Origin of the sequence: Arthrobacter sp. 2MCAF15 (assembly GCF_052115605.1) — a bacterium.
GTDB lineage: Bacteria > Actinomycetota > Actinomycetes > Actinomycetales > Micrococcaceae > Arthrobacter.
Map to the genome: position 1 here is coordinate 57672 of NZ_JBFRGZ010000009.1, position 55045 is coordinate 112716.

The 55045-nt window shown below is 67.8% G+C and carries 58 protein-coding genes and 1 riboswitch (2 of these 59 only partly in view); of the genes, 19 read left to right on the top strand and 39 right to left on the bottom strand.

Annotated features, from left to right (window positions below):
- A protein-coding gene (locus AB4089_RS12245; protein ID WP_441409556.1) for an isopenicillin N synthase family dioxygenase crosses the window boundary here: on the top strand, positions 1 to 724 show its 3' portion. It extends 290 nt beyond the left edge of the window; 724 of the gene's 1014 nt are visible here — the last part of the coding sequence; its start codon lies beyond the left edge, outside the window; the stop codon is at positions 722 to 724.
- Between the two features lie 94 nt (positions 725 to 818).
- Here AB4089_RS12245 and AB4089_RS12250 read toward each other — a convergent pair whose 3' ends face one another.
- From AB4089_RS12250 to AB4089_RS12260, 3 genes are all read right to left on the bottom strand, one after another.
- Entirely contained in the window at positions 819 to 1808 is a 990-nt protein-coding gene (locus AB4089_RS12250) for a helix-turn-helix domain-containing protein (RefSeq protein WP_441409557.1), read from the bottom strand.
- A gap of 141 nt (positions 1809 to 1949) precedes the next feature.
- The gene (locus AB4089_RS12255) at positions 1950 to 2603 is read right to left on the bottom strand and encodes a M15 family metallopeptidase (protein WP_441409558.1); all 654 of its coding nucleotides are present in this window, start codon (positions 2601 to 2603) and stop codon (positions 1950 to 1952) included.
- Between the two features lie 215 nt (positions 2604 to 2818).
- Positions 2819 to 3409: a TetR/AcrR family transcriptional regulator gene (locus AB4089_RS12260; RefSeq protein ID WP_441409559.1), complete on the bottom strand. Its 591-nt coding sequence runs from the start codon at positions 3407 to 3409 to the stop codon at positions 2819 to 2821.
- A gap of 122 nt (positions 3410 to 3531) precedes the next feature.
- Between AB4089_RS12260 and AB4089_RS12265 the strand changes: the two genes are divergently transcribed.
- Entirely contained in the window at positions 3532 to 3714 is a 183-nt protein-coding gene (locus AB4089_RS12265; RefSeq protein WP_441409560.1) for a hypothetical protein, read from the top strand.
- Positions 3715 to 3797: 83 nt separating this feature from the next.
- Here the strand turns inward: AB4089_RS12265 and AB4089_RS12270 are convergent, their stop codons facing one another.
- Complete coding sequence (locus AB4089_RS12270; protein WP_441409561.1) at positions 3798 to 7277, bottom strand: DEAD/DEAH box helicase; 3480 nt, start codon at positions 7275 to 7277, stop codon at positions 3798 to 3800.
- Between the two features lie 196 nt (positions 7278 to 7473).
- Between AB4089_RS12270 and AB4089_RS12275 the strand changes: the two genes are divergently transcribed.
- Positions 7474 to 8400 (top strand): DMP19 family protein, encoded by a 927-nt coding sequence (locus tag AB4089_RS12275; RefSeq protein ID WP_441409562.1) that lies wholly within the window; start codon positions 7474 to 7476, stop codon positions 8398 to 8400.
- A 184-nt stretch (positions 8401 to 8584) separates the two neighbouring features.
- Here the strand turns inward: AB4089_RS12275 and AB4089_RS12280 are convergent, their stop codons facing one another.
- Positions 8585 to 9124, bottom strand: a complete 540-nt coding sequence (locus AB4089_RS12280; RefSeq protein WP_441409563.1) for a COG4315 family predicted lipoprotein — start codon at positions 9122 to 9124, stop codon at positions 8585 to 8587.
- 250 nt (positions 9125 to 9374) lie between these two features.
- On the opposite strand from AB4089_RS12280, the gene AB4089_RS12285 reads away from it, so the two are divergent.
- Positions 9375 to 9875: a sigma-70 family RNA polymerase sigma factor gene (locus AB4089_RS12285; protein ID WP_441409564.1), complete on the top strand. Its 501-nt coding sequence runs from the start codon at positions 9375 to 9377 to the stop codon at positions 9873 to 9875.
- Complete coding sequence (locus tag AB4089_RS12290; protein WP_441409565.1) at positions 9872 to 10555, top strand: zf-HC2 domain-containing protein; 684 nt, start codon at positions 9872 to 9874, stop codon at positions 10553 to 10555. The genes AB4089_RS12285 and AB4089_RS12290 overlap by 4 nt, the downstream gene beginning before the upstream one ends.
- 12 nt (positions 10556 to 10567) lie before the next feature.
- On the opposite strand, the gene AB4089_RS12295 is transcribed toward AB4089_RS12290, so the two are convergent.
- On the bottom strand, positions 10568 to 11374 hold the full coding sequence (locus AB4089_RS12295) for a DUF1206 domain-containing protein (RefSeq protein ID WP_441409566.1): 807 nt from the start codon (positions 11372 to 11374) through the stop codon (positions 10568 to 10570).
- A gap of 103 nt (positions 11375 to 11477) precedes the next feature.
- Complete coding sequence (gene trmB, locus AB4089_RS12300) at positions 11478 to 12434, bottom strand: tRNA (guanosine(46)-N7)-methyltransferase TrmB (protein ID WP_441409567.1); 957 nt, start codon at positions 12432 to 12434, stop codon at positions 11478 to 11480.
- A gap of 130 nt (positions 12435 to 12564) precedes the next feature.
- Here trmB and AB4089_RS12305 point away from each other — a divergent pair, with 130 nt between their 5' ends.
- Positions 12565 to 13827 (top strand): MFS transporter, encoded by a 1263-nt coding sequence (locus AB4089_RS12305; protein ID WP_441409568.1) that lies wholly within the window; start codon positions 12565 to 12567, stop codon positions 13825 to 13827.
- A 100-nt stretch (positions 13828 to 13927) separates the two neighbouring features.
- Here the strand turns inward: AB4089_RS12305 and AB4089_RS12310 are convergent, their stop codons facing one another.
- Both AB4089_RS12310 and AB4089_RS12315 read right to left on the bottom strand, forming a co-directional pair.
- Complete coding sequence (locus AB4089_RS12310) at positions 13928 to 15217, bottom strand: MFS transporter (RefSeq protein WP_441409569.1); 1290 nt, start codon at positions 15215 to 15217, stop codon at positions 13928 to 13930.
- A gap of 23 nt (positions 15218 to 15240) precedes the next feature.
- A complete protein-coding gene (locus tag AB4089_RS12315; protein WP_441409570.1) occupies positions 15241 to 16500 on the bottom strand; it encodes a M20 metallopeptidase family protein in 1260 nt (419 codons plus the stop codon).
- A gap of 181 nt (positions 16501 to 16681) precedes the next feature.
- Between AB4089_RS12315 and AB4089_RS12320 the strand changes: the two genes are divergently transcribed.
- Positions 16682 to 17713, top strand: coding sequence for an Lrp/AsnC family transcriptional regulator (locus tag AB4089_RS12320; protein WP_441409571.1), 1032 nt, complete (start codon positions 16682 to 16684; stop codon positions 17711 to 17713).
- 256 nt (positions 17714 to 17969) lie between these two features.
- Positions 17970 to 19406 (top strand): MFS transporter, encoded by a 1437-nt coding sequence (locus tag AB4089_RS12325; RefSeq protein WP_441409572.1) that lies wholly within the window; start codon positions 17970 to 17972, stop codon positions 19404 to 19406.
- An 86-nt stretch (positions 19407 to 19492) separates the two neighbouring features.
- Here the strand turns inward: AB4089_RS12325 and cycA are convergent, their stop codons facing one another.
- From cycA to AB4089_RS12380, 11 genes are all read right to left on the bottom strand, one after another.
- Positions 19493 to 20998, bottom strand: a complete 1506-nt coding sequence (gene cycA / locus AB4089_RS12330; RefSeq protein WP_441409573.1) for a D-serine/D-alanine/glycine transporter — start codon at positions 20996 to 20998, stop codon at positions 19493 to 19495.
- A 389-nt stretch (positions 20999 to 21387) separates the two neighbouring features.
- Positions 21388 to 21810 (bottom strand): hypothetical protein, encoded by a 423-nt coding sequence (locus tag AB4089_RS12335; RefSeq protein ID WP_441409574.1) that lies wholly within the window; start codon positions 21808 to 21810, stop codon positions 21388 to 21390.
- Positions 21807 to 22394 carry an Asp23/Gls24 family envelope stress response protein gene (locus AB4089_RS12340; RefSeq protein ID WP_441409575.1) on the bottom strand — a complete coding sequence of 196 codons (588 nt, stop codon included), beginning with the start codon at positions 22392 to 22394 and terminating at the stop codon, positions 21807 to 21809. Before AB4089_RS12340 ends, AB4089_RS12335 begins: the two co-directional genes overlap by 4 nt.
- Complete coding sequence (locus AB4089_RS12345) at positions 22391 to 22978, bottom strand: RNA polymerase sigma factor (protein WP_441409576.1); 588 nt, start codon at positions 22976 to 22978, stop codon at positions 22391 to 22393. The genes AB4089_RS12340 and AB4089_RS12345 overlap by 4 nt, the downstream gene beginning before the upstream one ends.
- 195 nt (positions 22979 to 23173) lie before the next feature.
- Positions 23174 to 23404 carry a CsbD family protein gene (locus AB4089_RS12350; protein ID WP_441409577.1) on the bottom strand — a complete coding sequence of 77 codons (231 nt, stop codon included), beginning with the start codon at positions 23402 to 23404 and terminating at the stop codon, positions 23174 to 23176.
- A 56-nt stretch (positions 23405 to 23460) separates the two neighbouring features.
- A complete protein-coding gene (locus AB4089_RS12355; protein ID WP_441409578.1) occupies positions 23461 to 24066 on the bottom strand; it encodes a hypothetical protein in 606 nt (201 codons plus the stop codon).
- A complete protein-coding gene (locus tag AB4089_RS12360) occupies positions 24063 to 24644 on the bottom strand; it encodes a DUF6286 domain-containing protein (RefSeq protein ID WP_441409579.1) in 582 nt (193 codons plus the stop codon). The genes AB4089_RS12355 and AB4089_RS12360 overlap by 4 nt, the downstream gene beginning before the upstream one ends.
- Positions 24641 to 25084 carry a hypothetical protein gene (locus tag AB4089_RS12365; RefSeq protein ID WP_441409580.1) on the bottom strand — a complete coding sequence of 148 codons (444 nt, stop codon included), beginning with the start codon at positions 25082 to 25084 and terminating at the stop codon, positions 24641 to 24643. Before AB4089_RS12365 ends, AB4089_RS12360 begins: the two co-directional genes overlap by 4 nt.
- Positions 25084 to 25275 (bottom strand): hypothetical protein, encoded by a 192-nt coding sequence (locus AB4089_RS12370; RefSeq protein ID WP_441409581.1) that lies wholly within the window; start codon positions 25273 to 25275, stop codon positions 25084 to 25086. Before AB4089_RS12370 ends, AB4089_RS12365 begins: the two co-directional genes overlap by 1 nt.
- Complete coding sequence (locus tag AB4089_RS12375; RefSeq protein ID WP_441409582.1) at positions 25272 to 25808, bottom strand: Asp23/Gls24 family envelope stress response protein; 537 nt, start codon at positions 25806 to 25808, stop codon at positions 25272 to 25274. The genes AB4089_RS12370 and AB4089_RS12375 overlap by 4 nt, the downstream gene beginning before the upstream one ends.
- 132 nt (positions 25809 to 25940) lie before the next feature.
- The gene (locus AB4089_RS12380) at positions 25941 to 26606 is read right to left on the bottom strand and encodes an SAM-dependent methyltransferase (RefSeq protein WP_441409583.1); all 666 of its coding nucleotides are present in this window, start codon (positions 26604 to 26606) and stop codon (positions 25941 to 25943) included.
- Positions 26607 to 26809: 203 nt separating this feature from the next.
- Between AB4089_RS12380 and AB4089_RS12385 the strand changes: the two genes are divergently transcribed.
- Positions 26810 to 27136: a hypothetical protein gene (locus tag AB4089_RS12385; protein ID WP_441409584.1), complete on the top strand. Its 327-nt coding sequence runs from the start codon at positions 26810 to 26812 to the stop codon at positions 27134 to 27136.
- Between the two features lie 344 nt (positions 27137 to 27480).
- Positions 27481 to 29406 carry a DEAD/DEAH box helicase gene (locus AB4089_RS12390; RefSeq protein ID WP_441409585.1) on the top strand — a complete coding sequence of 642 codons (1926 nt, stop codon included), beginning with the start codon at positions 27481 to 27483 and terminating at the stop codon, positions 29404 to 29406.
- Positions 29407 to 29540: 134 nt separating this feature from the next.
- Here AB4089_RS12390 and AB4089_RS12395 read toward each other — a convergent pair whose 3' ends face one another.
- The 6 genes from AB4089_RS12395 to AB4089_RS12420 form a co-directional block, all read right to left on the bottom strand.
- Positions 29541 to 30191: an MBL fold metallo-hydrolase gene (locus AB4089_RS12395; protein ID WP_441409586.1), complete on the bottom strand. Its 651-nt coding sequence runs from the start codon at positions 30189 to 30191 to the stop codon at positions 29541 to 29543.
- A gap of 21 nt (positions 30192 to 30212) precedes the next feature.
- The gene (locus AB4089_RS12400) at positions 30213 to 31223 is read right to left on the bottom strand and encodes an aldo/keto reductase (RefSeq protein WP_441409587.1); all 1011 of its coding nucleotides are present in this window, start codon (positions 31221 to 31223) and stop codon (positions 30213 to 30215) included.
- A gap of 189 nt (positions 31224 to 31412) precedes the next feature.
- A complete protein-coding gene (locus AB4089_RS12405) occupies positions 31413 to 31799 on the bottom strand; it encodes a DMT family transporter (protein WP_441409588.1) in 387 nt (128 codons plus the stop codon).
- Between the two features lie 53 nt (positions 31800 to 31852).
- A complete protein-coding gene (locus tag AB4089_RS12410) occupies positions 31853 to 32176 on the bottom strand; it encodes a DMT family transporter (protein WP_441409589.1) in 324 nt (107 codons plus the stop codon).
- Positions 32177 to 32185: 9 nt separating this feature from the next.
- Positions 32186 to 32253: riboswitch (guanidine-III (ykkC-III) riboswitch) on the bottom strand.
- Between the two features lie 38 nt (positions 32254 to 32291).
- Complete coding sequence (locus tag AB4089_RS12415) at positions 32292 to 33089, bottom strand: cache domain-containing protein (RefSeq protein WP_441409590.1); 798 nt, start codon at positions 33087 to 33089, stop codon at positions 32292 to 32294.
- Positions 33090 to 33129: 40 nt separating this feature from the next.
- A complete protein-coding gene (locus AB4089_RS12420) occupies positions 33130 to 33870 on the bottom strand; it encodes a FadR/GntR family transcriptional regulator (protein ID WP_441409591.1) in 741 nt (246 codons plus the stop codon).
- Between the two features lie 243 nt (positions 33871 to 34113).
- Between AB4089_RS12420 and AB4089_RS12425 the strand changes: the two genes are divergently transcribed.
- The 4 genes from AB4089_RS12425 (at position 34114) to AB4089_RS12440 (ending at position 38262) form a co-directional block, all read left to right on the top strand.
- Positions 34114 to 35229, top strand: coding sequence for an ABC transporter ATP-binding protein (locus tag AB4089_RS12425; RefSeq protein WP_441409592.1), 1116 nt, complete (start codon positions 34114 to 34116; stop codon positions 35227 to 35229).
- Positions 35230 to 35234: 5 nt separating this feature from the next.
- Positions 35235 to 36422: an ABC transporter substrate-binding protein gene (locus tag AB4089_RS12430; protein ID WP_441409593.1), complete on the top strand. Its 1188-nt coding sequence runs from the start codon at positions 35235 to 35237 to the stop codon at positions 36420 to 36422.
- Between the two features lie 69 nt (positions 36423 to 36491).
- A complete protein-coding gene (locus AB4089_RS12435) occupies positions 36492 to 37421 on the top strand; it encodes an ABC transporter permease (RefSeq protein WP_441409594.1) in 930 nt (309 codons plus the stop codon).
- Positions 37422 to 37434: 13 nt separating this feature from the next.
- Complete coding sequence (locus AB4089_RS12440) at positions 37435 to 38262, top strand: ABC transporter permease (RefSeq protein WP_441409595.1); 828 nt, start codon at positions 37435 to 37437, stop codon at positions 38260 to 38262.
- On the opposite strand, the gene AB4089_RS12445 is transcribed toward AB4089_RS12440, so the two are convergent.
- Entirely contained in the window at positions 38259 to 38870 is a 612-nt protein-coding gene (locus AB4089_RS12445) for a HutD/Ves family protein (RefSeq protein ID WP_441409596.1), read from the bottom strand. The two genes, AB4089_RS12440 and AB4089_RS12445, sit on opposite strands and share 4 nt — an antisense overlap.
- Positions 38871 to 38995: 125 nt before the next feature.
- Here AB4089_RS12445 and AB4089_RS12450 point away from each other — a divergent pair, with 125 nt between their 5' ends.
- Entirely contained in the window at positions 38996 to 39598 is a 603-nt protein-coding gene (locus AB4089_RS12450; protein WP_441409597.1) for a phosphoribosylanthranilate isomerase, read from the top strand.
- Between the two features lie 103 nt (positions 39599 to 39701).
- Here the strand turns inward: AB4089_RS12450 and AB4089_RS12455 are convergent, their stop codons facing one another.
- From AB4089_RS12455 to AB4089_RS12490, 8 genes are all read right to left on the bottom strand, one after another.
- On the bottom strand, positions 39702 to 40430 hold the full coding sequence (locus AB4089_RS12455; RefSeq protein ID WP_441409598.1) for a hypothetical protein: 729 nt from the start codon (positions 40428 to 40430) through the stop codon (positions 39702 to 39704).
- Positions 40431 to 40504: 74 nt separating this feature from the next.
- Positions 40505 to 40684, bottom strand: a complete 180-nt coding sequence (locus AB4089_RS12460) for a hypothetical protein (protein WP_441409599.1) — start codon at positions 40682 to 40684, stop codon at positions 40505 to 40507.
- On the bottom strand, positions 40681 to 41058 hold the full coding sequence (locus AB4089_RS12465; protein WP_441409600.1) for a hypothetical protein: 378 nt from the start codon (positions 41056 to 41058) through the stop codon (positions 40681 to 40683). Before AB4089_RS12465 ends, AB4089_RS12460 begins: the two co-directional genes overlap by 4 nt.
- Entirely contained in the window at positions 41048 to 42937 is a 1890-nt protein-coding gene (locus AB4089_RS12470; RefSeq protein WP_441409601.1) for a hypothetical protein, read from the bottom strand. The genes AB4089_RS12465 and AB4089_RS12470 overlap by 11 nt, the downstream gene beginning before the upstream one ends.
- Before the next feature lie 8 nt (positions 42938 to 42945).
- Positions 42946 to 45036, bottom strand: coding sequence for a glycosyltransferase (locus tag AB4089_RS12475; protein ID WP_441409602.1), 2091 nt, complete (start codon positions 45034 to 45036; stop codon positions 42946 to 42948).
- Positions 45037 to 45047: 11 nt separating this feature from the next.
- Complete coding sequence (locus AB4089_RS12480; RefSeq protein WP_441409603.1) at positions 45048 to 46148, bottom strand: hypothetical protein; 1101 nt, start codon at positions 46146 to 46148, stop codon at positions 45048 to 45050.
- A gap of 108 nt (positions 46149 to 46256) precedes the next feature.
- Complete coding sequence (locus AB4089_RS12485) at positions 46257 to 47255, bottom strand: glycosyltransferase family 2 protein (RefSeq protein WP_441409604.1); 999 nt, start codon at positions 47253 to 47255, stop codon at positions 46257 to 46259.
- Between the two features lies 1 nt (position 47256).
- Positions 47257 to 48117, bottom strand: a complete 861-nt coding sequence (locus AB4089_RS12490) for a glycosyltransferase family 2 protein (RefSeq protein ID WP_441409605.1) — start codon at positions 48115 to 48117, stop codon at positions 47257 to 47259.
- A 308-nt stretch (positions 48118 to 48425) separates the two neighbouring features.
- Here AB4089_RS12490 and AB4089_RS12495 point away from each other — a divergent pair, with 308 nt between their 5' ends.
- The 4 genes from AB4089_RS12495 to AB4089_RS12510 all read left to right on the top strand — a co-directional run bounded on the left by AB4089_RS12495 (position 48426) and on the right by AB4089_RS12510 (position 51320).
- Complete coding sequence (locus AB4089_RS12495) at positions 48426 to 49427, top strand: family 16 glycosylhydrolase (protein ID WP_441409606.1); 1002 nt, start codon at positions 48426 to 48428, stop codon at positions 49425 to 49427.
- 252 nt (positions 49428 to 49679) lie between these two features.
- The gene (locus AB4089_RS12500; protein ID WP_441409607.1) at positions 49680 to 50231 is read left to right on the top strand and encodes a YceI family protein; all 552 of its coding nucleotides are present in this window, start codon (positions 49680 to 49682) and stop codon (positions 50229 to 50231) included.
- Positions 50232 to 50363: 132 nt separating this feature from the next.
- On the top strand, positions 50364 to 50777 hold the full coding sequence (locus AB4089_RS12505) for a YccF domain-containing protein (protein ID WP_441409608.1): 414 nt from the start codon (positions 50364 to 50366) through the stop codon (positions 50775 to 50777).
- 69 nt (positions 50778 to 50846) lie between these two features.
- Positions 50847 to 51320 (top strand): SRPBCC family protein, encoded by a 474-nt coding sequence (locus tag AB4089_RS12510; protein ID WP_441409609.1) that lies wholly within the window; start codon positions 50847 to 50849, stop codon positions 51318 to 51320.
- A gap of 36 nt (positions 51321 to 51356) precedes the next feature.
- Here the strand turns inward: AB4089_RS12510 and AB4089_RS12515 are convergent, their stop codons facing one another.
- The 4 genes from AB4089_RS12515 to AB4089_RS12530 form a co-directional block, all read right to left on the bottom strand.
- Complete coding sequence (locus AB4089_RS12515; RefSeq protein ID WP_441409610.1) at positions 51357 to 52226, bottom strand: DUF4031 domain-containing protein; 870 nt, start codon at positions 52224 to 52226, stop codon at positions 51357 to 51359.
- 100 nt (positions 52227 to 52326) lie between these two features.
- Positions 52327 to 53664, bottom strand: coding sequence for an FAD-binding oxidoreductase (locus AB4089_RS12520; protein WP_441409611.1), 1338 nt, complete (start codon positions 53662 to 53664; stop codon positions 52327 to 52329).
- Between the two features lie 230 nt (positions 53665 to 53894).
- A complete protein-coding gene (locus AB4089_RS12525) occupies positions 53895 to 54386 on the bottom strand; it encodes a carboxymuconolactone decarboxylase family protein (protein WP_441409612.1) in 492 nt (163 codons plus the stop codon).
- Positions 54387 to 54743: 357 nt separating this feature from the next.
- Positions 54744 to 55045, bottom strand: the 3' end of a protein-coding gene (locus AB4089_RS12530; protein WP_441409613.1) for a glycerate kinase family protein. It continues 733 nt past the right edge of the window; 302 of the gene's 1035 nt are visible here — the last part of the coding sequence; its start codon lies off the right edge, out of view; it ends in the stop codon at positions 54744 to 54746.

A 55045-nucleotide genomic window follows, 5' to 3' on the forward strand; every position in this document is an offset into this window, starting at 1 on the left:
CGAGCAGATTGACATCGGCGTCGAGCGTGACGCGGTGAAGCCGGGCGCCGGTGTCGCCGACTACTGGCGCCTGGAAGGGCCCAACCTGTGGCCGGAGGCGCTGCCCGAAATGCGGGCGATTGTCTCTGAATGGACCGAGCGGCTGAGCGCCATCTCCCTCACCCTCCTGCGGGCCCTGGCCGTGTCCCTCGGAGCCCCCGAGGACACCTTCGACGCGGCCTTTGCCGCACGGGCTTTCCCGCTGCTCAAGATTGTGCGCTATCCCGGGGAATCCAACCCGGAGCCGAAGCAGGGCGTCGGTTCCCACCGCGACGGCGGCGTCCTGACGCTCCTCCTGGTGGAACCCGGAAAGGGCGGCCTCCAGGTCGAGTACCAGGGGAAATGGATCGACGCACCCCAGGTGCCCGGAACATTCGTGGTCAACATCGGCGAGATGCTCGAGCTGGCCACGAACGGCTACCTCAAGGCCACCCTGCACCGCGTGATCTCGCCCCTGCGCGGCACGGACAGGATCTCGCTGCCGTTTTTCTACAACCCCGCGCTGGACGCGACCATGCCCAGGCTTGCGGTGAGCCCGGAGTTTCAGGCCAAAGCCCGTGGGCTCTCCGTTGACCCGACCAACAGCCCGATTCTGGAAACCTACGGCGATAACGCCCTTCGCTACCGGCTCCGGGCCCACCCGAACGTTGCCGCAGACCACCACGCGGATCTGATCACCAGCTGACGTCCCGCTGGCCCTGGCGACGGCGGGTGCATTCGGCCGCCGTCGACGGCCGGTGCATTTGGCCGCCGGCGACGGCCGGCAACGAAGGTCCTGCTCAGGCGCCGCGGCGCCAGTCGCTGGGGGATTCGCCGAAGGCATCGCGGAAGGACCGGCTGAAGTGGGCGGCATCCAGGAAGCCCCAGCGCCCGGCCACGGCCCCCACCGGCATCCCGGCCAGGAGCGGATCCCGCAGCTCGCGTCGGGCCCCTTCCAGCCGCTGGGTCCGGATCCAGCTCGCCACGGTGGTCCCGGACTCGTGGAAGACGTTGTGCAGGTGCCGGGTGGAGATGAAATGGGCCGCCGCGATGGAGGCTGGCGAGAGCAGCGGATCGGCCAGGTGGGCGTCGATGTACTCGCGGACAGAGGCCGCCAGGAGCGCCTGCGGCCGCATCCGGTCCGCGGACATGTCCAGCTCCGAATGCAGCATCGTGGAGACGAGATCGAGGGCATTCGTGGCCAGACGGGACCCGCTCGGGCCGCCCAGCGCGTCCAGGTTCTCGGCAAGATGCGCGATGAAAGGCCCGACGATCGCGGCGAGGCCGCCGTCGGCGGCCATCCGCACGGCCGAGAGCTGGGCGATGCAGTCCGGCGGCAGGGACAGGGCGTCCCAGGGGAACATCACCACCATGAGCCGGGCGTCCTCCTCGAAGGCAAGCGTGTACGGGCGGCTGGTGTCGTAGATGGAGAGGTCGCCCGGGCGCAGGACGGCCTCGCGGTTGTCCTGGATGAGGAGACCGGTGCCCTGGAGCTGGAGATTGAGCTTGAAATAGCGCTGGTTGGACTGGGCGATCAGCGCCGGCGTGCGGTGCACTTCATGGCTTGTCGACGAGACTTCCACGATCGCCACCCGGTCCAGCTTGCGGGCCCGCATGCGGCCACGGAAATGGTCCGCATCGGCGCACGAGGCAGCCAGCGGAACGAAGGACTCCGCGACGAGGTGCCTCCAGTGCTCGAAGGAGGCCGCTGTGCTGGTGTGGACGTCCTGTCCGGCGGCAATGGCGTCGCTGGCGGCACTGTGGGTTGGGCGGACTGCAACTGCGGTCATCGAAGATCCTGACGCCGTCGTAGGTGAAGGGGCTGCACCGTTTCCGGGAACTGTGTCGTGGGACACAGTCCTTTCAGGGTAGCGGCGCGGCGCGCAGCTGTCATCTTTTTTCGACGTTCGGCGAAAAAAGATCTCCGGTCATCAAAGATAATCGGGTGCCTTTTCCAGTCCGAAGTAATCCTCCAGGGCGGCAATGCCGGTGTCTTTCATGTCCTGGGCGACGGCCCGTCCGACATAACGCATATGCCATGGCTCGTAGGTGTAGCCGGTAGTGCCCTCGGCGCCGGTTGGATATCGGATGATGAACCCGTACTCCCAGCCGTGCGTGGCCGCCCACTTCCCCGCGGGGGTATTTGCGAAGCAGGCCTGCAGGGCGCAGGTTCCGCTGGCATTGCCGATGTCCATGGCCAGGCCGGTTTGATGTTCACTGTAGCCGGGCCTGGCGGCAAGCGTGTCCGCCGTCGCCTGTCCGTACTGGCGGACGTAGCTGTCGTAAAGGCTGGCCTGCTGGCTGAACGAGCGGTAGCCACTGATTGGCAGGATATTCACGCCGGCCGACTTGGCGGCTCTGGCAAACTGCTTGTAGGCGTCCGCGGCCTGCGCGCGCAAACGTTCCCCCTGGACTGCGACCAGCGACCCCGGCACGTACCCGGTCGGGTTCAGCTGCCGGTGCTTGTTGACTACCACCTGAAGGCTGGAGGCCGTGTCGAGGTCGTAACCCGCCGAGGCCACTGCCGTCACCGGCGGTGCGATCATGCCGAGCGAAAGCACCAGACCCGCCACGGCACCTGTCATCCTGCTGATTCTTCTAAGCATGATTGCCCCCAAGAAGTGTCCGGAACAAGATGGGGGAACAGTACCCGTCTGCAGGTGCGCCGTCGAGAGGGTCGCGGTCAAGAGCCGGCCGAGAGGGCGGTCGAACGGGTGCCGCCGGACGGTACGCTCACGCGAGACTCATCTGCGCGGCACCCGCGCGCAGGGAAGGGGCCGGCTTCCGTCGGTCGGCCGGCCTAGCTTTCCAGCAGGGCCAGGAATCCCTCCAGCTGCCCTTTCAGGCCGAGCTCCATCTGGCCTTCGGGAGCCAGGGCCGCCGCGATCTGCGCGCCGAGGAGGAAGTTGAGCAGCTGCCCGGCCAGTACGGAATCGGCGACGGCTGTGGTGACGGCGCCGGATTGCCGCGCCTCGGCAAGGTGCTGGCATATCGCCGCAAGCCACTGCTGCATCGATTCCCGGTGGATCCTGGCCTTGTTGGGATCGTTGATGGCCTTCTGCCAGAAGGGAATGACAATCCGGGCCTCGTTGATCCGCTCCTCATCCAGGGGCAGCACCTCGACGCAGAACGACTTTAGGGCCGCGAGCCCGGACTGGCCGGCGGTGACCTCGGCAATGCGTTCGTTGGTGCGGTTGAAGACGTGCCCGAAGGCAAAAGTCAGCAGGTCATCCTTCGTGGGGAAGTACGGCTTGAGGGCCCCGTTCGCAAAGCCGGCCTCCAGGGCAATTTCCCGCATGGTCGCGCTTTCGATGCCGAGCCGGGCGATGGTCCGCCATGTCGCGTCGACAAGTTCAAGCCGCCGCTGGTCGTGGTCGACAATCTTTGGCACCGGGCAGCTCCCCAAATCTTCTTGCGTCGGACTCTTGTGGCACAGCTTACATTTCCGTATTCTCTACAACTATAGAAAATAAAGTTCCGACCCGCCAGGGTCCCCGAACGAAGGCCGTCATGATGACCGCACAAACCGACATCCGCACCTCGTTTAGTCCGTACAGCCCGTACAGCCTGGCCGCGGGCGCCGCGCTAGCGCCCGCAGGCTCCGGGGCGCTGCTGGCAGTCATCGCGCTGGAAATGACGACGGCGCTGCTCGCCGCGACGCTCCTGGCCCGGCTCCGGGCACAGCCCAGCAGTTGAAGCGCCGCTGCACTGCAGCCTGAACCGATGCCTGTGCTGCTGTCTGAACCGCGGCGGACGCGGCCACCTTCGGCCCCAGTGGGTCAGTCGTTGAACAGCCCCGCCAGGTCCTCGGCCGTCAACGCGCCGCCGGTGAGCGCGTCGCCTTCCATGACGTCGGCGAAGAGCTGGGATTTCTTCGCCTTGAGCGCCATGACCTTTTCCTCGATCGTGTCCTTGGCCACGAGCCGGTAGACCATGACGTTCCGGGCCTGGCCGATCCTGTGTGTGCGGTCCACGGCCTGGGCCTCGGACGCGGGGTTCCACCACGGGTCCAGCAGGAACACATAGTCGGCCTCAGTCAGGTTCAGGCCGAAGCCGCCGGCCTTGAGGCTGATCAGGAACACCGGGGCGGCGCCGTTCTTGAACTCGTTCACGACGTCGGTGCGGTTGCGCGTGCCGCCGTCGAGGTAGCAGAACTCGATGTTTTCTTCGACGAGCCGCTCCCGGACCTTGCCCAGGAAGCCGGTGAACTGGCTGAAGATCAGGGCCCGGTGGCCTTCGGCCACGAGGTCCGCGAGCTGCTCGAACAGGACGTCGAGCTTGCTGGAGCGCACCCCGGACAGGGAAGGATCGATCAGCGAGGGGTCCAGGCTCAGCTGCCGGAGCAGGGTCAGCGACTGGAAGATCGTGAACCGGTTCTTGTTGACGTCCTCAATCAGGCCCAGGATCTTTTGGCGCTCCCGTTGCAGGTGCGTCTGGTACACCTTCTGGTGCCGCGGATTCAGCACCACTTCCAAGATCTGCTCCTGCTTGGGCGGCAGATCCCGGATGACCTGTTCCTTGGTGCGCCGCATCATGAGCGGGCGGACCCGCCGCCGGAGCTTGTCCAGTTGCCCCTTGTCGCCGTTCTTTTCCACGGGCTTTTGGTAGTACTCGGCGAACCGTTTGGGGCTGGAAAAGAGCCCGGGGGCCACGATCGAGGTCAGCGCCCAGAACTCCATCAGGTTGTTCTCCAGCGGGGTGCCCGTGATGGCGAGCTTGAAGCCGGCCGGCAGTTTCCGGGCGCACTGGTAGGCCTTGGACTGGTGGTTCTTGACGAACTGCGCCTCGTCCAGGACCAGGCCGGCCCAGGCCTGGGCGGCGTAGGCCTCGTAGTCGATCCGGAACAGGGCGTAGGAGGTGATGACGATGTCCGCGCCGGCCATCGCCTCGGACGGCTCCGAGCCGCTCTTGGCAAAGGTTTCGCCGATGGCGCGCACGCTCAGCCCCGGGGCGAACCGTGCGGTCTCCGCCTCCCAGTTGCCCACCACGCTGGTGGGGGCAACGACGAGGAACGGCGCGGTCCGGGCAGCGGGCTCCTCCGGTGTTGAGTGAGAAGTCGAGTCCGCGGTTGAATCGGAAGTTGAGTCCGGTGTTAAGTCTGCGGTTGAATCGGCGGAAACGACGGCGGCGGCGTCTTTCGCGGCGCAGATCAGCGCAAGGGCCTGCACCGTCTTGCCCAGGCCCATGTCGTCGGCCAGCACGCCGCCGAGCCCGTGGCGGTACAGGAAGCTCAGCCAGTTGAAGCCCTCGAGCTGGTACGGGCGCAGCTCGGCGTTCAGCGTCGCAGGCAGGGGGAGGCCCTTGATGCCGCCTTCCAGCAGGCCGCCCACGGATTCGCGCCAGGCGGCGGCCTGTTCGTCCACGATGCCGAGGTGCGCGAGCTCATCCCACAGCCCGGCCTGGAAGCGGCTGATCTGTAGGGGAGCGTCCTTGTCTCCGGGGTTGTCCTGGAGGGAACGGGCCTCGTCGATCAGGGCTCGGAGCTGGTGCAGTTCGGGCAGGTCCAGGGAGAAGTACGCCCCGCTGGGCAGCAGCATCCGGGTCTGGCCGGCGGCGAGGGCGGAGAACAGGGCGGCGAAGGAGACCGGCTGGCCCTCCAAGGTGATCACGATGCCCAGGTCGAACCAGTCACGGCTGTCCGTCGCCTTCGTGGAGATCGCCACCACCGGGGCTTCTTCGGCCTCGCGGTAGTCTGCAATCTCGCCGGAGGTATCCACGGCGACCTCGGGGAGGTCCCGGAGCCGGGGCAGTACGTCCTCGGTGAACGCCAGGGTGTCCAGCCCTGCCAGTTCTGCCGTGGCGGCAAGGCGCGGCGTTCCCCAGCCGCCGGTCGCGGATTCGCCCAGCGCGGGCACCACGTCCCAGGGCTGTCCCACGCCCTCGAGGATCCGGGCCTCGGCGGGGTCGTCCCGGTAGCCGTGGTCGCCGGGGTGCCGCCACAGCGGCTGGGCCGTGACGAGGTTCCCGGACGTGTAGTGCCATTCCCAGTGCAGCCTGACCCGGTGGTCCGCGCCGTAGTTGGCCAGCAGGGACAGGGTGGGCACGGCCAGCGAGGGCAGTTCCACGGATTCGTCGGAGGCCGTCACCCGGGCGGTCTGCTTGAGCTTGGGGTAAAAACCGGTCAGGAAGCGGCTTTCGTCCCGTGCGGGGATGTGCAGGGTGGTTCCGCCGGTGACGAAGGTCAGCAGTTCCTCGCTGAGCCCGCTTTCCAGCGGGGCCAGGGTGATGACGGGGTCGGTGGGGGCGACGCCGGGCAGGGCGTCGCCGTCCGTGGCCAGGAAGATCCCGTGTGCCGGGCGGCCGATGGTCCCGACCGTCGCCGGGTCCACCACTTCGCCTTCGACCGTGATGGTCGGCGCGAGCGCGAGCCCGCCGTCCTCCCCGCCGGTGCCGAACCGCGCCAGGTTCAGTCCGACGGCGGCAGGCTGCTCGACGAACCGCACCGGCTCGGCGCCGCGGCTGTGCACCAAGGCGACGCCGATCTTCTGGGCCTGGGACAACAGGCTCCACAGGTTCTTGCCGGCGTAGGTGTTCAGTCCCAGCCACAGCCCGGTGCCCGAGTGCTGGCGGTTCGCCACGGCTGTGTGGGAGGCGAGGAATTCCTGCATCCACTCCACGTGGGCCTCGTTGCATTCGCGCCGGTAGTTCAGGTAGCTCAGCGTGCTCCAGGAGACATCGCCGCGGATCCACTTGCCCTTGGCCCCCATGATCACAGGGCGTGCCTTGAGCTGCCGGACACTCCGGAGTGGATCTCGGCGGCCCGTGTACGAAAAGTGCGGGGCGGGTTCCTCGACGTCGAACTGGAGCGCCAGCGGGGTGCCGTTGGCGGACGGCGCGATTCCCGGGCGGGCGATCAGGGGGCTGAGCGCCTGCTCCCAGTCGGCCATTTCCGGCGGCGCGCTCTGGCGGGACAGCCGCGTGGCCTCGGCAGGGGCCAACAGTTGCATGCGGGTCGCCGGGTTGTCTTCGGCGGCGAACAGCAGGGCCGCGACGTGCTTGCAGTCCTTGCGGACGGGGCAGCTGCAGACGCCCACCGTGCAGCTCCAGCCACTGGGCTTCCGGACAAGCTTCGCCGTCGTGGAGTACGGCACTTCGGATCCGCCGCGCACCTTCCCCAGCAGCAGGCCCGTGGCGGCGTCGAAGGACATGCCGGAAACACGGCTCCCCATGGCGTAGGCCAGCCCGGCCGCGAGGGAGCGGTCGTTAATCGCGGGAGTCTGTATTGCCAGTGCCGCACTCTCGTCCGGATGGGATGGCATGTGCGCGCTACTTTCGGCAGGTGGTCATCTGATCCATCTTACCGAGGCTTCGCGGGACCCGGAACTTCGCCGGTACCCGCGGAACCGCCGCCCAAACTTCGCCTGACGTTCAACTGGGGCTCGGCTGCCCGCCGTGAAGACCGACCTACCGTGGAGAGGTCCGGAGTATCAGCAGTGCCAGCAGTAAGGATTCCGAATGACCAACGGCGAGCCCACCATCCAGTCCGCCCCCAGCTACCCGACAGTGCTGACCACGGAGAGCCTCAAAGGCGGAAACGAGGACGTTGTCGACGCGAACGTCAACGTGGTCAACGCCATGTTCGAGGAATTGCTGGAAGCGGACGAGATCTCCCCGACCGCCCTCCGCAGCTACTACGTGGACTTCTACCTGACGCAGGCGCTGGCCGGCGGCTTCGCGCAGTACGTCTTCACCGTCCCCGAACGCGAGGACGTCGATCCCTACGTCCGCGAAGGCCTGGCGGCCATGGGTGCCAACGCGCACCTGGACCTCTTCAACCGCACCGTGGCCGCCTTCGGCGCCCTCACCGACACCGACGTCGACACCTACCTCGACGGCGGCAGTGGCTGGGCCGCCGACGGTGACGACGCAACCGAAGACGACACAGCCGAAGACGCTCCGGGGGACGGGGTTTCCGACGCCGTCCGGCGCATCGAAGAACTGGACGGGGAGTTCGAGTCGCTCCTGGAAACCGAGGACATCGCGGCCCTGAACGCCGCCTGGCTGCGCGGCCAGGAGGACCTGCTGGTCCTTGCCGAGGACGACCTCGACGCCCACATTGCCGGTCGGGTGGCCCGGGTTCCAGACCTCGCGGAGCGCCAGGCGGCCGCCGCGGAGGAAGCCCTCCTGGACGCGCCGGAGTTCGAACAGATCATCCGGGAGCTGTGCGACATCGCGGGCCACACCCTGGAACGGATCACCATGGGTGATCCCAACCATGAGCACAACGGGGAAACCACCCTGGCGTGGCACTTCACCACCGAACAGGGCGAATTCCTCATGCTGGAAGACGACGAGGAGGCCTTCATGCTGAACCCGCGCACCCAGGAGATCCTCGCCGCCGTCGAATTTGAAGAGGCGGACTTCGCAGAGGCCGGCGCCTAAGAGGCCGGCGCTTTAGCCGCCCTCCCCGGTACGGCCGGCGCCTCCCCCCAAAGAGCAGGCGCCGGCCGTACGCCGGACCCGGCAGGCCTGGCCTGGCCAGCCGGAAGGGGCGGGCCGCTGGGCCAGCCCGAACGGGCGGGCCGCCGGCCAGCTCGAACGGGCGGCCCTCCGGCCCTGGAGGAGCCTACGGAACCGGCGGCGCCGTGATCATCTCTCCGGAGGGTGCCACAAGGTACCAGACTCCGCCGACGCCCTGGCCGTTGGTGTCCCCCGCGGCCTGGTCCTTGGCGAAGTAGTAGATCGGCATCCCGTTGATGGTGATCTGCATCTTTCCGTCAGCCGTCGGAATGGTTCCGATCTTGCCGGTGACGCCCTCAACGGTAGGGGTCGCCGTCGTCGAGGTGACCGCGGGCCACGACGTCAGGCACCCGGCGGTGCAGGCGCTGGTCCCGGAGTCCTTCGTGTTCTTGGTGAAGTAATAGACGCTCAGCCCCTGGCCGCCCACCACGATCTGTCCGTACTTGGACTGGGCCACCGTGAGCTCGGCAGCGGATGCCGGCGCCGAACTGGACGCGGCGGCGGACGACTCTGCAGGCATAGAAGAGGCGGCGGAGGTGGCCGGCGCTGCCGATGTCGGCGTCGTCGTGGTCGCACCCCCACCGCAGCCGGACAGTAGCGCGGCCAGGGCAAACGCGGACAAGCCAATGCTGAGGTGCTTCTTCATTGCTGCTCCTAGACTCGAGCCGGCCCAACTCGGAGGCCGGCGCTACCTGATAGGACGCCGTGGAGCGCGGAATGGTTCACGCCAGTGCCCTTTGTGCCTCCGCCGTTTGTGCCTCCGCAGTTTTGTGCCTCCGCCGTTTATGTAAGGGCGCTCCTGCGGCACACTGAACTATTGGGGCCGCCCATACGTCTTACAGGCGGAGAGGCGCAGGAAGTCAGCTCGGAGGACAAAAACCCGCAGGAGGTGGGAAATGCCGCTGGACGAAGACGTCGTGGCTGCCATCTACCGCGACCACGGGACGGCCTTGAAGCGTTTCGTCCTCAGCGCCTCCCGCGATCCCCAACTCGCCGACGACGTCGTCCAGGAAACCGTGCTGCGGGTCTGGCAGCAGGCACCGCAGATCACCGGAAGCCTGCGCAGCTACCTGTTCAGGACGGCGCGCAACATCATGATCGACAACTACCGCAAGGCCCAGCGGCGGCCCCAGGAAGCCGGCGAACGTGATGTCCCGGACACCCCCGACGGCGCCGGACGGATCGATGAACTGCTCAACAAGGTCCTGATGGAGGAGGCGCTGCTGCGGCTCAGCGCGGAGCACCGCGAAGTCCTCGTAGCGCTCCATTACCGCCGCTACACAGTCCAGGAGGCATCCGCCCAATTGAAGATCCCCAGCGGCACGGTGAAGTCCCGGGCGTTCTACGCCGTAAGGGCCCTTCGGACCATCCTCGACGAGATGGGGGTGCAGCGGTGAACGACAGCGACCTGCATCAGCTCCTCGGCGCGTACCTGCTCGGCGGGCTGGAGCGGGACGAGGCCGAAACCTACGAACGGCACCTGGCCGTGTGTGCAGAATGCCGGCAGGAGCTGGACGACCTCGCGAGCCTCCCCGCCCTGCTCGACGCCATCCCGGTGCCCGACGCGGTCGCACTCACCGTGGCGGCCGCGGCCGCCCGGGAGAGGGCGCTTGTTCCGCCGGAGCCGGTCCCCGTCCCGCGCCGGCTCCTGGATGAGCTCGCCGCCCGCCGCCGGAAGGTGCGGCGGCGCTGGACGGCGGCGGTGGCCGCCGCGGCAGCCGCGTGCCTGGGGGCGGGAATCATGGTCGGACCCTTGCTCAGCCAGCCCCCGAAACCGGACGCGAGCTATTCCGTGGCGGCCAGCAGCGGGCTGCAGGTCTCGGTGGGCCTCGTGAAGAAAACCTGGGGCACCGAACTGGCGGTGGACGGCCGGAGCCTGCCCGTCGCCGGGACCCTCTCGCTGTGGGTCAAGGACCGCGACGGCGGCGAGGACCGCGCCTGCGCGTGGACGGCAACACCCACCGGCAGGGTCCGGATCACCGGGGCGACGCCGGTTCAGCTGGCCAGGATCGCCAGTGTGGAGATGCGCGACGAGCAGCAGCAGACCGTGGCAGTCATCGCCGTCCCGCAGGGGTAGCGTCCGCGGGGCCTACATCTTCGCGAGTTTGGCCCGCATGGCCATGTAGATGCCGTAGCAGATCAGGCCGACACCGACGGCGGCCAGCAGATACACGCCGAAGGGCTGCTCGCGCAGGGCCTTCAGGCTGCCGTCGAGTCCGGTTGACTCTTCGGGGTGTGCCTTCACGGTGGCGATGATGATGAGCAGGCCCACCAGCAGCAGGGCGAAGCCTTTGGCGACGTAGCCCACCATGCCGGTGACCGTCACCGCGGTGCGCGCCTGCGACTGGGACGGCATCCGCAGGTACTTGATGAATGACTTCTTGAAGCCGCGGATCGCGTAGACGATCCCCGTGACTGCTATCGCGGCGCCGATGACCACCAGGAGCGCAACGCCGCCCGGTGCCTTCATGAGGTTGATGGTCAAATCCCTGGTTGACTCGCGGTTGTCGGAGCCGGCCCCGGTGGCGACCGACGCGAGCGTCAGGGCGAACGCGGCGTACACCACGGCTTGGACGGCTGCCTTGAGCTTCTTGGCGACCTTTTTCTTGGTCGGCAGGTGCTCGAAGTCGAAGATCGCGTCGGATGTCTGCCAGATGGCCAGCGCTACGCAGGCGGCAAACGAGGTCCAGAGCAGCAACGGCCCGGCCGGCTGCCCGGCGAGCTGTTGCACCGCGCCGCTGACGTCGGCCTGGCCTTGGCCGCCCATGGCGAGCCGGATCGCGACCAGCCCGATGAGGAAGTGCAGCAGCCCGGACACGGCGAAGCCGGCCCGTGCCACCACTTCGAGGGGCTTCGAATTCGTGACGTCCTCGGCGACGTCGGCGGCGTCCTTCATTTCTTCTTTGATGATCGTGTCCTTAGTGCTACCCAGCGCGGTTCGTTCCGCAATGGTGTCACGCGAAGCCGTTCAGGAACAGATCCCCGCGTGCCGGGGGCGCCTAGATTCTGCGGTAGCTGAGGTCGAAGATCAGGCGCCCGGCTTCGTGCGCCTTGTTCTCGAAGCTGGTCAGGATCCGGCCCTCAAAGCGCGGCGCCCAGCCGCCGGTCCCGTCCACCCCTTCGTTGGGCCCGGTGTGTTCGGTGCTGACCGGTGCCCGGCCCTCCTTGACGGGCGCTCCGCCCACGAGGGACTCGACGCCGGATTCCCACACCTGGGTCAGGGGGCTCTCCGCGCCGGCGCGCTCGCCCTCATGCAGGTTCTCGAAATCCGCGGACCCGGCCATGACTTCGCGGACGTGGACGGCGTAGTTGGACCAGTCGGTCGCGATTCGGAAGATGCCGCCGGGCTTCAGGGCCCGGGCGGCAAGATCGGCGAAGGCCGGCTGAATGAGGCGGCGTTTGTGGTGCCGGGACTTGTGCCACGGGTCCGGGAAGAACACCCACAGTTCGGTGACGGAGCCTGCCGGCAGCATGGTCGCGAGCACCTCGGGGGCGTTTGCCTCCACCACGCGGACGTTGCTCAGTTTGCGGCTGTTGATCTTGATCAGCGTGTTGGCCAGGCCCGGTGTGTAGACCTCCACGGCCAGGAAGTCCTTGTCTGGGTTTTCCTCCGCCGCGTGGCACACGGCGTCGCCCAGCCCGGAGCCGATCTCCACAATCAGCGGCGCCGTCCGGCCGAATTCGGCTTCCGCGTCGAAGACGTAGTCCGGGTGCACGGAGGTGTTGGCGACGTGGCGGGGGACCTCAACGGCCCAGCGGTCGGAGTGCTCCTCCCAGGCTGCCTGGCGGCGGCCCTGCAACCGCGTGCCGCGGCGCACGAAGCTCACCGGACGGCCCCCGTAGGTGCCGAACGAGGCCTGGCTGCCGGGGGTCACGGGGCGCGGCAGTTGTGTCTCTTCCGAGGCGCCGGACGCCGGGGTTGCCGGCGTGCCGGGGGATTCTGGGGATTCGCTCATCCCTTCCAGAATAGTTGAGTTTGCGGGGCCGGCCCGCCCCGCAACCATCCGGAGGCGGGAGACCGCGGCGGTCCGGCGGGGAGACCGCGGGGGCGGGCGGCAGCACGAAGCGACTGCAAGAATAGGGCGGATGAGCCCAGCAGGAAAAACTGACCAGCAGGAACACCTGGCAAGCCTCGCTGTCCGGGACGACCCCGCCGGAGCGCCGCGCGCCCCCGGCCAGCGCACGCTCGCGTACCTGGGCGTCTGCCTGGTCCTCATCGGGCTGAACCTCCGCACCGTCTTTTCGAGTTTTGCTGCGGTACTGCCCGAAGTGACGGCCGACGCCGGGCTTCCGGCCTGGGCGGTCATGGTGCTCACCACGGTGCCCGTGACGCTGCTGGGCGTGTTCGCCCCGCTCGCCCCGGGGCTGGCCCGCCGGTTCGGGGCCGAGCGGGTGCTGCTCGGTGCCATGGCGGTGCTTACCGCCGGGCTGCTGCTGCGGCCCGTGGAGCTGCCGGCGGCCGGCCATCTTCCGGCCCTGCTCGCAGGAACCGCCGCCTGCGGCGCCGCGATTTCATTGTGCAACGTGCTGCTGCCCGGTGTCGTCAAGCGCGACTTCCCCCACCGCCTGGGCCTCATGGGCGGCCTCTACACCACGGCAATCTGCGCCTCGGCCGCCCTCGGTGCGGGCTTCACGTTCCCGGTCTTCCGCGCGACCGGGCAGTGGAGCGCGGCGCTCTGGTTCTGGGCGCTGCCGGCCGGCGTGGTGCTTCTGCTGTTCCTGCCGGCAGCCCTCCGGGCCCGTCCCGGCAGCCCGGCCCCGGCGGGCGGCGGCGTCAATGTCTGGCGTTCCGCCGTGGCGTGGCAGGTGACGGCCTTCATGGTGCTGCAGGCCATGATGTCCTTCAGCGTCTTCGCCTGGCTGGCCCCGATCCTGCGCGAACGCGGCGTGGACGGCGGCACGGCCGGCCTGATCGTCTCGGCCTCGATAGTGCTGCAGATGCTGGGCTCGCTTTTCGCCCCGGCCCTGGCCACACGGTTCCGGGACCAGCGCGCCATCAACATCGTGGTGGCCCTCATGACCGGCGGAGGCTTCGCGCTGAGCATCTTTGGGCCCGCCGATTTCCTCTGGCTGTGGACCGGGCTGCTCGGCCTGGGCCAGGGGAGCCTGACAGCCGCCGCACTGACCCTGATCATGGTCCGCACCCGCGACGGGCACACCGCGGCCCACCTCTCCGGGATGATGCAGGGCGTGGGCTACGGACTGGGCTCCAGCGGCACGCTCCTGGTCGGCCAGCTGCACCAGTCCACCGGGTCCTTCGCCGCGGCGGGGGTGCTGTTCCTGGTGGTGGGCTCGCTCGCCGCCGTGTTCGGGTACCGGGCCGGCCGGAACCGCTACGTCGGGGACTGACGTCTTAACTACGTTGAGCTATCAGTTGTTGCTGTCCTGAGCCCTCTAGACAGCAACAACTGATAGCTCAACCGGGACCGCAGGGCCGGTCGGGACGGGATCAGAGGGTCAGGTCCTTGCCCTTCGTTTCCGGGATGGTGAAGACGACGACCGCGGAGATGGCCAGGAGAATCACGGCGTACACGTTGAACAGCTGCGGCATTTGCACGGTGGTGCCGAGCCACTGCTGCAGGTAGGGCGCGGTTCCGCCGAACACCGCTACGCAGATGGAGTAGGGGACGCCGACGCCCACCGTGCGGATGCTCGTGGGGAACAGCTCGGCGTAGACGGCCGGGACGATCGCCGCGCTGGCCGCGATGAAGATCAGCATCACGGACATGCTGACGGCCAGCTGCCACGCGGCGTCCTTCAGCAGCCAGGTCATCGGAAAGTGCATGACCCCTGCGCCGATCGCGCCGGCCCACAGCACCTTCTTGCGTCCGATCCGGTCGGAGAGTTTGCCCCAGAACGGCAGCGCCGCGATGAACACGATGTTGCCGATCACCCCGGCCCACAGGGCCTCCCCGCGGTCGATCTTCAGGGCGGTGGTGGCGTAGCTGGGGGCGACGACACCCCAGATGTAGTAGATCACCGTCAGGCCCACGGTCAGGCCGATCACCTGCAGGGCCTGCTTGCGGTGGCGCACGATCTGGGGCCAGATCGGGGCGCGCTTTTCGGCAGTGGCTTCGCCCTCAAAGACGTCCGTTTCGTGCAGCCGGGACCGCATGATCAGCGCGTAGAGTCCCATGGCCGCGCCGATCAGGAACGGGATGCGCCAGCCCCACGCGTTCATGACCTCGGTGCTCAGCGCCATGTTCAGGACGGCGCCCAACAGGGTCCCGAACAGGATTCCCACGGTGCCGGAGGTGTAGATCAGGGTGGCCCAGAAGCCGCGGTGTTCCTTCGGCGCCATTTCGGACAGGTAGGTCTGCGACGACGGCAGCTCACCGCCATGCGCCAGGCCCTGGACCAGGCGCGCCACCAGGAGCGTGAGCGATGCCCATACACCCACCGCCGCGAAGGTCGGTGCGATGCCGATCATCAGGCTGCCCACCGATGCGAGCCCCACGGCAAGGGTCATGGAGGCCTTGCGGCCGATCCGGTCACCGATCCACCCGAACAGGAAGCCGCCGAAAGGACGGGCAACGAAGCCGACGGCGAAAATGGCCAGGGTGGACAGCACCGCGGACGCCGGATCCGACTTGCTGAAAAGCTGGCTGGCGATGAACGGCGTGAAGGTGGCGTAGATGGCCCAGTCATACCATTCGACGGCGTTTCCGATGCCGGTGCCGATGATTGTCTTGCGGGTGGATGTCCGGGGCGCCAGCTGGGTGCTTGCGGTTGCAGTCATGGTCTTCTCCCTCAGGGGGTGGGCTAGGAACGGGTGGTGGCGGCGGTGGCGGATGCGGGAGCGTCGGCCGCCGCCAGCGCGGCCAGCCTCGAAATGGCGAGCTCCGCGTAGAGTGCGGCGCCGTCGGCCAGCACGCCGTCGTCGAACGTGGCGTACGGGGAGTGGTTGAACGCGGACGTGGCGTGGTCGGAGCCCCGGGGGACGGCGCTCAGCCCGATGAACGTGCCCGGGACCTCGGCGAGAACCCTCGAGAAATCCTCGGAGCCGCTGAGCGGCGTGGCCCAGCGGGAGAGCCGGGAATCGCCGAATAGGCCCTCAATGACGGTCTCCGCGGTGTGCGTCTCGTCCTCGTCCGTGATGGTGAGCGGATACTCCTGCTGGTAGTCGACGTCCACCTCCAGACCGTGCGCCGCCGCGATTCCCTTCAGCAGGCGCGGCACGGCCTCCATCATCTTCTGCCGGGATTCCTCGGAGAAGGTCCTGATGGTGGCCTCGATGCGTGCCGTTTCCGGGATGATATTGCGCTTGGTGCCGGCCTGGAGGACGCCCACGGAGAGGACCACGGGATCGAACATGTTGAACTGGCGGGTGATCATCACCTGGAGGGCGGTGACCATTTCGGCGGCCGCCGTCACGGGATCCTTGGCAGAATGCGGGGCAGATCCGTGGCCGCCGGCACCGAGCACGGTGACCATCAAGCCGTCGGATGAGCTGAGCATGACCCCGGGCTTGGTGCAGAACGTCCCGTGCGGCTCCAGGGCGGAAAAAACGTGCATGCCGTAGGCGGCGTCCACCCGCCGGCCTGCGGCATCCAGCACGCCCTCGCGGATCATGTGGCTGGCACCGTCGAAGCCTTCCTCGCCGGGCTGGAACATCAGGACGACGTCGCCGGCCAGGTTGTGCCGGCGCTCGGCCAGGAGCGTGGCGGCTCCTGCCAGCATCGAAGTATGGAGGTCGTGACCGCAGGCGTGCATGGCGCCGTCGATCCGGGACGTGAAGTCCACGCCTGTTTTCTCCTGCACCGGCAGGCCGTCCATGTCCGCGCGCAGCAGCACGGCCGGGCGGGAGCCGGCGCCGGACCCGGGTGCCTGGCCGCGCAAAACCGCTGTGACCGAGGTGGTGTCCTTGCCCAGGGTGACCTCATAGGGCAGCCMGTCCAGGGCTTGGAGCACCTTCTCCTGGGTGCGGGGCAGGCTCAGGCCGATCTCGGGCTCCCGGTGCAGTTCATGGCGGAACCGGGCGAGGTCCGCCTGCATCTCCCGGGCGTCTTCGGTGATCGGCACGTGTTGCTCCTCGTTTGTCGCGTGGTTGGTGATGTGGCCTGGCTGACTGGCTTTGTTCAGTCCCCGCGGGGACTTACTGCGTCTATTCTGAAGTGACATGATTCACATGCGGCCGAAGCCCTGAAAAAAAGCAAAAAAGGACTGCTGTTGCAGGTTTCATGCATTAACGAAGGGAAAAGTGATGGAACTCAGCGAGGACGACCTCGCCCTGATCAATGTCCTGCAGATTGCGCCGCGCCTGAGCTGGGCGGACGCGGCCCAGGTGCTGGGCGTCCACGCCACCACCCTCGCCGCACGGTGGGAACGGCTGCTGGCCTCCGGCGTTTCCTGGATCACCGCCCACCTGATCGGCGACCCCCATCAGATGTGCCTGGCGTTCGTGGCTGTGGACTGCGAAATGAACCGGCGCGAGGAAGTCACCGCCAGGCTCGCCGGGATGCCGGAAATCGTCACAGTGGAGGAGGCCGCCAGCAACCGGGACCTCATGCTGACCGTCATCACGCCCTCCCTGGACGACTTCAGCATGAAAGTCGTCTCGCGGCTCAAGGAGATCGACGGCCTGCTCAAATATCAGACCGCGCTGTGCACCCGGCTGCACGCGAGCGGCGGCTCCTGGCGGCTCAATGTGTTGAGCCGGGCCCAGCAGGCCGCAGTGCGGGCACTGGCCGGCCCCGAGGCCACCGGGGTAGCCCCGGCTGCCGCCCGGGACGTGTTGCCGGAGAGCCATCTGGCGCTCCTGCCGTTCCTGGCCAGGGACGGGCGGGCCACGGCGGCGGACATTGCCCGGGGGCTGGGCAGGCACCCTGCCACTGTCCAGCGGCAGCTCAACCGGGTGCTCGCCAGCGGCATCCTGTCATTCCGGTGCGAGGTGGCTCAGAAGTTCTCGGCCTTCCCCGTGACTTGCCAATGGTTCGTCAACGTCCCGGCCGGGCGGCACGAGGCAGCCGCTGCCGAATTGAGGACCATGCGGAACGTCCGGCTCAGCGCTTCCACCACGGGGCCCACGAACTTCGTGATCACCATGTGGCTGCAGTCCCTGGCGGACGTCATGAGCATCGAACTGGCGCTGCAGCAGAAAGTCCCCGGGATCGTCCTCGTGGAAAGCGTTGTCATGCTGAGCACCGTGAAACGCGTGGGCTGGATGCTGAACCCGGACTCACGGGCGAGCGGCGCCGTCGTGGTTCCGGCCCAGGGGCTCGGTGCGATGGGCTGACCTCGATGGGCTGACCGCGACCGACTGACCTCCACGGACTGACCACTGCACGTCGACTGCTGACAAGCAGCCCGCGGCGTGCCCGGCTTTCCAAGCTGTGACATGCTTCCCCTAGGCGCCCTTCACCTGCTTCATCCTCCGGTTGGCCAGGCCAGGAGCCGCGCCACTGGTCCCCGCCCGCCCGGACCTGCCTTGGCCTCATCGTTGAGTTGGGGATTCCAGGGTTGCGTCCCTCATTACCGATCAGGCCCCGCTCGTGCCCCGAACTGACCCGCCCGCCCGCCAAAGAGCCGTCCCCGAATCGGCCGGAATCTTCCACCGCAGCTACCTGCTGGTGACGCTCGGCGCGTGCGCGCTGGTGTTCCTGGCGGCCTTCGAGTCCCTGGCGGTGACCACCATCATGCCGCTCGTCAGCCGGGAACTCGATGGCGCGGGCCTGTATGCCTTGGCCTTCGCCGGGCCGCTCGCCACCGGGGTGATCGGCATGGTGGCAGCCGGCAGCTGGTCGGACCGCAAAGGCCCCGTGGCGCCCCTCCTGGCCGCCGTGGGCATGTTCGTGCTCGGCCTGCTGATCGCCGGTACCGCCGGAACCATGCCGGTTCTGGTATCCGGACGGCTGGTGCAGGGCCTCGGCGGAGGCGGGCTGACGGTGGCCCTGTATGTCGTCATCGCCCGGGTCTACCCGCAGGTGCTGCACCCGAAAATTTTTGCCGCCTTCTCCGCGGCCTGGGTCATCCCGTCCCTCGTGGGCCCGTTCGCGGCGGGCGCCGTGGCGGAACTGGCCGGCTGGCAGTGGGTGTTTCTGGGCGTCGTGGGACTCGTGGTTCCGGCCCTGCTCCTGACGGCCCCGGCCCTGCGGGGCCTGAATGGCAGCCGGGACGACGCCGGGGAGCCGCCGGCAAGCGCGGAGCCCGCCGTTGGCCGCGGTCCGGGCGGCCTCGCCAAGTTGGCGCTGGCGGCGCTGGCAGCGCTCGCGGTGCTGGGCCTGAACCTGTCCGCCACGGTGCCGGGCGCCGGGGGCGTGCTGGCGGCGGCCGCCGTCGCCGTCGCGGTCCTGGCCGTGCGTCCGCTGATGCCCCGGGGAACCCTTACCGCCCGGCGCGGCCTGCCCAGCGTGATCCTCACCCGGGGGCTCGCGTCCGCGGCGTTCTTCGGCGCGGAGGTCTACCTGCCGTACCTGCTGGTCGAGCGCTACGCCTTCGCCCCGACCTTTGCGGGCCTCACGCTCACCGGCGGCGCCATCGCCTGGGCGGCGGCGTCAGCCATCCAGGGCAGGCTGGGGAACCGCCTGGAGCACCGCAGGGCTGTGCGGATCGGCTCGGCCCTGGTCCTCGGCGCCATCGTCCTGGCCCTAGTGACAACGGTGTTGGCCTGGCCGGCCGCCGTCGCGATCGCGGGATGGATCTTCGCCGGCGGCGGGATGGGCCTGATGTATCCGCGGCTAAGCGTCATGACTCTGGCCCTTTCCACCCGGGAGACCGAGGGCTTCAACAGTTCGGCGATGTCCATTTCGGACTCGCTCGGCGGCGCCCTGGCCCTGGCCGGCACGGGGATCGTGTTCGCCGCGTTCGCGACGGCGACTCCGTCGGCACCCTTTGCCGGGGTCTTTGCGCTGACGTCGGCGATCGGGGTAGCCGCCGTGGCCGTCGCGCCGCGCGTCGCCGTCGTCCCGGCCCTCAGGAAGCCCGCCTAGCGGCCCCTGACGCATGGGAGCCCCGGACTGCACAGGAGCCCCGGCCGGAAAGTCCGGCCGGGGCTCCTGCGCGTCACGCTTGAGGATCAAACAGCCGCGCGGGCTTCCTCCTCAGAGCGGACGGCCTTCCATTCGACAATCCGGGCCTGCTGCAGCGGGGTCTTCCGGTTGAAGTGCCAGGCCGCGCCCAGCAGCAGGAACCACACCGGTGCCACCACGAGGGCCAGGCGGGTGTCATCGGCCTGCGCCAGCGCCACCAGCATGAAGACGAAGAACGCGAGCACGACGTACGGCATGAAGGCCGAGCCGGGCATCTTGAAGGCCGAAGCCTCGTGCAGGGCCGGCCGGCGGCGGCGGAAGACGATGTAGCTGATCAGGATCATGGACCACACGAACATGGTCAGCACGGAGGCCACGGAGGTCACGATCGTGAATGCGCCGATCACGGAATCGCCGGAGTAGAGCAGGACAAGTCCGGCCAGCAGGAAGATGCAGGAGAACAGCAGGGCGTTCTGCGGCACCTTGCGGACGCTGAGCTTGCCGAACGCCTTGGGCGCGTTCCCGTCCTGGGCCAGGCCGTAGATCATCCGGGAGGTTGAGTAGATTCCGGAGTTGGCGCTGGAGGCGGCGGAGGTCAGGACTACAAGGTTGATGACCACTGCGGCGATCCCCAGCCCGGCCAGGGTGAACATGCCGATGAACGGGCTGCTTGCGGGATCGATGGTGCGCCATGGGTTGACCGCCATGATGACCACCAGGGCGCCGACGTAGAAGAGCAGGACGCGCACCGGGATGGAGTTGATGGCACGCGGCAGGTTCTTCTCCGGGTCCTTGGTTTCGGCGGCGGCGGTGCCCACCAGTTCGATGCCGGCGAAGGCGAAGATGGCGATCTGGAAGCCCAGGATGAAGCCGAACATGCCGTGCGGGAACATGCCGCCGTCGTTCCACATGTTGGCAAGGTTCGCTTCCGCGCCGCTCGGGGACGTGAAGTGGGTGGCGATCATGACCGCGCCGGTGATGATCAGGGCCACGATGGCCACAACCTTGATGATGGCAAACCAGAATTCTGCCTCACCGAACGCCTTCACGGTGGGGAGGTTCAGGAGGATCAGCACGACGGGAGTGAGCAGCGCCGGGATCCACAGGGGCGTGCCGGGCGCCAGTTTGTCAACGTAGCCGGAGATGGCGACGATGTCCGCCACGCCGGTGACTACCCAGAAGAACCAGTAGGACCAGCCGGTGAAGAAGCCGGCCCAGGGGCCGAGCAGGTCGCCGGCGAAGTCGCTGAAGGACTTGTAGTTCAGGTTGGAGAGCAGGATCTCGCCCATCGCACGCATCACGAAGAACAGCATGAAGCCGATAATCATGTAGACGAAGATGACGGACGGGCCGGCGAGCGAGATGGTCTTGCCGGAGCCCATGAACAGGCCGGTGCCAATAGCACCGCCGATGGCCAGCAATTGGATGTGGCGGTTGCCGAGGGCGCGGGCGAGGTGCGGTTCGCGGCTCCCGGCGCCGGAGTCACTGTTGGTGGAGGCGGCAGTGTCAGATTCTGCAATGGCCGGAGCGGCCGAGGTGGTGCGTTCAGACATGAGGCTTCTTCCTTGTCACGGGCGGTCGCAGCGGGCGGGGGTTCCGCAGTGCGGGCCGCGCAGGTCCGTCAGGGTGTGACGGAGGTAACAGTTTTAGCGGGTAGGTCCAGATTAGGGCCGATATTTCGCGGCCCCTGTTGTCGCCGTGGTCCATGCAGGTGGGCCGTCCGTCCGGTGATGTGCCGTGGTTCTGCCGGTGGCATGGTGATTCCGCACGGTGCGGAATCGGGTCCGGAACCCGCATCTATCGCGGGCTCTAGGGAAAATGCGACGGCGGCACGGCAGTCCGGTGCGGCCGCCTGCGCCGCCTTCTCCGCGAACCACCCGCGCACGGGCCCGTTCGACAACTGTCGATCATCTTAGCTTCAGTTGTCGTCCGCTGTCTTTTGTCACATTTTTTGCGCGCTGAAGGCGGACCGGGGCTCCTCGAGGCCTATCTGGGCGATGCCGACCTGGACTATCACCCGGTGGTCGCCCAGATGCTGCCGTACCGCCGCGGCAACGGCCCGGGCCACGTCCGGCGACGGGTGCGCCCCGCTCACCCCGATGCGCGTCCTGACCGCCACGGCGTCGCCGGTGGCGGAAACGTCAACCGGCGGTTCCGGCTCTCCCGTCACGGCCGACCGTGCCGCGCCCGCGATCGTCTGCCACAGCGGGCGCGCCGGATAGACCGCCGTTACGCCGTCGACGGCCTGGATGACCACTTGCAGTTCGGCGGCCAGTCCGGCGGGGAGTTCGGCGGGGAGTTCGGCGGCCGGCCCGGCCGGGTCTTGCCCGGTGCCGCCGTCCAGGGGAGGCAAAGGCTCGGTCATGGTTTCTCCTGCGGGTTCCGTGCTTCCAGGACGTCGGTGATGGTGACATCGATTGCGGTGATGTTCAGCTCCGTCTGCCGCGCCAGGACTGTGGCCAGCTTCCGGCGCAGTGTGGCGGCGCGCTCCTCCATCGGGTGCCCGTACACGACGGCGAGGTCGACGCCCACGGTGATGGGCGCCCCGGGCTCGTTGACGTCTCCGTGCAGGCGGCATTTCCCGGCGGCCGTGCCCGGAAGGGAATCCGCCACGGAACGGATCAGCGCCGCAATGGAACCCTCCGTCTCGGTGAGGATGTCGCCGGGTGTGTCGGCCCGCAGGGGAATGTTCCGCCCCGGCCGCAGTTCCAGGCGCAGGTTGCCCAGGATGGTTTTCATCCAGTCGTCGCTGCCGCTGCCTGCAGCATCAGTGTCGGCGTCGAGCAATTCATTGCCGAGGGCCGCAAGGCTGCGCAGGGATGCCAGTCCTGACTGGCATTCGGGACAGTCCGCAAGGTGGCCGGGATCGCCGATCCTGCCGGTGTCGAGGTATTCGCTCAGATCTGCCAGGCTGCGCCCGCAGCCGAGCATGTCGCCGGTGGTGGTCATCGCCAGTCCTCCATTTCGCGGGCGAGCGTGATGCGGGCCCGGGCAAGGCGGCCGCGGACGCTGGCCGTGCTGATGTTCAGGGTTTGCGCGATTTCCTCATAGCTTTGGTCATTGAACGCCTTCAGCACCCAGCAGCGGCGCTGTTCCTCCGGCAGGGCGGCCAGGGCAGTCCTGAGGGCGTCCATCCGGGAGCCGCTGACGGCGGCGTGTTCGGGGTGGTCCCGGCGGTCCGTGCCCGCACCAGACGGCACCTTGTGGTCCAGTTCGCCGAGGTCCGCATGGGTTTTTCGCCTGCGCAGATGGTCGATGCTGCGGCTGCCGGTAATGCGCAGCAGCCAGCCGCGCACGGCGTCGCCGTCCCGCAGGGTGTTGAGCTGCTTCCAGGCCTGCATCAGCGATTCCTGCACGACGTCGTCCGCGTCGGCGAGGGAACCGGTCAGACGGCGGGCGCAGGCACGCATGACGGGGCCGTGCCGGCGGGCCAGTGCCTCGAAAGCTGCGGTGTCGCCGTCCGCGGCCCGTCCGGCCAGCAGGGCGTCCGGCACGAGGTCCAGTTGATGCGGCGCCGGGGGTAAACCAGTCACGTGTCCGTCGCTTTCCTCTGCTTTCGCCACGGGTTGGTGTGGGCTTTTCGGCGTGGGCTTTCGGCCTGCACTGATCCGACCTGCGTCGGTCCGGCCTGCACCCGTCGCTGCGGCCGGAACGGCCCCGCCGTGGGCGCGGGGCCGTTCCGTTGCGCGGTTCTTGGACTCGGATTAGGCCGAAGCCCAGCGCGGACGCTATTCCTTGCTGAAGCCGTCCCTGAGCTTCCGGGCGGCGTCCTGGATGTTGCCGCCGATGTCGGCCGCGGCGTCCTTGACGCGCTCGCCGGCCTCCTGCAGCTTCGCCTGCGCCTGTTCGTGCTGGCCTTCGCGCCGGAGGTCCTGATTGCCCGTCATCCTTCCGGCACCTTCTTTGGCTGCGCCGATGTGGTGGATGACCGTGAGGTTGGCCTTGTCGTCGGTTCCCATGATGTTCCCTTTCGTTTTCCTACTTCGTGAAGCCGTATAGCGGTGCGTCTGCCCGGTCAGCGGGCGCGATCGGGTGCAGCCACCTTGGTCCTGGTGCCACTGGTGATTCGGACCAGAACCGGCAGTGGATGGCCCAGTAATGTGTCGATGCCCCGGACCAGTTCGTCGGCGGTGTCCGCGATCTCCCGGGGAGATGCTCCCTGTCGGGCTTGAAGCCCCAGCCGCAGTCCCGTCCCGCCCTTCGTGTGCCAGGCGGAGACCGATGTCCCGAGCACCTGGCGGTTGCTGGCCAGGGCCTGTTTGACGGCGGCCGAGACGAGTCCGGCTTCGATCACGGTGGTGCCGCGGCCGCTGTCCTCTTCCCGGCCGACGTGGGTTGTGCGGCCGCCGCCTTGTGATGCCAGCCAGGCGATGCTGAGCCCGGCCGCCAGGATCAGTGCGGCGACTCCGGCCACGGCCCACCAGCTGCGGGCCGGCCCCGGGAGGGGTGCCGCGGAGAAGAGGTGGCCTGGCCAGTCCATGAGCGTGGATCCTGTGGCTGCCCATGCAGCCGCAACATCGGGCAGGATCCCCGCGGCGGCTGTCGCCGTGCCGGCCGCGAGCAGCCCGAGCCCGGCCAGTGCCAGCAGGATCCGGTTCAGCGCCCTGTTGGTGTGATTCATTGCCCCAGCGCTCCTTCCCTCAGGATGTGGATATTCAGTGCGATCCGGCGGTCCAGGGAGTAGGCGGCCAGTTCGTCGCCAACTGCGGCGTCGATCGCGTCCCGGTCCACGGGAACGCCCGACGTCGGGCGGACCTGGACGCGGACGGCGCGCCGGCTCACCGTGGTGGTTACCTGCCCGGGGGTCAGCCCCGCCGTGAGGCGCGCCCGCCGGGACAGGGCCGCGGCGAGGACCTCGTCGTCGGCCACCACTGCGCTGCGGTTGCTGTGCAAGGCGTGCCGGGTCCGGCGGCCGCGCGTCACTGCGGCCCAGAGCAATACCAGGCCAAGAATGGCCAGTCCGGCTCCACCGGCTACCAGCCCCGCGGGGACCGTGTTGGCCGGCACGCCGATGATCCAACGGCCAAGGTGGTCGGGGCTGACCAGGAGCGGGTGTTCCTGGAGCAGCGCCAGCACGGATTCGAGCGCAAGCCAGAGCCAGAGGCCGGCCAGCGCGCCGGCCGTCAGGACGGACGCGGCGGCCCGGGACGAATGGGTTTCCCTGCGGACCAGGCGCCCGATGGTTCGGTCCGGTCTCACGTGGCGCTCCTCTCCGCCGGGTTCGTGTTCGCCGGGTTCGTGTTCGGCTGGTTCGTGTTCGCCGGGTTCGTGTTCGGCTGGTTCCTGTTCGCCTGACCGGCCCGGGCGTCTGCCTTGGCGGGGCCGGGGGACGGCTTTGCCCCGGTGAGCCGGATATTCACCCTGCCCAAGGTCCGGCCCGTGAGGTCCAGGCCGCGGGTGATGATGTCTTCCCGGGCTGCCCGTGACCGCTCGAAGACGGTGCCGCCGGCCGAGTCCGCGCGTGGGCCCAGCAGGGACGGGAGCGCCAACTGCACGCTGACTGTTGCGCCGAGCCGGCCCGAATCGTCTTCCAGCACTGCTGTGACGTTGGACCCCGGAACGCCGAAGGCGCGGGCGGCGATGGTTTCAACCGTGTGCCGGAGAGCAGCCGGGGTGACCCGGGTATGCCCGGCCCGCATCACGAGGAGGAGCGCTTGCCGCGCAGGGCGTCCAGGACTCCGCCGGGATCCAGCCTGCCTTCGGCCGCGCGGCCCACCACGGCCCCGGCCCCCATGAAGAGCGCCGTGAGCAGGAATCCCCAGAATCCGAACGCCAGGGCGGCTCCGGCGAGGACCGCTCCGATGGCCAGCCCGCCCGCGGTGGGACTCAAGCGACCCTCGGCTCGGGGCGGCCGGCGTCGGCGTCCTCGTCGTCGGAAGGAACGTGAATGTCGGTTATGGTGATGTTGACCTCCGTCACTTCCATGCCGACGAGGTTCTCGATGGCCGTGTACACGGCCTCGCGGGCATTGTCAGCGACCTGTTGGAGCGGGTGCGGGTACTCGACCACCAGGGTGATGTCGACCGCCACTTGCGTCTGTCCGACTTCCACGTGGACGCCCTGGGTGAGGTCCTTCTGGCCGACCTTTTCCCGCAGGGATCCGAGCGCGCGGGCCGCTCCGCCGCCGAGGGCGTGCACTCCATCGATTTCCTGGATCGCGATGCCTGCGATCTTTGCCACGACTCCGTCTGCGACCGTGGTGGCGCCGCGGCCGTCGTTGCCGGCGGGAAGGGCGTGGGGCGTAAGGCCTGGCGACTTGGCGGCTGGTGCCTTTGCAGCGGGCGTCTTGCTGGCGGGGGTTGTTGCGGTGCCCGGTCCGGCCTGGCCCTGGACGTCTGCCGGGGTGTGAGTCTGGGTGGTCAATGCAATCACTCCTGATCGGTTGAGGACGCGCTCTGTGGCGCTGTCTCAACTAAGACGGGCCCGGAGCGGAAATCCTCACGGTCAAATCAGGGTGAGCTGCATCACGTGCAGCCGTGGCGCTTGCCCGGCGGTCTACTGGGCGGCCAGGCGGGTGGCCCGCAGCACGGCATCCGTGAGGGGCGCCGTCCCGCCGTCGGGCCCGACCATGCTGCGGTGCCGGCTGTCCAGGACATCGACCCGCCACTGTGGTTCTTCGAGGGGGAGTTCCCGGGCTATGTCCTCGGCGGTGAAGAACTTCTCCGGAGTGTGGTGCGCGCCCCACGGCGGCAGTCCGTCGGGGTGATGGCCGACGATCAGCAGCGTCCCGCCGGTCCGCACCGCGCCGGCGGCGAGCTGCAACGCCTGCTGCCACGGCATCTGGGTGGAATGCAGGAACTGTGCCGAGACGAGGTCGAACAACCGGTCCGGGACCCATGTGGCAAGATCCTGCTGCACCCACGTGATGGTGGCCCCCTGGCCGCGGTCCCGGGCGTGCGCGGCGGCACGTTCAAGGGCGACGGCGGAAACGTCCAGGCCGGTCACGGCCCAGCCGCGGGCGGCGAGCCAAATGGCGTCCGCGCCCTCGCCGCACCCCAGGTCCAGGGCCTCGCCCGGAGGCAGGTCCGTCGCCTCCGCGACGAGTTGCGGATTCGGCTCCCCGCTCCACATCCGGGTTCGGCCGCTGTACTTTTCATCCCACACCTGCGCCGCAGTGCCGGGCGCCTGATCGGCGGCGTGCTCGTGGCTGTGTGTTGTCATGGCTTCTCCTCGTCGCCTTGCCCGCCAACCATGCTCCTCCGGGACGCGGCGGCGGTCAATACATCCCCTGGCCTGCGGCAACGCGTCGAACAAAGCTGCGAAGGCCGGGGGGACACATGAAAATCACGCTCCGGAAACGCTCTCGAAACCTGTGTCGTGAATGCTGGGCACATGAGGTTGAACGCTGGGGAAGGACAATGATCATGGACGTTGACGCAGCACGGCACATCCGCAGTTCCACCGAGTTGAACGTGGGGGACGAGATCGAGGCCTGGCACAACGGCAAGCTCTTCCACCGGGGCACGGTAACGCAGACCGTCACGGCCGTGGACCTGTTCTGGATCCTGGATGCCAGGACGGGAACCCGCCGCCTCATCGACGCCGAGGCGCTCGTGATCCTGCGGGCGGCGGCCCCGGCCGCAGGCAAGTCGCCGTCGCCGTCGCAGGCGTCCGTCCACACACCCTCCTCCCACACCCCCCCCGGACCCTCCCACATGCCGCTGTTCCAAGCCCCTGTCCTGGCGGGCTAGGGGCTGTGACTTCGGCCACGGATACGGGGCCCGGCCCTGTCGGATGGTAGGCTAGTGGAACTTGATGTGCAGTGATGCCCACTTTTGATTCGGTTTACCGGCTTCGGTCCACCAACCGGATCCCTGCCAGATTCCTTCGGGAATCCGCACGCAGGCAGTGGGATTTTTTCATGTGAGAGGCACATCCTGCGTCGATGAACGCGTTCCATTTGGTCCCGGCGGCCGCTTGCTGAAGTTTGGCAACAGCCCGGTTGATCACCTGACTTTTCTTCGGCGAACCCTTGAGCCAACCGGCATCGGGGGCCGATATCCGCACGGATACCGCCTGAAAGACCTTGAAACACATGACTACATTTGCTGCCCTCGGCACGCCCAAAGCACTCGCCGACACCCTGACCGCCCAGGGAATCGTTGAGCCGTTCCCCATCCAGGTCAAGACCCTGCCGGACACCCTGGCCGGACGCGACGTCCTGGGCCGCGGCCGCACCGGCTCCGGCAAGACCATCGCTTTCGCCATCCCGCTTGTGGCACGACTCGCCGAGCGGGAAGCCAAGCACTTCCGCAAGCCCGGCCGCCCGATGGGCCTGGTCCTGGCCCCGACCCGCGAGCTGGCCACTCAGATCAACGCGACCATCGAGCCGATGGCCAAGGCCCTGGGCCTGACCACCACCGTGATCTACGGCGGCATCTCCCAGGCCCGCCAGGAAAAGGCCCTCCGCGCCGGCGTCGACATCGTCATCGCCTGCCCGGGCCGCCTGGAGGACCTGATCCGCCAGCGCATCCTGACCCTCGAAGCCGTCGAGATCACCGTCCTGGACGAGGCCGACCACATGGCCGACCTCGGATTCCTGCCGGTGGTCAAGAAGCTCATGGACATGACGCCCACCCAGGGCCAGCGCCTGCTGTTCTCCGCCACCCTGGACAACGGCGTGGACAAGATCGTCCAGCGCTACCTGTCCAACCCGCTGACCCACTCCGTGGACGACCCGCAGGCCGCGGTGACCACCATGGAACACCACGTCCTGGTGGTCAACGACCAGACCGTCAAGAAGCAGCTGATCGTCGAGCTCGCCTCCGGCGCCGGCCGCCGCGTGCTCTTCATGCGCACCAAGCACCACGCCCGCAAGCTGGCCAAGACCCTGACCGACGCCGGCATCCCCGCCGTCGACCTCCACGGCAACCTGTCGCAGAACGCCCGTGACCGCAACCTGGCCGAGTTCTCCTCCGGTGACGTCCGCGTCCTGGTGGCCACCGACGTCGCCGCCCGCGGCGTCCACGTCGACGACGTCGAACTGGTCATCCATGTGGATCCGCCCACGGAGCACAAGGCATACCTGCACCGCTCAGGCCGTACGGCCCGCGCCGGTTCCGACGGAACCGTGGTCACGCTGACCCTGCCCGAGCAGCAGTCCGACGTCAAGAAGCTGATGAAGGCCGCCGGCGTCGAGGTCAACTTCGAGCGCGTCACCGCCAACTCCCCGCTGGTTGCAGAACTGGTTGGCGAAATGGCCGACAAGATCGATCCGCGGACCCGTGCGGCACTGCTGGCAGCCAAGGCCGCCCAGCACGGCGGCGGCACCTCCACCGGTGCCAACGCCGAGCGTAAGCGCGCACGCCGCACCACCCAGGCTGCACCCACCGCCGGTGGACGTGGCGGCCGTGGCGGACGCGGACGCGTCGGAGCCGAGGCTCCCCGCACCGATCTGCCGCGCGCCGAGCGCCGCGCCGTCGCCTACGAAGGCAAGGCTGCTGCCCGCAACGCCGCCGACCGTGTCGCCGAGCAGAACCAGGACCGCGCCGATGCCGAGCGCGCCGAGCGCCGGAACGCCCGTGGCCGTGGCCGCACCACCGCGTACGCGCACCACAACGACGTTCCGGCCGCCGGCGGCCGTGCCGCGGCTGGCCGCGGTTCGGACGGACGCGCAGCCGAGGGACGCAGCGACGCCCGGGGCGCTTCGGCTCCCCGCAGTGGCGCACCCCGGACCGGTGGAGCTCCCCGCACGGGTGGCGCACCGCGCACCGGCGGCGCACCCCGCACGGGTGCCACGGCCGGCGGCCAGCGCAACGGACGCCCGGCAACCGGCCAGCGCGCAGCTGCCGGCGCCAAGTCCGGAGGCAGCGCCGCTGTCTGGTCCTCGAACACCGGCGGCACCTCGGGCGGATCCTACGCAGGCGGCGGCAACGGCCGCTCCAGCGAAGGCCGTCCGGCCCGCAGCGGCGGCCCCCGCCGTGCGTCTGCTCCGGCCTCGAACGAACGCCGCAGCCGCTAAAGTCCCACCTGCCCGCTACCTAAAGTAGCTGGCGAGGCACGAAATGCCGGTCGCTACGGGAATTCCCGCAGCGACCGGCATTGTGCGCAGCGCGAACCATGAAGCGCAGCGCAATCCACACAGCTCAGCGCCGGTTACCAGCCCCGGGTCCGCCACTCTTCCAGGTGCGGGCGTTCCGCGCCCAGCGTGGTGGGCTTGCCATGGCCCGGGTGGACTAAGGTGTCATCCGGATAGACGTCGAACAGCCGCTCGCTCACATCGGTGATCAGCTGGTTGAACCGCGCCGGATCCTTCTGCGTGTTGCCCACTCCGCCCGGAAACAGCGAGTCGCCGGAAAAGATGTGGGCCGGGCCTTCCGGGTCCTGGTACACGAGGGCGATCGAACCCGGAGTGTGCCCGCGCAGGTGCACTGCCGTCACGTCGAAACCGTCGAAGTTGCCGACGTCCCCGTGATCCAGCAGCACATCGACCTTCACCGGCAGTTCCGGGGCGTCTTCGGTCCCGGCCACCGTTTTCGCCCCCGTGGCTTCCGCCAGGCCCGGCAGCGCCCGGACGTGGTCCCAGTGCTGGTGGGTGGTGGCAATCAGCGCGAGCTTCGGCGTCGCGGTGGTATCTGCGGTGGCGTCCGCGAGCAGTCCCTGGATGGCGGCCAGATCATCGGCCGCATCGATCAGGAGCTGCGCGCCGGACGCCTTGGCCGTGAGCAGATACACGTTGTTGTCCATCTCGCTGACCGAAATCCGGCGGATGGTGATGTCACGTAAGGAGTGAATGAGCGAGTCCATGGACTTCAGTCTACGGAGGCGCTATTCAYGGCCCTGGGATACCCAGTTGGGATCCGCGGAGCGGGAGCCGACGACGGCGTCCGCGGCGGCGTCGAGCGTTTTCAGTTGCGCTGCGGTGAAGTCCAGTGCCAGGGCACCCAGGTTCTCATCGATCCGGTCCGCCTTGCGCGTGCCGGGGATGGGGACCACGGGCAGTCCCAGCTTCCGGCCCTGCGCGAGCAGCCAGGCCAGGGCCGCCTGGGCGGGAGTTGCGGGCCGCCCGGCAACGCTCAGTTCCGCAGCGACTGCCCGTACGGCGGCCACCACGCCCTGGTTGGCGTCGGCGGCGTCGGCGGCGAAACGCGGGATGTTGCGGCGGAAGTCGTTGCTGCCCAGCGTTGACGCGTCCACGGTGCCGGTGAGGAATCCCCGGCCCAACGGCGAATAGGGCACAAAGCCCACCCCGAGGCCTGCCGCGGCCGGAACCACGTTGCGTTCCACATCCCGGCTCCAGATGGACCATTCGCTCTGGACCGCGGCGATCGGGTGGACGCTGCTGGCCTCACGCAGCTCCTCGGCCGTCACTTCTGACAGGCCAAGGTGCCGCACCTTGCCGGCCTGCACCAGCCCCGCCATGGCCTCCACGGTTTCCACTATCGGAACGCGGAGGTCACGGCGGTGCAGGTAATACAGGTCGATCGAGTCGGTCCCGAGCCGTTGCAGGCTGCGGTCCACCGCCTGTTTCACGTACGCCGCATCACCGCGGATGTCCGTGTAACCGGCCGAGGGGTTGCCCACGAGGCCGAACTTGGTGGCCAGCTGGACCTCGCCGCGGCGTTCCCTGAGCAGCCGCGCAATCAGTTCCTCGTTGCTGCCGCCGCCGTAGATGTCCGCCGTGTCGATGAAGCTGACGCCGGCGTCGACGGCGTGGTGCAGGGTCTTGAGGGCATCGGCCGGGTCCACGTCGCCGTAGACAGGGGTCAGGGCCATGCCGCCGAACCCGAGGGGACTGACCGTGAGGCCGTCGCCGAGCTGCACTGTTGCTGCCGTCATCTGGGTCTCCATTCGCGCACTCAGTAGTTCCGAAGTAGTTCCGTCCCTGCCAAGAACCCTTGAGCGCGCGCGGCTATTCCGGCCCGCGCTTGTTGGCCGGTCTGTTGGCCGGGCGGACAATTCTCCCCACCTTTGACACTGGCGCGGCGAGCACGACGGCGCGCCGCTGGGACACGCCGTCGTACTGCCTTAAACGTGGGGAGTTTCCGCGGGGGAGGGCCGCTGCTGGGCCCCAGAGGCCGGTTTGGTCGCCGGTCCCGCGGCCGGTTCGGCCGGCAGGAGCTTCAGGCCCGCGGCGCAGCCGACAATCCCGGCGATAAACAGCAGCCTGAGCGGGCTGGCCGGCTCGGCCCCGGTGGCCATCGCCCAGCCCACCGTCAGTGCGGCGCCGATCCCCACCCAGACGGCGTAGGCGGTGCCGAGCGGGATGCGCTTCACGGCCATCCCAAGCCCCACCATGCTGAGCGTGGCCGTCACGGCGAAAACGATGGTGGGCAGTGGGCGGGTGAACCCGTCGGACAGGCCCAGGGCCGTGGCCCAGACCGCCTCCAGCACAGCGGAGGCTAGCAGGATCATCCAGGTAAGGGCAGGAGTTGACCGGTTATCGCGGCGTCGGTTGGCAGCCTTCATCACGCCACCAGCTTCAGGCCGACGACGCTCGCGGCAATCCCGCCAAGCACCAGGATCCGGGCCGCGGTGGCGCGCTCAACTTTGGCGATCATCGCGTACCCGGATGTCAGCACGACGCCGACCCCCACCCAGACGGCGTAGGCCGTTCCGGTGGGGATGGACTGCATGGCGACGGCCAGCCCGCCCGTGCTTGCAATGACGGAAACGAGGAAAACCAGGCCCGGGACCAGCCGGCGCCGGCCCGTGGCCTGCGACGTGCGGTGCAGCGCGGCGGCCCAGACCGCTTCCAGCGCTCCGGAAAGAATGAGTATTAACCATGACATGACGGCTCCCGTGGCCAGTCTTGTCGCGTGCCGGGTACTGAACCGTCGTCCGGAGGCCCGCAAAGGGGGGCCTTGGCCTCCAAGTTTAGCAAATCCGGTTGCCCTCAGGCGGGCGTCACCGCCGGACGGCGTCGCTCCAGACCGTGAACGTGCGCCCCACAGGGTAGTGGGCGCACGCCTCGCCCGGGGCGGTGAGGTCGCCGGCGTCGATATCGGATGCCGCCGACACCACGGCACGGCCGTCGGCGGTGACCAGGGTGGCCCGGGCGCCGATCCGCCGCAGCGCCGGCATAGCCCCACGTTCCAGGCGCTGGACCGTGACGTCGATGCCCACGATTCCCGCGACCGGACCATCTGGGCGGGTGAATACCGGGTGCGTGAAGGTCAGAACGTATTCGTCGGTGCAGAGGAAATCCACGTAGGGCCCCGTGACATGCGCCTGGCCCGTTTCCACGGGGATCCGGAACCATTCGGCCTTGACGTAGCGGCTGATGGAATTGGGGCTGAAGTTGGCCAGGGCATCGACGGGCTCCAGGTCCGGGCCCTGCCACCAGGCGATATAGCTGCGTTCGGGTCCGAGCAGCCCGGCGTTGGCGATGAACCCTGCGCCGGCCGCGTAGCCATCGGGCAGCTGCACCAGTTCCTCGACTACCGGCCTGATGAGCTTGTCCACGGCCGTGCCCGTGACTTTCCCTGACATGGCGGCCAGGGCTGCCCCGGTGTCGGCGGCCCACACCGTCAGGCGGCGCTCGATGCCGGCGATGGTGGCATCGAGTTCGGCGGCCGCCCGCTCGGCAGGACCGGGTCCGGCGACCGCCGCGGGAGGAGCGGCGGGGCGCCCATCGGTGGGATCTGCGGAGGCGACTGCCGGGGCGGCGGCGGTTTGGCCTGCGGTCGACGTTGTTTCGGTCATGGTTGCTGCCTTTAGCTCGAAGGGGCCGGGACATGTGTGGTCAATAGCGTTTGGCCTGTTCGGTCAGCAGCCAGTCCGCAGTGGCGGAGATGAGGGCCTTGACCCCGGTTTCGGCCGCCCCCGGATCGTGCGCCTCGATGGCGGCCGCCACGTCCTCGAGGATTACTGTGGTGCGTTCACGGTAACCGGTATCGGCGCACGGGAGCAGGGTCAGCGTGCCGAGGTCGGCCTGCAGCCTGATGAGCTCCCGGGCGAGCCGGGCGGAGCGGGCTATGGCCGCGACTTCCAGCAGGAACTCCGAGAGGGCCAGCCGCCAGCTCAGGGAGTCATCGTCCGCAGCGGGGATGAACGAGCGCAGCGTGGCGATGTCGGCCGCGTCCGAGCGCCGGGCCGCGACGCCCGCGCAGGCCGCGGCGATCGCCTGGTAGTGCAGGGCCAGGTCCCTGATTTGCAGCCGGCTCAACTCATGCAGCTGCTCAAGGGCCCGTTCCCGGGAGGGCAGCACGTTGTCCGCGATGAAACTCCCGCCGCTGCGTCCGCGGGCCGTCCGGATGATTCCCGAGGCCCGCAGCTGGGAAAGGGCCTCCCGCGCCGTCACCGCAGACACCCCGAGAGCCGCGGCCAGCTCGGTTTCGTTCGGCAGCCGCTGGCCGCTGGTCAGCAGCCCGGTCTCCACTGCCTGTTCGATCCGGCCGCACACTTCATCCACCAGTCCGCGTGATTTGATCGGCGTGAACACCGCGGCGAGGCTCCGGGAGGCGCCCTTGGGCGACAACAACATCCGGGCCTCCCTTCCCTCCGGCGGTATCCGGCCGCCTTGGCCGGGGCATTCCTGCAGCGTCCGCGAGCGGCGCCGCCGTGCGTCGTCCGGGCTGATGTCATCCTAAACCGGGCTTTGCCGGAGGGTCTATACATAAAACCTATGAAGTAATAGCATTTGGGCCAGCAGCCCAGTGTGCACTGGATCACATTCCGCTGCGTGGCTTTCCCGTGGACGATCCGGCAACGACTTAAGGCGCACCGCATGACCGAAACATTGGCCGCCGGCACCTCGACCGGAACCGAAGAGGTTCCGGCGATCCGCCTGCGCAAGCTCACCAAGGTCTTCGGAGACACCACCGCGGTCAATGCGGTGGACCTGGACATCCGCCACGGGGAGTTCTTCTCCATGCTGGGCCCGTCCGGCTCCGGCAAGACCACGGTCTTGCGCTTGATCGCAGGCTTCGAACTGCCGACTTCCGGCAGCGTTGAACTCGAGGGCAAGGACGTCACGGCGATGGCGCCCTTCCAGCGGGACGTCAACACCGTCTTCCAGGACTACGCGCTGTTCCCGCACATGTCCCTCGTGGACAACGTAGCCTACGGGCTGCGGGTGCGCGGCATGCCGGGGAACCAGCGGCGGGAGCGGGCCAGGGAAGCCCTGGACCGTGTCCAGCTCGGAAAGTTCCTGGGCCGCAAACCCGCCCAGCTCTCCGGCGGCCAGCGGCAGCGGGTTGCCCTGGCCCGGGCGCTCGTTGTCGAGCCCAAAGTGCTGCTGCTGGACGAGCCGCTCGGCGCCCTGGACCTGAAGCTCCGGCAGCAGATGCAGGTCGAACTCAAGGAACTGCAGCGCTCGCTGGGCATCACCTTCATCTTCGTCACCCACGACCAGGAGGAGGCCCTGACCATGAGCGACAGGATCGGGGTCTTCAACAACGGCAGCATCGAACAGATCGGGACCGCGCACGAAATCTACGAACGCCCCGGCGACATTTTCGTGGCCAACTTCGTCGGCACGTCCAACATTTTCGACGCCGGCCAGGCGCAGGCGCTCTACGGCCGGTCGGATCCCCTGTGCATCCGACCGGAGCGGCTGCGCGTGGCCTGGACCGGGCAGCCGGAGGGCCGTGCCGGCACCACCTCCCGGCCCGGGACGGTGACGTCGTTCGTGTACGTCGGGCACGCCACCCAGGTGCGCGTGCAGCTCGACGACGGGCCCGCCGTCGTCGCGCTCTTTCCCGAAAAGCTTCCCGGCAACGACGCGGAACTGGTGAACGGGCCGGTAACCGTCAGCTGGGACGACGACGCCGTCGTCTGGCTTCCGGCCGGCGGCTCCGGCACCGATGCACCCCACACCGATTCTCCACACATCGAAAGGTAAGAATCATGGCACCAAGAACAAAGGCCTCCCTGGTGGTCGGCGTGGTGGCGGCGGCAGCCCTCGCGCTGTCAGCCTGCGGAACCAGCGGCGGATCGGGCACCTCGGCGTCGACGCAGCCGGCGAAGACCGAGATCGGCGCCGGTGAAGGCCAGATTTCCATCCTCGGCTGGCCCGGGTACGTCGAGGACGGCAGCAACGACCCCGCGGTCGACTGGGTGCATCCGTTCGAAAAAGAGACCGGGTGCAAGGTCAGCTTCAAGCCGTTCGGCACCTCGGACGAGGCCGTGACCCTGATGCGCACCGGGCAGTACGACGTCATTTCCGCCTCCGGGGACGCGTCGCTGCGCCTGGTCGCCGGCCATGACGTCCAGCCGGTCAACATGAGCCTGCTGAAGAACTACCCGGACATCTATCCGTTCCTGAAGGACAAGGCCTGGAACACCGTGAACGGCGTGAACTACGGTATGCCGCACGGCTGGGGCGCCAACCTGCTGATGTACTCCACGGACAAGGTCACCCCGGCGCCCGCCTCCTGGAGCGCAGTGTTTGACGACGCCGCCCAGCACACCGGCAAGGTCACGGCCTACGATTCGCCCATCTACATCGCCGATGCCGCCGTCTACCTCATGGCCCACAAGCCGGAGCTGGGCATCAAGAACCCGTATGCCCTCGACAAGGACCAGCTGGCCGCCGCCGTCGACCTGCTCAAGCAGCAGCGCACGCACATCGGCGAGTACTGGAGCGATGTCGTCAAGGAGGTCCAGGCCTTCACCTCCGGGAGCACCGTGGTCGGTACCACGTGGCAGGTGGGTGCCAACATCGCGACGGCGGGCGGCGCCAAGGTCGCAACCCTCCTCCCTGAGGAGGGTGCCACCGGCTGGTCGGATACGTGGATGATCGGGTCCAAGACCAAGAACCCGAACTGCGCCTACAAATGGCTCGACTACATCGCCAGCCCCAAGCCCAATGCCCAGGTGGCGGAGTACTTCGGCGAATCCCCGGCCAACGCGAAAGCCTGCGCGCTGACCACTGATCCCAAGCACTGCGAGACGTACCACTCCGGTGATACGGCTTACGCCGAAAAGATCTGGTACTGGACCACGCCGGTGGCTGACTGCCTCGATGGCCGCAAGGACGTCAAGTGCACCGACTATTCGGAATGGACCAAGGCCTGGACGGAAATCAAGGGCTGACCCCGGCACCGCCGCACCAATACCCGCAAGAAAAAGCCGGCCCCGGCGGCCGGCAGAGATTAAGGCGAGATGGCACAACAGACGCAACAGCTGCCGCCCGGCCCACCCCGTGATGCCGCCGCTGTGCCCCGGGCGAAAAGCAACGCCTTCTCGGCCTTGCTTCACCGCTCACCCCGGCTGAGGCTGGCCGGGCTGCTCACGGCCCCGGCAGCGTGGCTGGTGCTGGTGTACATTGCCGCCCTCGCGGCACTGCTGATCACCGCGTTCTGGACCGTGGACACCTTCACGGGTGAGGTGTCCACGGTCTGGACCACGGAGAACATCGTCACGGTCCTGACCGATCCGGTGTATCAGCGGATCACCCTGCGGACGTTGTGGATCGCGGTGGCGGTCACGGTTATCGACATGATCCTTGCCCTGCCCATCGCGTTCTTCATCGCCAAGGTGGCCAGCGCCCGCTGGGAAAAGCTGCTCGTGGTGGCCGTGCTGATGCCGCTGTGGGCAAGCTACCTCGTCAAGGCCTACGCCTGGCGGAATGTCCTGGCCGAGGGCGGCCTGCTGGAGTGGCTGGGGGCTCCGATCGGCCTCTCGTCCCCCGGCTACGGCGAGACCGCCGTCATCCTGACCCTGTCCTACATCTGGCTGCCCTACATGATCCTGCCGATCTACGCGGGCTTTGACCGGGTGCCCGACTCCCTGCTGGAAGCCTCCGGGGATCTGGGCGCGAAACCGCTGACCACCATGCGCCTGGTGATGCTTCCGCTGCTGGTCCCCTCCATCATCGCGGGCACGATCTTCACGTTCTCCCTGTCCCTGGGCGACTACATCACCGCGCAGATTGTCGGCGGGACCACCCAGATGCTCGGCACCGTGGTCTACGCAAACGTCGGAGCGGCGAACAACCTGCCCTTTGCCGCCGCGGTGTCGCTGGTTCCGATCGCCATCATCATGTTCTACCTCTTCATCGTCCGCCGAACCGGCGCCCTGAATAACCTGTAGCGAAAGGCGCGTCATGAGGCTTTCCCGTAGCGCCAAAGTGGTCCTGGGCATCGTTACCGCGCTGGTGCTGTTGTTCATCTACACCCCGCTCATGCTCGTGGTGGTGAACTCGTTCAACGCGGACCGGACGTTCGGCTGGCCGCCCAAGGGCTTCACGCTGGAATGGTGGGGCAAGGCTTTTGACTCGCCCGGCGTCCGCGAGGCCGTCGTGTCTTCGCTGTGGGTGGCAGTGGTCGCGACGGTCATCTCGCTGCTGCTGGGGACGTTGCTGGCACTGTCATTGCAGCGGTACGCGTTCTTCGGCCGCGACGTCATCAACCTCCTGGTGATCTTACCGATCGCGCTGCCCGGAGTGGTCACAGGCATCGCCCTGAACAACATGTTCACCACCATCATGGGCATCCCGCTCAGCCTGTGGACCGTGGTGATCGCCCACGCAACGTTTTGCATGGTGACCGTGTTCAACAACGTCATCGCTCGGCTCCGCCGCATGAGCCCCGGCCTGGAGGAAGCCTCCTCCGATCTCGGCGCCGGCGTCTTCACCACATTCAACCTGGTGACGTTCCCCCAACTGCGCTCTGCCCTGCTGGCCGGCGGGCTGCTGGCCTTCGCTCTGAGCTTCGACGAGATCATCGTCACCACGTTCACGATCGGTGCCGGTGAGACCACGCTGCCGATCTGGATCCTGCAGAACCTCTTCCGTCCGAACCAGGCGCCCGTGGTCAACGTAGTGGCCGTCGTGCTGATCGTGGTTTCGATCGTTCCGATCTGGCTCGCACAGAAGCTGTCCGGGGACTCTGTGCGGGTCAGCGGCGCCCGGGTTAAGGCGGACGCGCGCTAGTCCGTGCCTGGCTCGTGGCTCGGATCGATGGAGACGACTGCCAGGAACCCGCGGCCCACGATTTCCGGCGTTTCGGCATCGGACCCGACGACGGCGTCATAGCGGTTGAGCTCGGCTGGTACCGGTTCCGGGGCGGCGGGTGCCGGGCCGCCTGCCGTCCCCGGGCTGACGGTCGCCTGGCCCTGCAGGAGGATGCCGAACTGGCCCTCGAATACCGGGTGGGCGCGCTTCTTGGAGAGCTCGATGATCGACGTGTAGCCCTTGAAGGCGCCGTTGCGGGTGATGACGTTCAAGTCCCGGATGTCGCCGGTGGGCAGTGCCCCCGCCGAGTCCGCGTCGCCGGAGAACCGGAACGGCCGGTACTTCTCCAGCGGGTGCTCGGCGCCGTCCACGCTCAGGAGCAACAGCTCGCCGTCGATCACGGTCAGCACGCGGTCCATCCCGGCGAAGACCGAGAAGGCCCCCGCCTTGGACACCTCGGCGATGCTGACGCGCCAGTCCCATGCGTTGTCCTGCGCTGACCGTGGATGGCGTGCCACTTCGCGCGTCACCCCGCCGCCGTTGCGCCAGGGGTGGGCTTTGAGCTCGGCGTAGCGGATGATCTCCATGGCCTCAGCCTATCTGCCGGGCTGCCGGCGCCCCTGCCGCCCCGACGCCGCCCCGACGCAAAGTCGGCGGCGGCGGTCCGGTCTTGCTAACGTCGGAGGCAGGAAGCGTGCAAAAGGAGCCCCGAATGTTTGTCAAAGTGTGCGGTCTTAGCACCCCGGATTCGGTCCGCGTCGCGGCCGGCGCCGGCGCGGACGCCGTCGGCTTCGTCCTGACCCTCAGCCCCCGGGAGGTCACGCCGGAACAGGTCAGGAACCTCCTCGCCCACGTCCCGGACGGGTTGCCGGCGGTGGGGGTGTTCCGGCACGAACCGGCCGCCGACGCCGTCGCCGTAGCTCGTGAGGCCGGACTGGCGTGGGTCCAGCTGCACGGGGACCGCTCGCCGGCGGACGTCCGGACGGTGCACGACGCCGGGATGAAACTGATCCGGGCCGTCACCATGGCCGCCGCCGCGGAAACCTTCGAGGATTGGGGCGAGGAGCTGCTCCTGATAGACGCCGCTGTTCCCGGCTCCGGCGAGGCCTGGGACTACGGTTCCGTCCGGGCCAAGGCCCTTGGCGGGCGCAAATGGCTGCTCGCCGGCGGCCTGGATCCCGCCAACGTGGCCCGTGCAGCCGCGGAGGCCGGTGCATGGGGCGTCGATGTTTCCTCCGGCGTCGAGTCGGCACGAGGCATCAAGGACCTGGCCAAGATCGCGGACTTCGTGCGGGCGGCCAAGGAATCGGACTAGGGCCGGACACGGAAGAGTGGCAGCGGGATCGTCCCTTTGCTGCCACTCTTCCAACGGGGGCCGCCACGTTTCTAGCGCGGCGCCCGAGAACTGTCGGCGCGGACTAGGAGCGTTTGATGATCACGTCATCGATGTATTCGTCGCCCTTTTGCCGGTTGTGCTCCGCCCCGAGCTGAACCTTGCTCAAGGTGCTGCCGAGCATGCTGACGCTCGTGCTGCTGTACTTCTGTACGCCGTCGAACCACACCTGGATTGTTGAATTGCTGCCGTTCGCGGTCACCCTCATGGAGACGCGGTGCCACGCGCTCAGGGAGATGCTGCTGGAGATCAGCTTGGTGTAGACGAAGGTGCCGCTTGGTGAGGTCACCCGGAGCCACAGCTGCCCGTTGCTGTTGTAGCGGTAGATGTCTGCAACGCGCGTGGAGCCTGAGAAGAACCGGAAGTACGGGACGTCATTGCCGGAAACGCCGGCCACGGTGATATTGAACCAGCCGTCCGCGTACGAGGTCTTGGTTCCAGAGCTGAAGGCCGGAGTGGAGAGGTTCGCGAGAGAACCGGAATCCGTGGTGACATGCAGCTTGGTCGAACGCGTCCCGGTATGTTTCTGGGAAGTCGAAACGGCCGCCGTGCCGGTGCCTGAAACTTGGGGGATGAGGCCGCAAAAGCCGCTGGCCTCAAAACTCGTCGCGAGCACCACAGTTCCCGGATAGGAGTTTGTTGGCGCGGGGGCGCAGGTTGCAGCGTTGGCCGCCGGGGCCGAACCGAAAATGAGGGAACCGGCTACGAGCAATCCGAGCGTCCCCACCGTGCTGAGTGCTTTGAGTTTTCTCATTGGAGATTCTTTCCGTGGTTGGTTCGAATTGTTGACGTGCGCTTGTCCCGGCGGCACCGGGTGRGTGGTTCGGTTCATGCAAGCTGCGCAAGGTGTGCCAGCTGCATTACTACAGCGACGCAGACGATAGCCAGCAGTGCTGCGGTGATGACCACCACGGCCCGCGGGAGTGCCTTATCAGGCTTCAGGACGCGCAACACATCGCAGCTCACCAGCGCCGACACCGTGGCCAGCCCTGTCAGGAAGATGATCATTTCGCACGCACCAGGACCCGCTTCGGCCGCTTGAGCTCAAGGCCCAGGAAGGCGAGGGTGATCAGGGACAGGACGCACACGCCCACCGGCGGTGACCAGAGCCGTGCATAAATCATCGCCGTCGCCACGAGGGTGGACATCGTCAGGCTGAAGGCAATTGCGATGGCGATGCTGAGGGGCAGCGCGCCGGTGGCCTGGGCCGAGCGCGGGGGGTCGAAGCGCAGGAGCAGTACCAATGCTGTTCCGGGCCCGGCCAGCATCATCAGCCCGATCACCGCCAGGCGCAGCCCCTCCGGTCCGACGAACGAGAGCGGTATGGCTGCCAGTGCGACGGCTGCCGTCGCATAGCTTACGTAGCTGCGTTCACTTGCCATTGCTAACTCCTTCGATATGAAAAATCACGCCGCCGGCGTTTTCGAAGACCTTCGTCCAGCCCGGACTGGTGCCGCAGGTGGCGACAAAGCGTTGAATGTCGCCAGTGGGAGTCGAGCCGCGAAGTTCGGCGGCCTCCTGCTGGCTTTGGGTAACGATGAGGTACGCGCCCGATTTGTGGGCGATCTGGTTGGCCGCGTCACAGCTCAGCGGCGCGGCGTTGGGGATGGGCTCGGCAGCAACGAGCGCCCGGTAGTCATAGTCCGCGTAGTGCTGGAATCTCCACGGGGTGTTGCGAACAGCCTCAATGAGGACAGAGCCGGTGGGCGCGGTCGAATAGAGGCGGTTCACGACTGCGAGTTCGTCGTTGCTAAAGCTTTCCATGCTGTCATTTCCGTAACGGGAGACCACCGTGGCCGTTGCCAGCACGGAACCCATCAGCAGCAGTGCAAGGGCCCGGCGCAGGCTCAGTCCGGCGGAATGGTCTGACATCAGGGGCAGTACGGCCAGGCAGACCGCAAACGGCAGGCTGAAGAGATAGAGGCGCAGGAGCAGTTCACCGCCATATGGCTGGAGGGGGATCAGCACCAACGGCGCAAGGGCTGCGGCCGCGGCGGCCAGCCACGGTGTCTTCCGCCGGTAGCCCACGATGGCGCCGACGACGGCGAGGAGCCAGACCAGGGCGACCTCGGCGATGCGGGTGTAGACGACGAACACATGGGCATCGCTGCCTGAGACCCTGGTGCTCAGCGCACCGAGGCTGTTCGCACCGATGTCGCCGAGCGAACCGAGGAGCTGGCCGAAGTGACCCTGAACGAAGGATGACGCCGCGAAGAGCAGCCAGCCCAGGGGCAGGACCACGGCCAGGACCGGCAGGAAGCGAAGCCGGAGACGGCCGGTCAGCAACAGTGCGGCCAGGATGGGGATCACGGCAAAGGGGCTGAGCTGATGGGACGCGGTCATGGCAACCAGGATCAGCGCGCAGACCACAACGAGCACCGCCGTGTCCGCCCGGGGTGCCGCTATGGCGCCGTACCGGGGGACTGAGCCGTCCAGGTTGGTGACGTTCCGGGCAAGCCACTTGGAGAACTTCGTGCGCTCCGTGGGCCAGGCCCATCCGTCAAAGACGCTCAGCAGGCAGGCCACCAAGGTGAGCAGGAGGACGAACGAATAGGCCTGCGGCGACAGGTAGTCCTGTCCAATCCAACTGGCCAGGTAGAAGATCCAGACTGCCGCCCACGCTTGGCGCGGATTCGCCGTCAACCGCCGGGCCAGGGCCAGCAGGGGTGCGAGCATGAGGATGTTGATCCCCACGGGAGCCCACGTTGCAATACCCAAAAGGTCTTTTGCGCCCGTCGCCCCGGAGAGCATTCCCAGCATGTCGAAAAAGCCGGGCCAGTTGAAGTAAGCGTCCAGGTTCGGATTCAGCTGGCCCGATTGGCCAATGGTGTCGGCGATGCCCAGATGGCGGTAGCTCGCCTCCAGCCGGGGCAGCCCATGGATGACGGCGTCAGCGCCATGCAGGATGACCACTGTGACCAGCAGCTGCCAGGTCAGGAGCACTGGAACGAGCCGGCGGAGGCTCAACGAGGCGACAAATGCGGTCAGGCTGAGCCCAAGCGCCACGAAATAGGCCGGCGGCAGGGAGGCGATGAGTCCGGCCCCGCCGATCAGGACGGGATTGACCTGGGTCATGCTCCAGACGCCGAGGGCCAGGGCGGCCGCGGCGGCCGCAGCCAAGGCGCCGACGTGCCACGACGGGGTCAGTCCAAGGTTGCGGTGTGTGGGCGGTTTGGCGCCGCCGACGTGCGTATGCCCATGGGTCTCCTGCCGGTGGGCGCCGTGCTCCGGGAGGCTGGTTGCCGTTTCGCGTATCATCATTTCTCGATTCAGGTCGGCTGGTGGCGCGCCGCTGAGGGAATCTCGCCCGCGGTGGTGGCGGACTTCGCTCGGGTCAGAACGATCAGGCGCCGGGCGGCGATCAGCGACGCCGTCGCCTGGGCAACGGCCCAGAGGACGGAGATGCCAGTGAGGCCATATTGCTGGGCCACGGCCACGGCGGGTGCCACGACCAGGATGGCGGCCAGGGTGGCGACTACCGTGGATTCCACGAGCCGCCCTTGGGCCCGGCACAGCCCGTAGTAGACCTGGGTCACGCAACTCAGGAGCAGTGCCGGCACGAGTACAGGAAGAAGGACCCACGCGGACGCGTACTGCGGTCCGAGGAAGCCCAGAAGCAGCGGCCCGGCCACTATCAATATCAGCCCGGCCACGAGAGTCAACAGGAAGCTGGCCCGCAGCGCGGAGGCGACGAGGCCCGGCCGCGCCCGCGTTCCCGCGAGGGCCGTTTGCAGCGTAAATCCGGCAGACTGCGGCACAAAGAACACCGCCGAGGCCATCATCCACACCATGTACCAGGCGGCCGTAGGGGCCGGACCCAGAGTGGCTGCAACGATGAGCGGGAGCAGGTAGCCGGGTGCGCGGTCGGCGAGCATGAGGGCGTGGTTGGGAAGTCCCGGCTTCAGGAGCTTCAGGGCCGAGCGCACCCGCAGTCCGTGTTTCCAGTCCGGGGACACCTTGGCCCGGCGCAGCTGTCGCAGGCCTACGAGGACGCTGGCCAGCGCCCCGGCGGCAACAGCGCCCACAACCACTTCCACGTCGCGGAGTCCGACGGCGAATGCGGCGGCCAGGAAGGCGAGCTGGACCAGGCTCTGCACGAGACTCCTGACCAGCGCGCGGTCGGCCCGTTCCTGGGCCACGCCCACGTGGTCAAGCTGGTACGCGCTGGCGGCCAGGAGCGCCGTGGCCAAGAAAAGTACCGTGACCAGGGGGTCGACCCACGCCTCGCCCACACCCGTGCCGAGCCAATTCGTGATGCCAACCAGCAGGCCCGCGCCCAGCAGGGAAAACGCAGCGACGGTAAGCAGGCTTGTGGCGATGAGGCGCCGGCCGCCATCACTTTCCGCGGGAAGGAGCGTCAGCGTGGCGGGCCCGACGCCGAGCATCCCCAACTGCACGGTCAGGAGCGCCGCCGACACCACAGCGGAACTGAGACCTATTTGGGCAGGCGGCAGCACGAGGGCCGCCAGCGCCCAGAACAGGAAGCCCGTCACCATGGGGGCGATCCTCGCCGCGGCCAGCCAGGCCGCGTTCCCTCCGACTGACATGGGCTTATGGGCCGGCCGCAGGAGTTCGCCGAACATGGCGCGGTAGTTGTAGAGGAGGAAGCCCATCCAATACGGCAGGAAACGCGGTGCCCGGAGCAGGGACAGGCCCACACCCCTCACGGTGGCAAGCAGTGGCAGAATCACCAGCCAGAGGTGGCCCGTGTGTTTGCGGACCGTCCGGGCCGTCCCGGCCCCGTCCTGGAGCCACTGGTCGCGGGCGTAGTCGAACGTGTCGTCGAACCGGTGCCTGACCATCACGGAATCGGAGACGCCGAGCCGGTAGCCGGCCTGCTCCAGCCGGATCCTCAGCTCCACGTCTTCCCCGGAGCGGAAGTCGTCGTCGAACCCGACGCCGAGCAGCACGTCGCGGCGCATCAGTGTGGCACTGACGCCGAACCATTTGCGCACCCGGCTGTGGTTGTGGTGCCAGGCCAGCGCGGCACCCCAGTATCCGGGGCCGTCGGCTTCGCTGGCCAGCCCGAATTGCAGGCCGTCGTAGTCGCCGGACTCGAATTCGCTCAGCAGCCGGGGCAGGCTTTTGGGCGGAAGGACGACGTCGGCGTCGATCAGGGCGACAACCTCACCGGTGGCGCTTCGGGCGCCGAGCATCCGTGCGGCCGGCAGGCCGCGTCCTTCGTCGGAGATGACGGTTGCCCCGCACTCGCGGGCGATGGCGGCGGTGTCATCCGTCGAGCAGCCATCGATGACGATCATTTCGTGCGGATGCTGGCTGCGGATCGACTCAAGGCACTCGCCCAGCCACGCTGCGGCATTGCGCGCCGGAACGACAACTGACACCTTCAGATCGCTCACGTGGACTCGCCTCACTCATCCAGTTTTGAACGGACCAGATTCGCGATGTAGTCAGATGCCTGGTCCGCAGACCATGCGGCCGGCAGCCGGAGCAGCCAGCAGGGAACGTCCTCCAGGGCCCGGCGGACCACGGCTGCCTTCTGCCCGAAATGCTCCTCCAGGGGGACCAGGCTGGTGGCGCCGAGGGCCTCGACGAGCCGCCGCGACACCATGGGCAGTTCCGAATGGAAGTTGCCTACGACCCGGGACGTCATCCATTCCGCGCTTCGCGCTTCCAGCCGGGCATCCGCGCCGTCGAACCGCTCGAGGAAGATGGCCAGCTGTGCCGGCGCCGCCGATGAAATCCGCTGTGCCCCGAAGACATGCTCCGGCTGCACCATGCGGTGCTCGGGGGACCAGCGCCGGGTGAAGGCGGCGGTTTTCGGGTAGCGGACAATGACCGGATGGACCGCCGTCGCCAGGTGGGCGACCGGCGTGGTCAGCCATCCGGGGGCCAGGGGCTTGCGCGTCCCCCGGAACATGTCCGGGTAGATGGCGCGGTGGTGGGGCTTGATGAACATCGGTTTGGCGTAGCCCATGAGCATGCCGCCGGCGCCCATGAAGGCCCAGTCATCCGCCATGAAGCGCACGTCGCGCATGGCCACCAGCTTCGCCACCGTGCTGGTCTTCCCGACCCCGCCCCAGGCCGGCAGAAGCACCCCGGAGCCGCGGAAATCCACTACCGCGGCATGGATCATGGCCGTCTCCTCCTGGACGCACAGCCTGTCCAGCAGCGGAATCACGGAGGTCAGGAGCTCGCCGGCGCCCTCGATCCGGTACCCGTCCTTTGTCTCGATGATCTGGACCCGGTCCGCCGGAATGTAGAGCGATTCCCCGGTGAACCGGTAGGCATCCTCCGCGTGGGACTGGCTGGAAACCGGCGATATCTTCGCGCCGATGGTGATCCGCCGTGGCGCGGCGGAGGTCCCCAGGAACGGGGCGAGCATGTCCCGCAGCTGCGGTTCGCCAGGCGTCCCGGCCTCGACATCGATGCCCACGATCCCGTGGACATCGAAGGAGGCGCCGGGAGAGGCGTCGATCGGCTGTTTCACGTCGCGTTCAGGCTGGCTCATGATCCAAGCTTTCTGGGGTCGGGTTACAGCGGTCGGGTGGTTCGGGGTGCAGGGGGCGCAGGTGCTGCGCCGGGCGGTCTGCGGGGACGGGCTCGTAGGCTGCACGGTTCACTGGACTTCCCTCCAAGGCTCTTCCGCCGACGCCGTGGCCGCTTTCACGGGCGAGGGCGCGGCCGGCAGGCGGCGCCCTCGGACGTAGCCGGTGGCCGTGGCTGCGAGCACGGCGATGATGGTTGCCGCCCGGCCGAGTCCGGCAGGGTCGCCGCCGCCGAGCCAGCCGCGGATTCCGGCGAACACCGCCCGTGGCAGGACCTGCCGGACATAGCGCCGTTCAGGGCCCAGCGCGCGCTTGTGGCCAACCACCCGGCTGACCTGCGCCTTGGAAATCCCTTCGCCCCAGGAGCGCGCGAGCATGTAGCGCAAGGTGCCGCGCTCTGCCGGCACATGGTGGTGCACCAGGGCTGCGGGTTCATAGACAACCCGTGATCCGGGAGCCCCGATTACCGCGCGGATGCACAGTTCGGTCTCTTCGCAGCCCAGCGGGACGGCGTCCTGGCGCCCCAACGCTGTGTTGAAGCCGCCGACACGGTCCAGGACATCGGCCCGGAAGGACATGTTTGCGCCAATGACATTGCGGACTTCGGCGGCAACTTTGGGCATTCCCCGGTAGGTGCAGCCAACAATCCAGTCGAGCTCGTTGGCGAAGTGGCCCGGCCGGCCCGTTTCCCAGAGCGGTTCCACCCGGCCGCCCACCGCAAGGACGTCGGGATCGTCGTACAAGGCTGCGAGCCGCTCGAGCCAGTCCGGCTCGGCTTCGGCGTCGTCATCGAGGAAGGCCACGATCTCTGCCTTGGCGATTCCGGCGCCCGTGTTGCGGGCGCCGGAGAGGCCCTTGGGGCCGGTGTTTTCGACTATGACGGCGTCGGGGACGGTGAAGATCAGCCGTTTGTACAAGTCCACGTTGTAGTCGACGACGACGATCGTCTGCTTGGGCGGGACGGTCTGGGTGCGGACCGAGTCCAAGGCGCCCATCAGCCTGTCCCACCGGTCCTCCGAGTAGGAGCATATGACCACGGATACTGCCGGGAAGCTGGAGTGTCCGGACATCCTATTCGCCTGCCCGTACGCCCAGGACGCTGCTGGGATCGGTGGGAACGTGGGGGAATACCGCGCTGGGGTACTTGTACTTGACTCGACGCAGGGCCTCGGGGCGGGCACCGGCTGTCGGGGCCTCCCAGCTCACGCGCTCGCGGGCAAGGGTGCGGAGAACCCGCCAGCCGTCCCGGAACGTGTGCAGGTTCGACTGGCCGGAGATGCGGGACAGCTCATGGCTGGGAACCTCGGCAATGCGAAGGCCTGCCCTGGAGGCCCGGACAATCAGTTCGGTTTCGATCTCGAACCCGTCGGACTCCAGTTCCAGAATGTCAACGCATTCGCGGCGGAGGGCAATGTAGCCGTAGCAAAGGTCCGAGTAGTCGCTGTGGAGGACGGCATTGGCGAGCCCCGTGAGCATCTTGTTCCCCCCGCTGCGCAGCCAGGTGAGATCGTCGGAGCCGCCGCCCGTCACATAGCGGGAACCTTTGACGAAGTCGTATTCATGCTGGAGCGGAGTCACCAGCCAGCCGATCTCCTGGGGGTCCATGCTGCCGTCGCCGTCCAGCATGACGATGATGTCGCCGGAGGCGGCGGCAAATCCGGCCCGCACGGCGTTTCCTTTGCCGGGGCGGGGCTCGGCCACCACCACCACGTCCAGGCGCATGGCCCGCGCGACATCAACTGTGCCGTCCAGGGAACGGCCATCAACAATTACCACCTCATCTACATAGGAGGGCATACGCCGCAGAACCCACGGCAAGTTCATCGCCTCGTTCAACGTGGGAATTACCACACTGACCGAGGGATTTGCCGGCGGGGGCGTCGTTTGGGGGCGCACGTTTGGCTTGAGATTCGGGATGGACACTGGCCTCACCACTCAATGACGTATTCTGCTCGTCCCAATTGCAGCGCTCTCCGACCTCCTCAAAACCGGAAATAGACCCGATGCTGACGCTGAACAATTGTGGACAACTTAGTGATTTACCCCAGGCTTAAAGTTTGGTCATGCCACCTTGCATTAACCTTGGATTAACTTGAAAATTCAAGTAAAAAGGGTGGGAACCTGTTGATCCACGGCGGCCTGCGTGCGACACTGGCCGAATGCGGACGCGCGTTATGCGGGGGTGCGTGCCGGCGGGCCGCCGGCGTCTCCACACGCTTTGGTTCAGGCTGGTTCCCGCCATGGTCCTGGGATCCGTGCTGGCGCTGGCCGGGTGCGCCGCGGATGTGGCTCCCCGGGGCGAGCGGCCGCTGTTCACGTCCGTCTCGGCGTCGCCGGCCGGCCCGTCGACCGATGCCGGCACAGGGCCTCAGCTTGGACTCCAGTCGGGTCTGCCGACAGGTTCCCCGGAAGGGGGTGCCGCCGGCGCATCCACCCCTGCGCCAATGCCCGGACCAGCGTCCCGGCCTGCCCAGACCTCAGCACCGCTTCCGGTCCGGACCACGGATGTCACCATGTCGGGTGACCTGCCCGGATGGCGGAACGTCTTTGTCGAGGACTTCTCCAAGGGTGACGTCCCTTTGGGCTCCTTCCCCGGACCGCTCTACAAGGACCGGTGGAGTGCCGGGTACAAGGACGGAACACCGGATACGGATGGACAGGTCAGCGGCGGTAAATCCGGCTACTACCCGTCGAAAGTCCTGAGCGTCAAAAACGGGGTGCTGGACTGGTTCATGCATTCAGAAAACGGGATCTTCATGGGCGCCGCGCCCACTCCCAAATTCCTGAACGCCAGCAAGAATCCCCCGAGGGCCAACAGCATGCTGTACGGCCGCTACTCGGTCCGGTACAGGGGAGATGCCATGCCCGGCTTCAAGACCGCGTGGCTCCTGTGGCCGGATAGCGGGATCTGGCCGCGGGACGGCGAGATCGATTTCCCCGAAGGCGACATGGGAGCAATCCTTACGGCCGCGGCGCATTTCATGTCCTTGGACCCAAAGCGTTTCGAACAGTTCTTTTCCAACAAAGTGTCCACGGACTGGCACGTGGCCACGACAGAGTGGACGCCCGGGCGCGTGGAGTTCTTCATTGACGGACGATCCATAGGTGCGAGCACGACGGACGTGCCGTCGACGCCAATGCATTTCATCCTGCAGACCGAGTCCTGCCTGCCCATGTGTCCACGTCCCGAAACGCAAGGCCACGTGTACCTGGACTGGGTCAGCATCTGGGTACCGGCCTGAGGCGCTGGGAACGCTGCCGGGAGGCGAGCTCATCAGCTGTGGCCGTGACATCAAGCGTCCCGAAGGCCGGGTCCTGGTTCTTTCCGGTCGTGCTGGCGAAGTAGGGCATCTACGGATCATCCGATCTGACGTTGTGCCAGCGTCAGGGCCGCTCGGACCTAGCCCGGGACGGGCTTCCTCGTTAGCATGCAGGAAGGGGAACACCCCGATCGCTTGGCGGGACCGGCCCGCCCCCGCTCGAAGGAGACCGTTGTGACTCTGCCCGAAGGTTTGACCCCCGGAGTGTGGATGCTGGACATGTCCCACAGTGAAGTCGGTTTCAGCGTCCGCCATGCGGGCATCAGCAAGGTCCGCGGCCGGTTCAACGAGGCCACCGCCGAGGCGCATCTGCGCGAGTCGCTGGCAGATGCAAGCCTGCACGCCACGGTCAAGACCGCCAGCTTCGATTCGGGCGACGCCAACCGCGACGGCCACGTCCGCGGCCCCGACTTCTTCGATGTCGAAAAGTACCCCGACATGACTTTTCGGGCCACCGCGATCAGGGGCGCCGGGGATGACTACGTGTTGACCGGCGACCTCACGATCCGCGGCGTCACCAAGCCTGTCGAACTCGAAGTCGAGTTCACCGGCGTCGCGGTGGATCCCTTCGGCGCCACGCGGGCCGGATTCAGCGCTGAGGCAGACATCAGCCGAAAGGAATTTGGCTTGACCTGGAACGCCGCCCTCGAGGCAGGCGGCCTGCTGGTCAGCGACAAGGTAAAGATCAATGTTGAGGCAGCAATGGTCAAGCAGGCCGACGCCTAAGCCCTGGAAAGTCCGACGTGCACCCGGTGTCCCCTAACTGGGGCCGGCTTCGGAGGGAGGGAGGCGAAAATCAGGGATCTTTCCGGGTGAACCACTAAGCCGAATGTCAGTCCTACGGGCGAGAATGAAACCATGAAGACACTCCTGAACATCATCTGGCTGCTCTTTGGCGGCCTGTGGCTGGCCCTTGGGTACTTCCTGGCCGGCGTTGTCTGCTGCATGCTGGTCGTCACCATTCCGTGGGGGCTGGCCTCGTTCCGCATCGCGTCCTACGCCTTGTGGCCCTTCGGTCGCATGGTGATCGACAAGCCCGGCGGAAACGGCATATTTGCCCTGGTGGGAAACGTTATCTGGCTGGTTGTGGCAGGCATCTGGATCGCGATCGGGCACATCATCACGGCCTTCGCCATGGCCATCACGATCATCGGCATCCCGCTGGCGATCGCCAACCTCAAGCTCATCCCGGTCTCGCTGATGCCGCTCGGGAAACAGATCGTCCCGAGCAATACGCCGTACGTAACCGCCTACAGGCCCGGCCGACGCTAGCGCGGCGGCGCAGCCCCGGGGGTCGAAGCCGCGTCCCCTGTCAGTCCAAGCAATCCGAGGGAGAGGACCATGAGCGAACCGGCGTCCGGGGACACGGACCTCATGCTTGTCATTGTGCGCGAGTTCAGGGCCCCGGTCCGGGGTGTGTGGTCCGCGTTGACGGACCCGGACGAGGCTCCGCAGTGGTGGGGTCCGCGCGGCTTCCACGTTCCGCGGGAGAGCGTCGATACGGACCTTGAGGTCGGTGGCCTGTACCGCGCCTGCATGATCCAGGACAGTACGGGGCAGCAATTTTGGTGGGGCGGGGTGCATACCGATATTGAGCCGCCGCACCTCTTGGTCTTCACCCATGCCTGGGACAGGCCGGACGGCACCCGCGGCTTCGAGACCGAGGTGACGATCCGGTTGGAGGAGGTCGACGGCGGCACCCAGATGACCTTCACCCAGGGACCGTTCGACTCTGCGTCCAGCCGCGACCGCCACGGCGAAGGATGGCGTGAATCGTTCGACCGCCTGGCGAATCACCTCAGCGTTGCCGCCTGAGCATTACCGGCCGCCGGAGAGCGAGGTGGTCGCTTTTCACGCGAGTTCGCCCTGCAGGTTCCGGCGGGCCGCCTCCAGCCACAGCCCGCGGGCCCGGTCCGTATGGAAGAGCGGATCCAGCTGCAGCAGCCGGCGGACGACGGCGGCGCGGCCGGTGGCGAAGTCGGCGTCGCCGATGTGCGCGAAGTCTTCCCTGACGGCGGCCAGATAACGGGCGTAGGCTTCCGGGTCGCCGCCGAGGACGGAGAGGTCGGCGTCGCTGAGCAGGGCACCGGCGTCGTCTCCGGGCTCCGGACAGTGGTCCGCGGTCAGCAGGACCAGGCGCGCCACTTCGTCCACCTCGGCGGCCGGCAGGCCGGCATGCCGGAGCCGGTCTTCGGCCAGCCGCGCCGATTCCGCTTCGTCCTCTCCCGCGATGCCGCGGTAGACGGCATCGTGGAACCATGCAGCCAGCAGTACTGCTCGGGGCGGATCGGACGGATCGCAGAGCAGGTCCAGGGCCTCCAGTACAGCCAGCAGGTGGGTGCGGCCATGGTACTTCCGGTGCTCCTCGCCCCAGCGGTCCAGCAGATCAAGGAAAAGGGCGTCGTGGCCCGGCAGCGCCTCATTCCAGCGGTTCAGCAGGGGGATCCTGAGGGCCTTGCCGCGCCGGCGGGCCGGGATCCGCAGGCCGCTGGCGATCAGTTTGCGGACCAGCACCCGGCCCTCCACAGGGATGGCACCGGCCGCCACGAGGGCCGCATAGCGGTCCTCGGCGACGTCGTAGTGGTCGCCGTCGAAGGCACGGCCGGAGATGCCGGCGGCCGCGGCAAACGCGTGCAGCTCCTCAAGCGAGCTGTCCGAGACGAGGTGCGAGAAGTGCGTTCCGTGGGCAGGCCAGAGGGGCGGATCGACGTAGACGGCCATGGAGGAAGTCTAGCGCCGCCCGCTGACGCCGACGCGGGCCGGCGTCGGGCGGGTGCGGGCTGTCGCCGGCCGGGTGCGGGCTCGGGTGCGGGGCGCGGGGTCACACAGCGACGGAGGGGCGGATGTTCTGGTTGCCGTGGAAAACATTCCCGGGGTCAAACTCGCGTTTCACGTTTGCCAGCCGGGCGTAGTTGTCCTCGCCGAAAGCTGCCCGGACGCGGTCCTGGCCCTCGTTGCCGATGAAGTTCAGCCACACGCCTCCGGTCGCGTAGGGGGCTATGTCCTGGCGGAACCGCTTGACCCACGCTTTCGCCTCCTGCCCGCCCTGCGGAGTGTCACCGAGGCCGAAGGGGTGGCTCACCCAGCTGGCGTTCCGGTTCAGCAGCGGGGTGGCGGCCGCGGCGGGCCCGCTCACGGCCCCGCCCCAGTGGGCTATCAGCTGCTGGGAACTTGGTCCCGGGAGGTTCCGGGCCGAGTCGATGATGACGTCCAGGGCGCCGTCGGAAAGTTCGTCGTGATAGTCAGCGCTCCAATAGTTGTACTTGCCCGGCGGGTCGTCGAGGGAACACTGGAAGCCGGCGTAGTCCGTGTCCTCCACCAGGTCCACCGCAGGCCCAAGCTCCCGGTAGGCCTCGGCATGTTCCTTGCCCTCCGCGGGGTCGCCGGCGAAGACGTACACCATGCACACCACCATCTTGCCCACCAGGTTCGCGGGCACAAATGGCTCCGCCGGCGCGATCGCGTAGATGAGGGCGGCGGACTCCTCGTTGGGCGCCGCAAGCGCCAGTTCCCGGTAGCCGCGGCTGATTTCCTCGGCCGCGTCCCCCGGCCACATCAGCAGGCCGGCGTGCACTTTTGGCCCGAGCTGGTGCAGGCCGAAGGTGAAGGACGTGGCGACGCCGAAGTTCCCGCCGCCTCCGTGCAGGGCCCAGAACAGCTCGGGATTCTCCCGGGCGCTGGCCGTCACCCGCTCACCGGCGGCCGTGACCAGGTCCACGGAGACGAGGTCATCGCAGGCGAAGCCGAAGGCGCGCTCGAGCCAGCCGGATCCGCCCCCGAGCGTGAAACCGGCGAGACCCGTCGTGGAGACGCGCCCGCCGGTGATGGCGAGCCCGTACTCCTGGGTGGCGCGGTCAAACTCCCCGCAGGTGAGGCCTGCACCCACGGTGGCCGTGCGGGCCTCCAGGTCCACCCGGGCGGATTTCATCGTACGAACGTCGACTACAAGACCGCCGTCGTTCAACGACATGCCGGCCACAGAATGGCCGCCCGCGCGTACGGCGACGTCGAAGCCGTGTGTCCGCGCATACGCCAAGGCCTCGGCCACTTCTGCCGCGTCGGCGCATGGGGCAATGACGGCCGGACGGCGGTCGATCATTGCGTTGAAGAGTCTTCGAGTTTCGTCGTATTCCGGGTGACCCGGCCTGACCCACTTCATGGCAGTGCTCCCTCCGTGACCGCGGCTCCGCCCCACTTTCCGAGCTTACGACCGTGCACCGGATGTGGCTATGGCGTTCTGTTTGGCAGGCGGCGCGGCAGCGATGCCCGGGGTCCCTGGCGCCTCCTCGGTCTCCGGCCAGGTGTGCCAGCTGGTGTCCTGGCGGGCGCCAAGGTGGGGCGTCCTGATTGGGTGTCGGCGTGAGGCGCCAGCGGGTTTAATCGCGGGGGTTAGTCGCGGGCGGCGCGGACCGGATGCTGGCTAACGATGGAAACCCGGTTGAAAGCGTTCATGGTGATGGCCAGCCAGCTGACGGCGGAAAATTCCTCGGCCGAAAGGTGCCGCCGGGCCTGTGCGCCGTCGTGGTCTCGGGCCCGGGCGTCAGAGATGCTGGTGATGGCCTCGGCCAGGGTCAGGGCTGCCCGTTCCTTTTCGGAGAACAGTGTGGTGTCCCGCCAGGCCGAGAGGACAGCCAGCCGCTGGGCCGACTCGCCATTCTTGACAGCATCGCCCACGTGCATGTCCAGGCAATAGGCGCAGCCGTTGATCTGCGAAATGCGGACGTTGAGCAGTTCGATCAGCGTCCCGTCCAGCCCGGCCTCGGCGGCGGCTTCCTTGGCTTTCAGGCCCAGCCCGTTGAGTGCACGCCACGCCGCCGGATGCTCCTTGTCCAGGAAGACACTCCGGTGGTCAGGATTCTGCGGTGCGGCCGTCTCAGTCATGGATTCCACAATACCGATGAGCTTCGGTCCGACTCGGAGCGTCGTGTGACAGTTTTGTCAAATGTGTGACAAGGTGTGGGAGTGGGAGTTTTTGGTTCGGTGGCCGGTTCCTTGGGGGACCCGGCCATCGAACCGCTCTTTCAGGGCCGGGGCTTCGCCCCGCTGAGCCCCGCCATGCTTGGCCAATCCGAGCTTCGCCAATTCCGCTGTGGCACATGCCCAGTTTTGGGAGCCGCCGTAGGACATGTCCAGTGGTCACGCCTGGTTGCGGGGGACATGTCCAGCCTTCAGGCCAGGGAATGGGCAGAAGGGGATTATGTCCATCGGTGCGCGCCAAAGGCGGGCATGTCCGTGGCGTCATATGGAAGCGCAAACCGCAGTGGCAGCGCGGGAAACGCTGGAAACCGGGGAGTCGCGGGAAATAGCCCGGGCTAGTTCAGCCCCCGCCGCGTGCATGGCGTCCGGGTTGCCGGCCACAATGATGCCGGCAAAGCTGCCGGCGTCGGCGCCGAGATCGGGGTCCACCGATCCCACCACCGCGTACACGGGTATGTCGGCGGCGCGGGCCAGGATGGCGGCGATGATCTTGCCCTGTCCGGTCTGGGAATCCAGCCGGCCCTCGCCGACCACCACGGCGCTGCTCGCGGCCAGTCGCGCGT

Coding starts and splice junctions, on each gene's coding strand:
- AB4089_RS12250 (WP_441409557.1), bottom strand. CDS start 1,808: ATGACCGCAGTTGCAGTCCGCCCAACCCACAGTGCCGCCAGCGACGCC.
- AB4089_RS12255 (WP_441409558.1), bottom strand. CDS start 2,603: ATGACAGGTGCCGTGGCGGGTCTGGTGCTTTCGCTCGGCATGATCGCA.
- AB4089_RS12265 (WP_441409560.1), top strand. CDS start 3,532: ATGACCGCACAAACCGACATCCGCACCTCGTTTAGTCCGTACAGCCCG.
- AB4089_RS12270 (WP_441409561.1), bottom strand. CDS start 7,277: ATGCCATCCCATCCGGACGAGAGTGCGGCACTGGCAATACAGACTCCC.
- AB4089_RS12275 (WP_441409562.1), top strand. CDS start 7,474: ATGACCAACGGCGAGCCCACCATCCAGTCCGCCCCCAGCTACCCGACA.
- AB4089_RS12280 (WP_441409563.1), bottom strand. CDS start 9,124: ATGAAGAAGCACCTCAGCATTGGCTTGTCCGCGTTTGCCCTGGCCGCG.
- AB4089_RS12285 (WP_441409564.1), top strand. CDS start 9,375: ATGCCGCTGGACGAAGACGTCGTGGCTGCCATCTACCGCGACCACGGG.
- AB4089_RS12295 (WP_441409566.1), bottom strand. CDS start 11,374: ATGAAGGACGCCGCCGACGTCGCCGAGGACGTCACGAATTCGAAGCCC.
- trmB (WP_441409567.1), bottom strand. CDS start 12,434: ATGAGCGAATCCCCAGAATCCCCCGGCACGCCGGCAACCCCGGCGTCC.
- AB4089_RS12305 (WP_441409568.1), top strand. CDS start 12,565: ATGAGCCCAGCAGGAAAAACTGACCAGCAGGAACACCTGGCAAGCCTC.
- AB4089_RS12310 (WP_441409569.1), bottom strand. CDS start 15,217: ATGACTGCAACCGCAAGCACCCAGCTGGCGCCCCGGACATCCACCCGC.
- AB4089_RS12320 (WP_441409571.1), top strand. CDS start 16,682: ATGGAACTCAGCGAGGACGACCTCGCCCTGATCAATGTCCTGCAGATT.
- cycA (WP_441409573.1), bottom strand. CDS start 20,998: ATGTCTGAACGCACCACCTCGGCCGCTCCGGCCATTGCAGAATCTGAC.
- AB4089_RS12335 (WP_441409574.1), bottom strand. CDS start 21,810: ATGACCGAGCCTTTGCCTCCCCTGGACGGCGGCACCGGGCAAGACCCG.
- AB4089_RS12340 (WP_441409575.1), bottom strand. CDS start 22,394: ATGACCACCACCGGCGACATGCTCGGCTGCGGGCGCAGCCTGGCAGAT.
- AB4089_RS12350 (WP_441409577.1), bottom strand. CDS start 23,404: ATGGGAACCGACGACAAGGCCAACCTCACGGTCATCCACCACATCGGC.
- AB4089_RS12355 (WP_441409578.1), bottom strand. CDS start 24,066: ATGAATCACACCAACAGGGCGCTGAACCGGATCCTGCTGGCACTGGCC.
- AB4089_RS12365 (WP_441409580.1), bottom strand. CDS start 25,084: ATGCGGGCCGGGCATACCCGGGTCACCCCGGCTGCTCTCCGGCACACG.
- AB4089_RS12380 (WP_441409583.1), bottom strand. CDS start 26,606: ATGACAACACACAGCCACGAGCACGCCGCCGATCAGGCGCCCGGCACT.
- AB4089_RS12385 (WP_441409584.1), top strand. CDS start 26,810: ATGGACGTTGACGCAGCACGGCACATCCGCAGTTCCACCGAGTTGAAC.
- AB4089_RS12390 (WP_441409585.1), top strand. CDS start 27,481: ATGACTACATTTGCTGCCCTCGGCACGCCCAAAGCACTCGCCGACACC.
- AB4089_RS12395 (WP_441409586.1), bottom strand. CDS start 30,191: ATGGACTCGCTCATTCACTCCTTACGTGACATCACCATCCGCCGGATT.
- AB4089_RS12405 (WP_441409588.1), bottom strand. CDS start 31,799: ATGATCCTGCTAGCCTCCGCTGTGCTGGAGGCGGTCTGGGCCACGGCC.
- AB4089_RS12410 (WP_441409589.1), bottom strand. CDS start 32,176: ATGTCATGGTTAATACTCATTCTTTCCGGAGCGCTGGAAGCGGTCTGG.
- AB4089_RS12415 (WP_441409590.1), bottom strand. CDS start 33,089: ATGACCGAAACAACGTCGACCGCAGGCCAAACCGCCGCCGCCCCGGCA.
- AB4089_RS12420 (WP_441409591.1), bottom strand. CDS start 33,870: ATGTTGTTGTCGCCCAAGGGCGCCTCCCGGAGCCTCGCCGCGGTGTTC.
- AB4089_RS12425 (WP_441409592.1), top strand. CDS start 34,114: ATGACCGAAACATTGGCCGCCGGCACCTCGACCGGAACCGAAGAGGTT.
- AB4089_RS12430 (WP_441409593.1), top strand. CDS start 35,235: ATGGCACCAAGAACAAAGGCCTCCCTGGTGGTCGGCGTGGTGGCGGCG.
- AB4089_RS12435 (WP_441409594.1), top strand. CDS start 36,492: ATGGCACAACAGACGCAACAGCTGCCGCCCGGCCCACCCCGTGATGCC.
- AB4089_RS12440 (WP_441409595.1), top strand. CDS start 37,435: ATGAGGCTTTCCCGTAGCGCCAAAGTGGTCCTGGGCATCGTTACCGCG.
- AB4089_RS12445 (WP_441409596.1), bottom strand. CDS start 38,870: ATGGAGATCATCCGCTACGCCGAGCTCAAAGCCCACCCCTGGCGCAAC.
- AB4089_RS12450 (WP_441409597.1), top strand. CDS start 38,996: ATGTTTGTCAAAGTGTGCGGTCTTAGCACCCCGGATTCGGTCCGCGTC.
- AB4089_RS12455 (WP_441409598.1), bottom strand. CDS start 40,430: ATGAGAAAACTCAAAGCACTCAGCACGGTGGGGACGCTCGGATTGCTC.
- AB4089_RS12460 (WP_441409599.1), bottom strand. CDS start 40,684: ATGATCATCTTCCTGACAGGGCTGGCCACGGTGTCGGCGCTGGTGAGC.
- AB4089_RS12465 (WP_441409600.1), bottom strand. CDS start 41,058: ATGGCAAGTGAACGCAGCTACGTAAGCTATGCGACGGCAGCCGTCGCA.
- AB4089_RS12470 (WP_441409601.1), bottom strand. CDS start 42,937: ATGATGATACGCGAAACGGCAACCAGCCTCCCGGAGCACGGCGCCCAC.
- AB4089_RS12480 (WP_441409603.1), bottom strand. CDS start 46,148: ATGAGCCAGCCTGAACGCGACGTGAAACAGCCGATCGACGCCTCTCCC.
- AB4089_RS12485 (WP_441409604.1), bottom strand. CDS start 47,255: ATGTCCGGACACTCCAGCTTCCCGGCAGTATCCGTGGTCATATGCTCC.
- AB4089_RS12495 (WP_441409606.1), top strand. CDS start 48,426: ATGGTCCTGGGATCCGTGCTGGCGCTGGCCGGGTGCGCCGCGGATGTG.
- AB4089_RS12505 (WP_441409608.1), top strand. CDS start 50,364: ATGAAGACACTCCTGAACATCATCTGGCTGCTCTTTGGCGGCCTGTGG.
- AB4089_RS12510 (WP_441409609.1), top strand. CDS start 50,847: ATGAGCGAACCGGCGTCCGGGGACACGGACCTCATGCTTGTCATTGTG.
- AB4089_RS12515 (WP_441409610.1), bottom strand. CDS start 52,226: ATGGCCGTCTACGTCGATCCGCCCCTCTGGCCTGCCCACGGAACGCAC.
- AB4089_RS12520 (WP_441409611.1), bottom strand. CDS start 53,664: ATGAAGTGGGTCAGGCCGGGTCACCCGGAATACGACGAAACTCGAAGA.
- AB4089_RS12525 (WP_441409612.1), bottom strand. CDS start 54,386: ATGACTGAGACGGCCGCACCGCAGAATCCTGACCACCGGAGTGTCTTC.